54 protein-coding genes and 1 tRNA gene (2 of these 55 only partly in view) are annotated in these 56,687 nt (G+C 69.7%); 24 read left to right on the forward strand and 31 right to left on the reverse strand.

What is annotated here, in order from left to right:
* On the forward strand, positions 1–834 hold the 3' portion of the coding sequence (locus tag JDV09_RS05435; protein WP_221368079.1) for a M4 family metallopeptidase. Its footprint begins 1,977 nt before the window's first position; the window shows 834 of its 2,811 coding nt (coding positions 1,978–2,811); the start codon falls outside the window, past its left edge; the stop codon is at positions 832–834.
* Here JDV09_RS05435 and JDV09_RS05440 read toward each other — a convergent pair.
* The 3 genes from JDV09_RS05440 to JDV09_RS05450 are packed head-to-tail and all read right to left on the reverse strand — an operon-like array spanning position 814 to position 2,944.
* Positions 814–1,821, reverse strand: coding sequence for an alpha/beta fold hydrolase (locus tag JDV09_RS05440; protein ID WP_221368080.1), 1,008 nt, complete (start codon positions 1,819–1,821; stop codon positions 814–816). The genes JDV09_RS05435 and JDV09_RS05440 overlap by 21 nt on opposite strands.
* Before the next feature lie 13 nt (positions 1,822–1,834).
* Positions 1,835–2,317 carry a hypothetical protein gene (locus JDV09_RS05445; protein ID WP_308124014.1) on the reverse strand — a complete coding sequence of 161 codons (483 nt, stop codon included), beginning with the start codon at positions 2,315–2,317 and terminating at the stop codon, positions 1,835–1,837.
* Positions 2,318–2,320: 3 nt separating this feature from the next.
* Positions 2,321–2,944, reverse strand: coding sequence for a TetR/AcrR family transcriptional regulator (locus JDV09_RS05450; protein ID WP_221368081.1), 624 nt, complete (start codon positions 2,942–2,944; stop codon positions 2,321–2,323).
* 97 nt (positions 2,945–3,041) lie between these two features.
* On the opposite strand from JDV09_RS05450, the gene JDV09_RS05455 reads away from it, so the two are divergent.
* The gene (locus tag JDV09_RS05455; RefSeq protein ID WP_221368082.1) at positions 3,042–4,034 is read left to right on the forward strand and encodes an aromatic ring-hydroxylating dioxygenase subunit alpha; all 993 of its coding nucleotides are present in this window, start codon (positions 3,042–3,044) and stop codon (positions 4,032–4,034) included.
* Between the two features lie 14 nt (positions 4,035–4,048).
* Complete coding sequence (locus JDV09_RS05460; protein WP_221368083.1) at positions 4,049–5,143, forward strand: NAD(P)H-dependent amine dehydrogenase family protein; 1,095 nt, start codon at positions 4,049–4,051, stop codon at positions 5,141–5,143.
* A 182-nt stretch (positions 5,144–5,325) separates the two neighbouring features.
* On the opposite strand, the gene JDV09_RS05465 is transcribed toward JDV09_RS05460, so the two are convergent.
* The 5 genes from JDV09_RS05465 to JDV09_RS05485 all read right to left on the reverse strand — a co-directional run bounded on the left by JDV09_RS05465 (position 5,326) and on the right by JDV09_RS05485 (position 11,717).
* Entirely contained in the window at positions 5,326–6,546 is a 1,221-nt protein-coding gene (locus tag JDV09_RS05465; RefSeq protein WP_308124015.1) for a cytochrome P450, read from the reverse strand.
* A 143-nt stretch (positions 6,547–6,689) separates the two neighbouring features.
* Positions 6,690–8,309: a dipeptide ABC transporter ATP-binding protein gene (locus tag JDV09_RS05470; RefSeq protein ID WP_221368084.1), complete on the reverse strand. Its 1,620-nt coding sequence runs from the start codon at positions 8,307–8,309 to the stop codon at positions 6,690–6,692.
* Positions 8,309–9,199, reverse strand: a complete 891-nt coding sequence (locus JDV09_RS05475) for an ABC transporter permease (protein ID WP_221368085.1) — start codon at positions 9,197–9,199, stop codon at positions 8,309–8,311. The genes JDV09_RS05470 and JDV09_RS05475 overlap by 1 nt, the downstream gene beginning before the upstream one ends.
* On the reverse strand, positions 9,196–10,170 hold the full coding sequence (locus JDV09_RS05480) for an ABC transporter permease (RefSeq protein ID WP_221368086.1): 975 nt from the start codon (positions 10,168–10,170) through the stop codon (positions 9,196–9,198). Before JDV09_RS05480 ends, JDV09_RS05475 begins: the two co-directional genes overlap by 4 nt.
* A 2-nt stretch (positions 10,171–10,172) precedes the next feature.
* Complete coding sequence (locus JDV09_RS05485) at positions 10,173–11,717, reverse strand: ABC transporter substrate-binding protein (RefSeq protein WP_221368087.1); 1,545 nt, start codon at positions 11,715–11,717, stop codon at positions 10,173–10,175.
* Positions 11,718–11,970: 253 nt separating this feature from the next.
* Between JDV09_RS05485 and JDV09_RS05490 the strand changes: the two genes are divergently transcribed.
* On the forward strand, positions 11,971–13,038 hold the full coding sequence (locus tag JDV09_RS05490) for a glycoside hydrolase family 183 protein (protein ID WP_221368088.1): 1,068 nt from the start codon (positions 11,971–11,973) through the stop codon (positions 13,036–13,038).
* Positions 13,035–14,120, forward strand: a complete 1,086-nt coding sequence (locus JDV09_RS05495; protein ID WP_221368089.1) for an NAD(P)H-dependent amine dehydrogenase family protein — start codon at positions 13,035–13,037, stop codon at positions 14,118–14,120. Before JDV09_RS05490 ends, JDV09_RS05495 begins: the two co-directional genes overlap by 4 nt.
* Here the strand turns inward: JDV09_RS05495 and JDV09_RS05500 are convergent.
* Positions 14,117–15,199, reverse strand: coding sequence for a class I SAM-dependent methyltransferase (locus JDV09_RS05500; RefSeq protein WP_221368090.1), 1,083 nt, complete (start codon positions 15,197–15,199; stop codon positions 14,117–14,119). The genes JDV09_RS05495 and JDV09_RS05500 overlap by 4 nt on opposite strands.
* A gap of 99 nt (positions 15,200–15,298) precedes the next feature.
* Between JDV09_RS05500 and JDV09_RS05505 the strand changes: the two genes are divergently transcribed.
* Positions 15,299–16,033 carry an SHOCT domain-containing protein gene (locus tag JDV09_RS05505; RefSeq protein WP_221368091.1) on the forward strand — a complete coding sequence of 245 codons (735 nt, stop codon included), beginning with the start codon at positions 15,299–15,301 and terminating at the stop codon, positions 16,031–16,033.
* A gap of 140 nt (positions 16,034–16,173) precedes the next feature.
* Here the strand turns inward: JDV09_RS05505 and JDV09_RS05510 are convergent, their stop codons facing one another.
* A complete protein-coding gene (locus JDV09_RS05510; RefSeq protein ID WP_221368092.1) occupies positions 16,174–16,800 on the reverse strand; it encodes an MBL fold metallo-hydrolase in 627 nt (208 codons plus the stop codon).
* Positions 16,797–17,882, reverse strand: coding sequence for an S-(hydroxymethyl)mycothiol dehydrogenase (locus JDV09_RS05515; RefSeq protein ID WP_221368093.1), 1,086 nt, complete (start codon positions 17,880–17,882; stop codon positions 16,797–16,799). Before JDV09_RS05515 ends, JDV09_RS05510 begins: the two co-directional genes overlap by 4 nt.
* A gap of 74 nt (positions 17,883–17,956) precedes the next feature.
* On the opposite strand from JDV09_RS05515, the gene JDV09_RS05520 reads away from it, so the two are divergent.
* The 6 genes from JDV09_RS05520 (at position 17,957) to JDV09_RS05545 (ending at position 24,015) form a co-directional block, all read left to right on the forward strand.
* Entirely contained in the window at positions 17,957–18,739 is a 783-nt protein-coding gene (locus tag JDV09_RS05520) for a dioxygenase family protein (RefSeq protein WP_221368094.1), read from the forward strand.
* Between the two features lie 30 nt (positions 18,740–18,769).
* A complete protein-coding gene (locus JDV09_RS05525) occupies positions 18,770–20,377 on the forward strand; it encodes a LuxR family transcriptional regulator (protein WP_221368095.1) in 1,608 nt (535 codons plus the stop codon).
* Positions 20,378–20,476: 99 nt separating this feature from the next.
* Positions 20,477–21,556 (forward strand): class I SAM-dependent methyltransferase, encoded by a 1,080-nt coding sequence (locus JDV09_RS05530; RefSeq protein ID WP_221368096.1) that lies wholly within the window; start codon positions 20,477–20,479, stop codon positions 21,554–21,556.
* Between the two features lie 3 nt (positions 21,557–21,559).
* Entirely contained in the window at positions 21,560–22,519 is a 960-nt protein-coding gene (locus JDV09_RS05535; protein ID WP_221368097.1) for a homocysteine S-methyltransferase family protein, read from the forward strand.
* Between the two features lie 10 nt (positions 22,520–22,529).
* A complete protein-coding gene (locus tag JDV09_RS05540; RefSeq protein WP_221368098.1) occupies positions 22,530–23,354 on the forward strand; it encodes a serine hydrolase domain-containing protein in 825 nt (274 codons plus the stop codon).
* Between the two features lie 148 nt (positions 23,355–23,502).
* Positions 23,503–24,015 carry a DUF3145 domain-containing protein gene (locus tag JDV09_RS05545; RefSeq protein WP_221368099.1) on the forward strand — a complete coding sequence of 171 codons (513 nt, stop codon included), beginning with the start codon at positions 23,503–23,505 and terminating at the stop codon, positions 24,013–24,015.
* Between the two features lie 56 nt (positions 24,016–24,071).
* Here the strand turns inward: JDV09_RS05545 and JDV09_RS05550 are convergent, their stop codons facing one another.
* Complete coding sequence (locus JDV09_RS05550; protein ID WP_308124016.1) at positions 24,072–24,974, reverse strand: diacylglycerol kinase; 903 nt, start codon at positions 24,972–24,974, stop codon at positions 24,072–24,074.
* A complete protein-coding gene (locus JDV09_RS05555; protein WP_221368236.1) occupies positions 24,971–26,551 on the reverse strand; it encodes an FAD-binding oxidoreductase in 1,581 nt (526 codons plus the stop codon). Before JDV09_RS05555 ends, JDV09_RS05550 begins: the two co-directional genes overlap by 4 nt.
* Before the next feature lie 53 nt (positions 26,552–26,604).
* Between JDV09_RS05555 and JDV09_RS05560 the strand changes: the two genes are divergently transcribed.
* On the forward strand, positions 26,605–27,183 hold the full coding sequence (locus tag JDV09_RS05560; RefSeq protein WP_221368100.1) for a TetR/AcrR family transcriptional regulator: 579 nt from the start codon (positions 26,605–26,607) through the stop codon (positions 27,181–27,183).
* Positions 27,180–28,715 carry a glycerol-3-phosphate dehydrogenase/oxidase gene (locus tag JDV09_RS05565; protein ID WP_221368101.1) on the forward strand — a complete coding sequence of 512 codons (1,536 nt, stop codon included), beginning with the start codon at positions 27,180–27,182 and terminating at the stop codon, positions 28,713–28,715. The genes JDV09_RS05560 and JDV09_RS05565 overlap by 4 nt, the downstream gene beginning before the upstream one ends.
* Positions 28,716–28,756: 41 nt before the next feature.
* On the opposite strand, the gene JDV09_RS05570 is transcribed toward JDV09_RS05565, so the two are convergent.
* The 7 genes from JDV09_RS05570 to aceE all read right to left on the reverse strand — a co-directional run bounded on the left by JDV09_RS05570 (position 28,757) and on the right by aceE (position 38,332).
* Positions 28,757–30,178 carry an acyl-CoA carboxylase subunit beta gene (locus JDV09_RS05570; protein ID WP_221368102.1) on the reverse strand — a complete coding sequence of 474 codons (1,422 nt, stop codon included), beginning with the start codon at positions 30,176–30,178 and terminating at the stop codon, positions 28,757–28,759.
* 59 nt (positions 30,179–30,237) lie between these two features.
* Positions 30,238–31,491 (reverse strand): 3-oxoacyl-ACP synthase KasB, encoded by a 1,254-nt coding sequence (gene kasB / locus JDV09_RS05575; RefSeq protein ID WP_221368103.1) that lies wholly within the window; start codon positions 31,489–31,491, stop codon positions 30,238–30,240.
* A gap of 36 nt (positions 31,492–31,527) precedes the next feature.
* Positions 31,528–32,778: a 3-oxoacyl-ACP synthase KasA gene (kasA, locus tag JDV09_RS05580; RefSeq protein WP_221368104.1), complete on the reverse strand. Its 1,251-nt coding sequence runs from the start codon at positions 32,776–32,778 to the stop codon at positions 31,528–31,530.
* Positions 32,775–33,074, reverse strand: coding sequence for a meromycolate extension acyl carrier protein AcpM (gene acpM, locus JDV09_RS05585; RefSeq protein WP_221368105.1), 300 nt, complete (start codon positions 33,072–33,074; stop codon positions 32,775–32,777). The genes kasA and acpM overlap by 4 nt, the downstream gene beginning before the upstream one ends.
* A gap of 65 nt (positions 33,075–33,139) precedes the next feature.
* Positions 33,140–34,069, reverse strand: a complete 930-nt coding sequence (locus JDV09_RS05590; RefSeq protein ID WP_221368237.1) for an ACP S-malonyltransferase — start codon at positions 34,067–34,069, stop codon at positions 33,140–33,142.
* Positions 34,070–34,212: 143 nt separating this feature from the next.
* Positions 34,213–35,502: a PucR family transcriptional regulator gene (locus JDV09_RS05595; RefSeq protein ID WP_221368106.1), complete on the reverse strand. Its 1,290-nt coding sequence runs from the start codon at positions 35,500–35,502 to the stop codon at positions 34,213–34,215.
* Between the two features lie 40 nt (positions 35,503–35,542).
* Positions 35,543–38,332: a pyruvate dehydrogenase (acetyl-transferring), homodimeric type gene (gene aceE / locus JDV09_RS05600; protein WP_221368107.1), complete on the reverse strand. Its 2,790-nt coding sequence runs from the start codon at positions 38,330–38,332 to the stop codon at positions 35,543–35,545.
* A 185-nt stretch (positions 38,333–38,517) separates the two neighbouring features.
* On the opposite strand from aceE, the gene JDV09_RS05605 reads away from it, so the two are divergent.
* From JDV09_RS05605 to JDV09_RS05620, 4 genes are all read left to right on the forward strand, one after another.
* Positions 38,518–39,096 carry an Rv2240c family protein gene (locus JDV09_RS05605; protein WP_221368108.1) on the forward strand — a complete coding sequence of 193 codons (579 nt, stop codon included), beginning with the start codon at positions 38,518–38,520 and terminating at the stop codon, positions 39,094–39,096.
* 102 nt (positions 39,097–39,198) lie between these two features.
* Positions 39,199–39,624: a DUF3052 domain-containing protein gene (locus JDV09_RS05610; RefSeq protein WP_221368238.1), complete on the forward strand. Its 426-nt coding sequence runs from the start codon at positions 39,199–39,201 to the stop codon at positions 39,622–39,624.
* Entirely contained in the window at positions 39,621–40,091 is a 471-nt protein-coding gene (locus JDV09_RS05615) for a peroxiredoxin (RefSeq protein ID WP_221368109.1), read from the forward strand. The genes JDV09_RS05610 and JDV09_RS05615 overlap by 4 nt, the downstream gene beginning before the upstream one ends.
* A gap of 140 nt (positions 40,092–40,231) precedes the next feature.
* Positions 40,232–40,306: transfer RNA gene (locus JDV09_RS05620), tRNA-Val, on the forward strand.
* Between the two features lie 107 nt (positions 40,307–40,413).
* On the opposite strand, the gene JDV09_RS27405 is transcribed toward JDV09_RS05620, so the two are convergent.
* From JDV09_RS27405 to JDV09_RS05650, 6 genes are all read right to left on the reverse strand, one after another.
* A complete protein-coding gene (locus tag JDV09_RS27405; RefSeq protein ID WP_221368110.1) occupies positions 40,414–40,632 on the reverse strand; it encodes a toll/interleukin-1 receptor domain-containing protein in 219 nt (72 codons plus the stop codon).
* Positions 40,633–40,822: 190 nt separating this feature from the next.
* Positions 40,823–41,968: an LLM class flavin-dependent oxidoreductase gene (locus JDV09_RS05630; RefSeq protein ID WP_372452848.1), complete on the reverse strand. Its 1,146-nt coding sequence runs from the start codon at positions 41,966–41,968 to the stop codon at positions 40,823–40,825.
* A 400-nt stretch (positions 41,969–42,368) separates the two neighbouring features.
* Positions 42,369–43,205: a 2-oxo acid dehydrogenase subunit E2 gene (locus JDV09_RS05635; RefSeq protein WP_221368112.1), complete on the reverse strand. Its 837-nt coding sequence runs from the start codon at positions 43,203–43,205 to the stop codon at positions 42,369–42,371.
* Positions 43,206–43,520: 315 nt separating this feature from the next.
* On the reverse strand, positions 43,521–44,924 hold the full coding sequence (locus JDV09_RS05640; protein WP_308124017.1) for a DUF2252 domain-containing protein: 1,404 nt from the start codon (positions 44,922–44,924) through the stop codon (positions 43,521–43,523).
* 266 nt (positions 44,925–45,190) lie between these two features.
* Positions 45,191–46,897 carry an amidohydrolase gene (locus JDV09_RS05645; protein WP_221368114.1) on the reverse strand — a complete coding sequence of 569 codons (1,707 nt, stop codon included), beginning with the start codon at positions 46,895–46,897 and terminating at the stop codon, positions 45,191–45,193.
* Positions 46,898–46,909: 12 nt separating this feature from the next.
* Positions 46,910–47,305 (reverse strand): VOC family protein, encoded by a 396-nt coding sequence (locus tag JDV09_RS05650; RefSeq protein WP_221368115.1) that lies wholly within the window; start codon positions 47,303–47,305, stop codon positions 46,910–46,912.
* Between the two features lie 151 nt (positions 47,306–47,456).
* Between JDV09_RS05650 and JDV09_RS05655 the strand changes: the two genes are divergently transcribed.
* Positions 47,457–48,428 (forward strand): cobalamin biosynthesis protein, encoded by a 972-nt coding sequence (locus JDV09_RS05655; RefSeq protein ID WP_221368116.1) that lies wholly within the window; start codon positions 47,457–47,459, stop codon positions 48,426–48,428.
* Here the strand turns inward: JDV09_RS05655 and JDV09_RS05660 are convergent.
* The 3 genes from JDV09_RS05660 to JDV09_RS05670 are packed head-to-tail and all read right to left on the reverse strand — an operon-like array spanning position 48,382 to position 50,400.
* Positions 48,382–49,203: an SURF1 family cytochrome oxidase biogenesis protein gene (locus tag JDV09_RS05660; RefSeq protein ID WP_221368117.1), complete on the reverse strand. Its 822-nt coding sequence runs from the start codon at positions 49,201–49,203 to the stop codon at positions 48,382–48,384. The genes JDV09_RS05655 and JDV09_RS05660 overlap by 47 nt on opposite strands.
* Positions 49,203–49,721, reverse strand: a complete 519-nt coding sequence (locus JDV09_RS05665) for a low molecular weight protein-tyrosine-phosphatase (protein ID WP_308124018.1) — start codon at positions 49,719–49,721, stop codon at positions 49,203–49,205. Before JDV09_RS05665 ends, JDV09_RS05660 begins: the two co-directional genes overlap by 1 nt.
* Positions 49,714–50,400: an HAD-IA family hydrolase gene (locus JDV09_RS05670; RefSeq protein ID WP_308124019.1), complete on the reverse strand. Its 687-nt coding sequence runs from the start codon at positions 50,398–50,400 to the stop codon at positions 49,714–49,716. Before JDV09_RS05670 ends, JDV09_RS05665 begins: the two co-directional genes overlap by 8 nt.
* A 90-nt stretch (positions 50,401–50,490) precedes the next feature.
* Between JDV09_RS05670 and JDV09_RS05675 the strand changes: the two genes are divergently transcribed.
* From JDV09_RS05675 to JDV09_RS05685, 3 genes are read left to right on the forward strand one after another with little or no spacing between them, the layout of a single operon-like run.
* The gene (locus tag JDV09_RS05675; RefSeq protein ID WP_221368120.1) at positions 50,491–51,618 is read left to right on the forward strand and encodes a Nif3-like dinuclear metal center hexameric protein; all 1,128 of its coding nucleotides are present in this window, start codon (positions 50,491–50,493) and stop codon (positions 51,616–51,618) included.
* Entirely contained in the window at positions 51,615–52,352 is a 738-nt protein-coding gene (locus JDV09_RS05680) for a zinc ribbon domain-containing protein (RefSeq protein WP_221368121.1), read from the forward strand. The genes JDV09_RS05675 and JDV09_RS05680 overlap by 4 nt, the downstream gene beginning before the upstream one ends.
* On the forward strand, positions 52,349–53,461 hold the full coding sequence (locus JDV09_RS05685; protein WP_221368122.1) for a bifunctional RNase H/acid phosphatase: 1,113 nt from the start codon (positions 52,349–52,351) through the stop codon (positions 53,459–53,461). Before JDV09_RS05680 ends, JDV09_RS05685 begins: the two co-directional genes overlap by 4 nt.
* On the opposite strand, the gene JDV09_RS05690 is transcribed toward JDV09_RS05685, so the two are convergent.
* Complete coding sequence (locus JDV09_RS05690) at positions 53,452–54,033, reverse strand: helix-turn-helix domain-containing protein (RefSeq protein ID WP_221368123.1); 582 nt, start codon at positions 54,031–54,033, stop codon at positions 53,452–53,454. The two genes, JDV09_RS05685 and JDV09_RS05690, sit on opposite strands and share 10 nt — an antisense overlap.
* A gap of 47 nt (positions 54,034–54,080) precedes the next feature.
* Here JDV09_RS05690 and JDV09_RS05695 point away from each other — a divergent pair, with 47 nt between their 5' ends.
* The gene (locus JDV09_RS05695; RefSeq protein ID WP_221368124.1) at positions 54,081–54,992 is read left to right on the forward strand and encodes an NAD(P)/FAD-dependent oxidoreductase; all 912 of its coding nucleotides are present in this window, start codon (positions 54,081–54,083) and stop codon (positions 54,990–54,992) included.
* Between the two features lies 1 nt (position 54,993).
* A complete protein-coding gene (locus tag JDV09_RS05700) occupies positions 54,994–55,665 on the forward strand; it encodes a class I SAM-dependent methyltransferase (RefSeq protein WP_221368125.1) in 672 nt (223 codons plus the stop codon).
* On the opposite strand, the gene JDV09_RS05705 is transcribed toward JDV09_RS05700, so the two are convergent.
* On the reverse strand, positions 55,666–56,687 hold the 3' portion of the coding sequence (locus JDV09_RS05705; protein ID WP_221368126.1) for a glutamate-cysteine ligase family protein. It continues 454 nt past the right edge of the window; only the last 1,022 of its 1,476 coding nucleotides appear in the window; its start codon lies beyond the right edge, outside the window; the stop codon is at positions 55,666–55,668.

Here is a 56,687-nt window from a genome sequence, read left to right on the forward strand (position 1 = left end):
CCGGTGTTACCCGGCAAAGTCGTCAAGCGCGGCTGGTTCGGCGGCTGGGACACCAGCGCGGTGTCCGCGCAGGCCAATACCGCGTTGGTCTACGACTACTTCGCCGACGTGCTGGGCCGGACGTCGTTCGACGGTCAGGGCGCGCCGATCCTGGTCAGCATCCGGTACACCCCGAACGGGTTGTTCGGCGCCGGCTACGCCAATGCGTTCTGGGACCCCCCCCGACAGCAGTTCGCCTTCGGTAACAGCGCACATTTCGAGTCGGCGGTCGACATCGTCGCCCACGAATTCACGCACGCCGTGGTCAGTTACGTCGTCGGCACCGGCGGATCGGTGCTCGACTACGGCGAGTCCGGCGCCCTCAACGAGGCCTACGCCGACATTTTCGGTGTCCTCATCGAGGGGGACACCGGCCCCGGCCGGTGGCTGATCGGTGAGGATTCGGAGTACACCGGCGGCGTGGTGCGCAACCTCGCCGACCCGACGTCGATCAGCACGTCGGTGGGGGCCTACCGGGACAACTATGCCAGCCGCTACACCGGCACCGGCGACGACGGCGGCGAGCACCTCAACAGCACGATCTTCAGCCACGCCGCCTACCTGATGATGACCGACCCGGTAACCGCGGGGATCTCCGACGACACCTGGGCCGCGGTGTTCTACCACTCGCTGTTCCGGCTCAGCGACGGTGCGACGTTCACCGACGGGCGGGCCGCGGTGCTCAGCTCCGCGGCCGCGCAGGGTTTCACCGACGCTGAGCTCGATGCGATCAGAGATGCCTTCGACGAGGTCGGGATCGGAAGCGCCGCAACCCTATCCAGCCTCGCGGCCTGACACCCCGGCCTGGTCGACGAGCACCGGACCGTCGGGCCGGTCGCCGAGGGTGTGCAGCGTCAACTCGGTGCCCGCTGCGGTGAGCCGGATGATCGCGGCGACGTCGGCGGGCGCATCGCATTGCACATAGTGGTCGCCGCTCGGCACCACCCAGTAGCGGTTGCGGCCGGGTTTGGGCTTCAGGCAGGCCTGCCACACGTGGTTGGCGACCCGAAGCGGGGCGACGCCGTCGTGCAGGCCCCAGATCAGCGACGCGTCGACGTCGATGCCGGAGAGCCTTTGCAGCCAGCCGGTTTCGCCGGCCGCGCGCTCGTGCAGGTACTTGACGGTGTCGGGCAGCACGCTGACACCGTCATTGAATGCGAAACACTCTGCCAGGGCAGCGATCTCGGGGTCGTGGAGGTCGCGGCGGGGCATGAAGGTGGTTGCCCCGAGTCCGGCGGCCAGCATCTCCGGTGTGGTCGCGGCGGCGGTGGCGCGCCCCGTATCGTCGTCGAGCAGCGCCACCTGGAACGCCGTCAGGTTCGCCAGTGGCAGGAAGATGTTGGCGTTGGTGATGAACACGTCGGCGGGCAGCAGCGCGCTGTCCAGATCGTCGAGCAGCGCCAGCGCGATCATGCCGATGCTGCTGCCCCTGTCGTGGGTGATCATCCGGTACTCGCCGAGCCGCCACACCTCGTTGATCGCGTGGACCAGCAGGCGGGCATCGTCGTAGAGCGAGTAGACGTATGGTGCGGGCGGCTTGTCCGACAACCCGTAGCCCGGGAAGTCGAGGACGAAGATGTCGAACTCGTCGCCGAGTTCGCCGGCCAGCGCGTGGTAGTCGATGCTCGACGTGGGGAATCCGTGTACGCAGACCAGTGCCGGGGCGCCGGGCGTGCCGCAGCGCCGGGTGAACACGTCGATCTCGGCGCCGTCGTTGGCCGGAGTCGTCGATGCCCACCGGATGTGCGTTCCGCCCTGCAGCCAGTCAGCGAAGATGTCCACCGTTCACCTTTCGTCAGCGCCGCGCGGGCGCATCGAGTTGACCGCCGCCGCTGGCCTGCAGCAGGCAGATGATCGTGCTCGGCAGCGGATTATCCGATGTGCGGTCCTGATTGGAGTCGATCAGGTAGGCGGGTACATATTCGCCGGCGGGGTAGTCGGCCAGCGCCGACCCGCACACCCGGTTGGCGACGTCGGCGATCGCCGTGTCGACCGCCGTCGGCTCGCGCAGGTACACCTCCGCCAGATGCGGGGTGGTGCAGTCCACCACGGTGGCGCTGACCTCGCCGACTTCGACGGCCGGGATCTCGGCGACACAGTCGCCGACGTCGAGGTCAAACCAGTTCTTGGTGCGGGCCGCCGGCGCATCCGTCACGACTGAAGATGGCGCGGAGGTGGCCGCAGAGGACGGGCCGGTCGAGACGGCGACCGCGTCGTGGGTGGCGGTGCACGCGGTCAGCAGTGTCGCGGCCGTCAGCACGCACCACAACCTGGGCACCGCTCAGTCCGTCGCGGCCAGGTAGGCGACGAGGGCGTTGGTCAGGCCCCGCCGGGCGACATCGAGGTCGGCGTAGGACCCGAGCTGGCGTTCGGACACCAGCCCGCGCATCGCGCCCGGGATCAACGTCGCGACCTCACGGACGCGCTCCGCGTCGAGATCCAGGCCGGCGAAGGCGTTGCGGCAGGTCTGCAGCCACGACTGACCCCAGGAGTGCAGCTCGGCGGCGGTCTGCGGGTACAGCCGCTCCAACTCGGCGTGCTCGCGCGGCAACGCCGCGCGCAGGTTCTCGATGGCGCGTGAGTCCCGTTCTGCCAGACCGTCATACAGCGTGTCCACGATGGCCGTGACCCGGTCGCGCAGCGAGGCCCGGGTGCCGACGGCCGAGAACAGGTCGCCGCGCCGCTCGGCCGTGCGGTGCAGCACCGCGGCCCAGAAGCCGTCGGCGTCACCGAACTGGTACTGCACCGCACCCCAGGTGGCCCCGATGTCCTTGGCAATCCGGTTGGCCGACACCGAACCGGGCTCGCCGGAGGCCAGCGACCGAAGCGCTGCCTCCAACATGTTCGCGCGGGTCGCCTGGCCGCGGCGATTGCTCCGCCGCACCGAGGTCGACACATCGGTCATGCAGGAAGGATAGCCGAGCCCAGCGTTTCGTAGAACCCACTATGAATTCGTCGTCGACTGCTCTAGCATTCACCTCGACGACCGGGAAGGACGGACAATGGCAAAGCCGCCGCTGTCGATGAAGCCGACCGGCTGGTTTCAGATCGCGTGGTCCGACGAGATCGCCGCCGGCGACGTCCACACGATGAAGTATTTCGACCAGGAGATGGTCGCCTGGCGCGCCGAATCCGGTCAGCTGACGGTGATGAACGCCTACTGCGAGCATCTGGGAGCGCATCTGGGCTTCGGCGGCACGGTTCTGGGCGAGGTGCTGCAATGCCCGTTCCACGGCTGGCAGTGGAATCAGCAGGGCCGCAACGTGTGCATCCCGTACGAGGACCGCCCCAACCGCGGCCGCCGGATCAGGACCTACCCGGTCGTCGAACGCAACGAGTCGGTGTACATCTGGCACGACGTGGAGAACCGCGAACCGTTCTTCGACGCCCCGGACGTGTTCGCGTCGTTCGCCGATGGGACGACTGCCACCGACTACCACCAGCAGCAGCGCCTCTTCGAGCAGGGCCTGGAGATGCACCCGCAGTACGTGCTGGAGAACGGGGTCGACGTCGCTCACTTCAAGTACGTGCACGGCACGCCGATCAACCCGATCTTCACCCGCCACGACTTCGACGAGCCCGTCTCCTACGTCGATTTCACGATCACGTTCGAGGGCGACGACGGTCAGCGGATCGAGGACGTGAACAGCGGCGTCGAGGCCATCAACGGTGGTCTGGGCATCGCGGTGACCAAGAGCTGGGGGATGATCGACAACCGCACGATCTCATGCATCACCCCGGTCGACGAGTCCACCTCCGATGTCCGGTTCATGGTCTACATCGGCAGGCCCAAGAGCGAGGCGGCGACCAGGAACCCGGACCGGGCCAGGATCAAGGCCGAGGAGTTCGGACTTGAGGTGATCCGTCAGTTCCGCCAGGACATCCACATCTGGGCCCACCAGCGCTACTCCGATCCGCCGGCGTTGGCCGGTTCCGAGATGGCCGGTTTCACCGCGATCCGCACGTGGGCCAAGCGGTTCTATCCGGCTCAGTGAGAGAAAGGGTTCCCATGTCCGCAACCGGATCTCGTCGTCCCATCCGGGTCTTCCAGGTGGCCACCGGCAACGTCGGCTCCGAGATGGTCAAACGGATCGCCACCCAGCCCGATCTCGAGCTGATCGGCGTGCACTGCTATTCGCCGGACAAGATCGGCAGGGATGTCGGCGAGCTGGTGGGCCTGGCGCCCAACGGCGTGCGGGCCACCGGCTCGGTGGACGAGATCATCGCCGCCAGGCCGGATGTGCTGACCTTCCACGGCGTGTTCCCGGACGAGGACCTCTACGTGAAGATCCTCGAGGCCGGCATCGACATCGTCACGACCGCCGACTGGATCACCGGCTGGCATCGCGACCGCAACCATCCGCATCACTCCGGCAAGCCGGTCACCCAGCTGCTCCAGGAAGCCTGCGAGAAGGGCGGGTCGACGTTCTACGGCACCGGCATGAACCCCGGTCTGAACCAGATCCTGGGTGTGGTGTGCTCGGCCGACGTCGCCGAGATCGAGAACGTCACCACGATCGAGTCGGTCGACGTGTCCTGCCACCACTCCAAGGACACCTGGATCGAGGTCGGTTACGGTCAGCCCGTTGACGATCCGTCGATCCCGTCGAAGCTGGAGAAGTACACCCGGGTGTTCGCCGACAGCGTGCTGATGATGGCCGACTGCTTCGATCTGGAACTCGACGAGGTCACGTTCAGCTACGAGCTCGGGGCGTGCACCAAGGATGTCGACCTCGGCTGGTACACATTGCCCAAGGGATCGTTCGGCGGCAACTACATCAAGTACCAGGGGATGGTCGACGGCGTGCCGCGGGTCGAGACACACCTGGAATGGCAGATGACGCCGCACACCGATCCGAGCTGGGACATCAAGGGCTGCTACATCACCCAGATCAAGGGCGATCCGAACATCTACAACAAGCACATGATCTTCCCGAAGCCCGGAATCGACCTGTCCGACCCGGCCAGCTTCGCCTCCATCGGCATGACGGTCACCGGCATGCCGGCGCTCAACGCGATCAAGTCGGTCGTTGCCGCGCCTCCCGGGATAATCACCAGCGCCGACCTCCCGCTGCGCGGATTCGCCGGACGCTTCAAACTCTGATCACCAGCGCGGGCGGCGTGCGTTCGGCTCTCGGCCGTGCCCGTCTGATCGTTCAGACTGCGTTGGCGGCGGGGTTCACTCGCACTTTCGCGCCAAGGGTGCAGTCTGAACGCAAACGGGAACGCAAACGGGCTGCGTCCAGACACTGGAAACCACGTGAAGCCGGGCGAACTCGATGTTCGCTAGGAAAGCGCGAGCTGCAGCGTCTCCAGCCGGCGCACCAGCAGGCTCGGCAACCATCTGCCGGGCTCGGCGGCCTCGACCCGGGACGTGTTGCGCAGCAGGTGCTCGAGCACGATACGGGCCTCCAGCCGGGCCAGCGACGCACCGACGCAGAAGTGTGCGCCCTTACCGAATGCGATGTGGTCCTTGCCTTTCGGGCGGTCGAGCCGGAACTCGCCGGGCGCCTCGACGTGTGCGGGATCGCGGTTGGCCGCGCCCCACAACAGGATCAGCCGCGACCCCGCAGGCAGGTCCTGCCCGGCCAGCGTGCAGTCGTTGCGCACGTGGCGGTAATGGCCCCGGAACGGCGGCTCGAATCGCAGCACCTCTTCCAGGAACGCCGGTAACAACGCTGGGTCCTGGCGCAGCCGGTCCTGGATGTCCGGCCGGGTGGCCAGTATGTGGGTGGCCGATCCGATCAGCGACGCGGTCGACTCGCCACCGGCGCTGAACAGCGTCACCATCATCATCTGCGCGGTCATGGTGTCGAGGTCGCCCGCCGCGCAGGCGGCGGCCAGGCCGCCCATCAGGTCGTCTCTCGGATCCCCGGCCGTCAGTGCGAATTTCGCCGCGACATAGGCGGCCAACTCCATGGCGGCCATCCCCGCAGCGGCGAGTTGGTCGTCGTCGACCAGGCCCTCCAGGAGTTGGGTGCTGGCGTACGCCCACGCGGCCAACCGGTCGGCGTCCTCGTCGGGGACGCCGATGAGGCGGCAGACGACCATCATCGGCAGCCGGTTGGCGACCGCGCCCATCCACTCGACCCGGCCGTCGCGCACCACCTCGTCCCACATCGCGGCGATCGTCTCGGCGACGAACGACTCCAGCGCGGCGATGCGCCGCGCCGAGAGGTGCGGCACCAGCATCTTGCGATGCACCGCGTGGCCGGGGTCGTCGGCGATCGCGAGCACCTGGGTGGGCCCGCCGAGTTCGTCCATCGGGAACAGCCCGACCGTTCCGTCGGGCCGGTAGATCATCGTCCCGGTCAGGTTCGACGAGAAGTCCTCGGTGCGCGCCACCGCTTCGGTCACGGCGTCCCACCCGCAGACGGCGAAGAACCCCGAATCATCGATCCGGTGCACCGGACCGCCGGCCAGCATCCGCGCATACAGCGGATACGGGTCCTGGATGAATCGGTCGTCGAACAACGCGACGCCGAGATCTCCGTCTGTGACTGCCACCACCCCAGCGTGGCGCTCGTCCGGAGCGTTCGTCAACGACCGGGCGCCCTCACGGCGCCCTGCAATCGTTCAGACTGCGTTGGCGGTGCGGGCTACTCACACTTCTGCGCCAAGGATGCAGCCTCAACGCAAACGGGATGGGGTCAGGCGGCGGCGCGCGGCCGCGTCGGGGGAACGGCGGCCAGCAGCGCCCGGGTGTACTCCTGCTCGGGCTCGGCGAACAACTCGCCAGCGGGCCGGTATTCGACCACCGCCCCGTCGCGCATGACCAGCACGTCATGGCTGACCTGGCGGATCACCGCCAGGTCGTGCCCGATGAACAGATACGTCAGACCGAGGTCGCGCTGCAGCCCGGCGAGCAGGTCCAACACCCGCGCCTGCACCGACACATCCAGCGACGCGGTCGCCTCGTCGAGGATCAACAGGTCGGGTTCGGCGGCCAGCGCGCGGGCGATGCTGACCCGCTGGCGCTGGCCGCCGGACAGCTCGTGCGGGTAGCGCTGCGCGAACGATGCGGGCAGCCCCACCAGGTCGAGCAGCTCGGCCACCCGCGCCCGCCGGGCCTGCGCGCCGTGCACCAGCTTGTGCACGGTCAGCGGCTCGGCGATCGAGGTCTGCACCTGCCCGCGCGGATTCAGCGAGGAGAACGGGTCCTGGAACACCAGGCCGATCCGGCGGCGCAGCGACTTGGCCGCAGATCCCTTGGTGCCCAGCACATCCGAGCCGACCAGCGTCGCGCTGCCGGCGTCGGGGCGGACCAGGCCGGTCAGCGCCGCGGCGACGGTCGACTTGCCGGATCCGGATTCGCCCACCAGGCCCAGCGTGGTGCCCCGGCGGATCTCGAACGACACGTCGCGTACCGCGTGCACCGTCGACCGGCCCACCGGGGTGCTCACCGCGAACCGCACGTCCAGCCCGTCGACGGTCAGCAGGGGTTCGGCGTCCGGCGCCGGCGGCGGACCGGAGACATCGAGCGCGGGCCGGGCCGCCAGCAGGTCGCGGGTGTACTGGTCGCGCGGGTGGTCGAAGACCTGCAGGATCGGCGCCTGCTCGACGGTCGTTCCATCGCGCAGCACCGTCACGTCGTCGGCGACCTGGCCGATCACTCCGAGGTCGTGGCTGATCCAGACCACCGCGGTGCCGAAGTCGCGCTGCAGATCCCGGACCAGCTCGATAATCTGGGACTGGGTGGTCACGTCCAGCGCGGTGGTCGGCTCGTCGGCGATCAGCAGCTCGGGCTCACACGCCAGCGCGATCGCGATCATCACGCGCTGGCGCTGACCGCCGGAGAGCTGATGCGGGTAGGCGTGCAGGCGCATCTGCGGGTCGGGCAGCCCGACGGCCTCGAGCAGCTCCAGGGCCCGGGCGGTGGCCTCCCGGCGGGTCATCCTGCGATGCGTCTCGAGGGACTCGGTGATCTGTCGTTCCAGGGTCAGCAGCGGGTTCAGCGACGTCCCGGGATCCTGGAAGACGAAGCCGACGCGGGCGCCGTGCACCCGGCGCAGTACCCGCGGCGGCGCGCCCACCAGTTGGACCGGGTCGCCGGAACCGCCGGAGAGCATGCTCGAGCCCGACACCCGCGCGCCGGGGGCGTCCAGCAGGCCGGTCGCCGCCAGCACCGTCATCGACTTGCCGGAGCCGGACTCGCCGACGATGCCGACCGTGTGTTCCCGGTGCACGCCGAAGGACACCTCGTCGACGATGGTGCGGCCGCCTATGCGCACCCCGAGGCCCTCGACGGTCAACACCGGCCGCGGACCCATCACCGCTCCCGCCTGCGCGCCTCGACGCTGGTGCGCTGCTTGGGATCGAGCACGTCGCGCAGTCCGTCACCGAACAGGTTGAACGCCAGCACGATCAGGAAGATCGCCGCGCCCGGGAACACCGCCATCCACCACGCCATCGTCACGAAGCCCTGCGAGTCGAAGATCATCCGGCCCAGCGACGGCTCGGGCGGCTGGATGCCCAGGCCGAGGAACGACAGCGCGGCCTCCGACAGGATCGCGAACGCCAGCGACAGCGACGTCTGCACGATCAGCGGCCCGGCGATGTTGGGCAGGATGTGGCGGCGCAGGATGTAGGCGTCGCCGGTGCCCATCGCGCGCGACACCTGCACGAACGGTTCGGTGCGCACGCCCAGCGTGCTGGCCCGCGCCACCCGCGCGAAGATCGGGGTGTAGACGATCGCGATCGCCAGGATCGTGGTGGTCACGCCCGGCCCGAGGATGGCCACCACGGCCAGCGCCAGCAGCAGCACCGGGAACGCGAACATCACGTCCACCACCCGCATCAGCACGGTGTCCAGCCAGCCGCCCCGAAAGCCGGCGAGCACACCGACCGCGACGCCGACGATCGCGGCCAGCGCGACGCTGACCAGCGCGATCCGCATCGACGCCTGGATGGCGACCAGCACGCGGGACAGCACGTCGCGGCCCAACTCGTCGGTGCCGAACCAGTGCGCGCCGCTGGGGGCCCGCAACGCGCTGGGAACGGCGACGTCGTTGATTCCGAACGGCGCGATGGCGGTCGCGGTCACCGCGATCACCGCGACGACGATCAACACCAGTGCGCTGAGCAGCGTGACCGGATTGCGCGCCAGCAGCAGCCACGCCGAGTCGCGGGTGTCGGGTGCGGCGTCGTCGGTGGTGGTCATGCCAGCCGGATCCTCGGGTCGACGATCGCGTACAGCACGTCGACGAGCAGGTTGATGAGCAGAAACAGCGCCGCGATCAGCAGCACCGCGCCCTGGATCAGCGGGTAGTCGCGGGCGGCCACGGCGTTGTAGACCAGTCGTCCCAGCCCGGGCCACGCGAACACCACCTCGACGACGATCACCCCGCCCAGGATCGTTGCCAGCTGGATGCCGGTGATCGTCAGGATCGGGACCAGGGCGTTGCGCACCGTGTGCCGGAACGTCACCACCCGAGGCGGTAGCCCCTTGGAGCGGGCCGTGCGCACGTACCCCGTCGCGGCCACCTCGAGCACCGCCGAACGGACGTAGCGGGTCATGATCGCCGCGGCGACCAATCCCACCACCAGAGCGGGCAACACGATGTGGCGCAGCCAGCCGCCCGGATCGGAGAACAGCGGGCGATACCCCGACGTCGGCAGCCAGCCCAGCGTCGTGGAGAACAGCGCGATCAGCAGGATGGCCATCCAGAAGTCCGGGATGGACACGCCGAACTGGCTGGTGATCCGGACCAGCGCGTCGCTGAGCCGACCCTCGTGCAGCGCGGCGTAGATCCCCGCGGGCAGCGCGATCAGCAGCGCGATCAGCATGCCCACCAGGGCGAGCGACAGCGTTGCCGGTAGCCGCTCCATCAGCGTCACGGTGACCGGGTCGCCGTTGCGGAAGCTGACCCCGAGATCGCCGGTCAGCGCCGAGCCGAGGTAGCCGAAGAACTGCGAGACGATCGGCCGGTCCAGGCCGCTGGCCGAGCGCAGCGCGTCGTAGGTCTCCGGGGTGTAGCGGGTGCCCAGCGCGATGCGCACCGGGTCGCCGGGCACCAGGTGCACCAGTGCGAACGCCACCACGGCCACCCCGAACAACACCACCGCGGAGTACAGCAGCCGACGCGCCACGAACCGGGTGATCGGGTGGGTGAGCACGCTGGCGGGCGCCACGGTCAGTTGTCGTCGCGGCGCACCGACGTGTGCCGGAACCGGACGGCCCGGTCGCGGCGCGCTTCATACCCCGAGAGCTCCGGGTTCCACGCCTGGATCACCGACGGGTTGTACAGGTAGATGTAGCTGACCCCGTCGGCGATCAGGGTGGCCGCCCGGCGGTAGTCGTCGAACCGGGCATCGTGGTCGGTCTCGACCCGGCCCGCCTCCAGCAACCGGTCCACCTCGGGATCGGAGAACTTCTGCGCGTTGCTCGTCCCGTCGGTGTGGTGCAGGGCGTAGTAGAAGTCGTCCGGGTCGATGTTGCCCAGCCAACCCATCATCAACATGTCGAAGTTGCCGTTGTTCTGTTCGTCGAGCCAGGTGGCGAAGTCGACCGTGCGGATGTTGACCGTGATCCCCAGCGGTGCGAGGTTGTCGGCGACGATCTGCGCCGCGGTCACCGTCTCCGGGTAGTCGTTGGTGACCAGCATGTCCATCGTGGTCGGTGCGGCGCCGGCCTCCTGGAGCAGTTCCCGGGCCTTGGCCAGACCGCCCTCGGTATATCTGTCGTAGGGCACGTACCAGGGGTTGCCCTCCGGTATCGCCAGCTGGTTCTCTGCGGCCGTGTCGTAACTGGTGGCCTGCACGATCGCGTCCCGGTCGATGGCGTAGGCGATGGCCTGGCGCACCCGCACGTCGTTCCACGGCTCGCGCGCCTCGTTGAGCGCCAGATACCAGTAGTCGTTGCTCGGGGTGACCGCCAGGGTCACCGATTCATCCTCGGACAGCTGCGAAACCCGCTGTGGAGCAACCGAATCCGTCCAGTCGATCTCGCCGGCCTGCAGTGCCGAGATGGCCGTGGACGGCTCGGAGATGAATCGGAACACCACCTCGCCGACGCCGGGCGCACCGTCCCAGTAATCCGGATTGGCCGCCAACGTGATCGAGTCACCGCTGCGCTGGTCGACGAAGCTGAACGGCCCGGTGCCGATCGGATGGGTGGCGATCTCGCCACTTTCGACGTTGCGCCGCGACACGATGGCCATCCCCTTGAAGCCGCCCAGGTTGGTCAGCATGTTGGGCACCGGGCGGTCGACGCGGATCACCACGGTATCCGGATCGGGCGCCTCGACCGCGGTCACCGCGCTGAACTTGTCGACGTTGGCCAGCTGTTCGTCGATGATGCGGCGGTAGGAGAACACCACGTCGTCTGCGGTCAGCGGGGTGCCGTCGTGGAAGGTGACACCGGGACGGAGGTGAAACGTCCAGGTGAGCTGGTCGGGGCTGACTTCCCAGGACTCCGCCAGCGCGGGCTGCATCTGCAGGTCCTCGTCGGGCTCGACCAGCGTGTCGAACACGTTCTCGAGTACCTCGAACGAGAAGTAGGCGGTGGTCTTGTGCGGGTCGAGCTGATCGGGCTCGCCGGCGATTGCGGCGACGATGCCGTCTTCGCGGCCCTGGCCCACATCCACCCGTTGGCCCGTCGAGCAGCCGGCGAGAACGGCGAGCAGCGCCAGAACCGCGGAGACGACGACTGCAGCGGTCGGCACCGCCGTCCTCGTCATCTGCACCACCCCGGGTCTCGAGCCTGCTCAGGGCCTGCCACCCGAATCACCGTCGGGCCAAACCCATGTTCCGTCCCGGGCGACGAACCCGTGACTTTGTCCATCCGAGACTGAAATACTCGGTCCACCCGTCCTACCATGCGTCGGCCGAAGGGAGAAGCATCGTGAAGGTTTTGCGCGGGCTTGCGGTCGTCGCCATGCGCGCGGAGGGGCAGCCGGACGGTCTGCGGCGCTGCTTCTGAGGCCGCATCCGATGCGCGGCGGCAAGATCGCCGACATCACCGGGCCGGGCATCACCGAACGCTGGGGGGTGACGTGCACCGACCTCGGCGCCTCGGTGCTCGCGCCGAACGGCACCCTGGTCTCGGTGTTCGGTGACACCTTCTCCGGCCGCCGGGTGGGCCGGGGGGACTGGCGCTCACCGGTGGTGCTGATCGGTCGTGGCAGCGCCCACCGCCCAATCGTCTACGAACGCGCCGGCGGGCCGGACCCGGACTATGCCCGGCAGCTGTGGGACTACACCCACGACAGCGCGGCCGGCGGCTGGCGTCGCAGCGGCATCAGCACCGTGATCCCGTCGGACCTGTTGCGCGTCGGCGACTCGATCTACCTGCATGCCATCGTCAATCGCGGCCTGGGCAACGTGCTGTGTACCGAGATCTGGCGTTCCGACGACAGCGGGGTGAGCTGGGCGCACCTCGGTCGTGACGCCGTGTTCCCCGCCGATCTGCACGCCGGGTTCGCGCAGTGCTGGTCGTGGGACTTCGAGCCGGGCGCCGACGGCGGCTGGGTTTACGTGGCGGCCACCGGCTTCCAGCGGGACAAGGGCATCATCTTGATGCGGGTCCGGCCGTGGCACATCGGGATCCGATCGCGCTACCAGAGCTGGGGGCTCACCGACGGACGGTGGCGGTGGGGCGAGCGGGCCACCACGATCACACCGCCGGGGGAGCGGTGGGGCGAGTTGACCCTGCGGCGGCTGGCGCCGCGCACGTGGGTGCTGGGCGGGTTCCTGGCCTCCGGGTACGCGCTCGGCTACCGGGTGATCGACTCGCCGGTGGCCGACCTGCACGCCACTCCGCTGCAGCTGCCGGTGATCGGCACCGGGTGGGATTTCGAGGATCACGCCGAGAACCGGGTCGCCCAGCTCTACGGTGGCTACGTGCTGCCCGGATCACGTGTGGACGTCGAGGGCGGTGTCGGCCTGGTGGTGTCCCAATGGCGTACCGCCGACGGATGGCCCTACCGGGCAATGCAATTCAGGGCAGGGCTGCGGGACACGGGCAAAGCGGACGAACAGGACGAGAGGCGGCGGTTGTGAGCGGATCCGGGGTCAAGAAAGTGGTGATCTGGGGGACCGGCTTCGTCGGCCGGATGGTGATCGCCGAGGTGGTCAAGCACCCCTGCTTCGAGCTGGTCGGGGTCGGGGTGTCCAACCCGGACAAGGTCGGTCGCGACGTCGGTGAGATCTGCGGGCTGGGCCGCACGCTGGGCCTGACCGCCACCGACGACGTGGACGCGCTGATCGACCTGCGGCCCGACGCGCTGGTGCACTACGGCCCGACGGCCGCCCATGCCGAGGCCAACATCGCGTTGATCACCCGCTTCCTGCGTGCCGGGATCGACGTCTGCTCAACGGCGATGACACCGTGGATCTGGCCGACCATGCACCTCAATCCACCGGACTGGATCGAACCCGTCACGGTGGCCTGCGAACTCGGCGAATCGTCGTGCTTCACCACCGGCATCGATCCCGGGTTCGCCAATGACCTGTTCCCGATGACGCTGATGGGGTTGTGCTCGGAGGTGCGCACGGTCCGGGCGTCCGAACTGCTGGACTACACCAACTACGAAGGCGACTACGACCGGGAGATGGGCATCGGCAGGTCGCCGGACTACCGGCCGATGCTGGAGAACCCCGACATCCTGGTGTTCGCCTGGGGCGCAACGGTTCCGATGATCGCGCACGCGGCCGGGATCATGCTCGACGAGATCACCACGACGTGGGACAAGTGGGTCACCCCCACCGAACGCAAGACCGCCAAGGGGATCATCGCCCCTGGAAACGTCGCGGCGGTCCGGTTCACCGTCAACGGTGTATACCGCGGCGAGACCCGCATCCAGCTCGAGCACGTCAACCGGATCGGCAACGACGCGGCCCCGGACTGGCCGTCGGGAATCCAGAACGACGTCTACCGGGTCGACATCGAGGGGACGCCGAGCATCTCCCAGGAGACCGCGTTCCGGTTCACCGACGGCTCCGGCCGGGACGCGGCCGCGGCGGGCTGCCTGGCCACCGGCCTGCGCGCGCTCAACGCGGTGCCCGCCGTCAACGATCTGTCGCCGGGCTGGGTCACCGCCCTGGATCTGCCGCTGATCCCCGGCGTCGGGACGATCCGCTAAGTCCTTGGCCGCTTGATCAGCACGACGTGGGCCAGCGGGATCGGGGTCCGCTCCGGCGCGGCGGCCAGTCGCGCCGCGGTCCCGGCCTCGAGCCGGTCCAACAACTGCGGTGTGCGCGGGTCGGCGGCGCCGCCGGCCAGACCCGCCGCCAGGGCCGGGAACACCGAGGCACGCGCGAAGGCCGCCCACCGGGCGCCGAAGTCCTCGGCGTTGCCGTCGACCTGATAGCGCACCCAGAAGCGGTCCTCGGAATCGAACACCTCGAGGTGCTCGATCTCGAGGCGCTCGAACCGGCCGGACGGGGCGAACGGCGCCGTGAAGTCGACCGCGCGGCGCGCCACCGTCGGCACGCACATCCCGGCCACCTCCTCTGCGGTGACGAGCCCGCTGCCGGCCACTTCGGTCAGCGCATCCATGATGGCCGCCAGCAGCGGGCCGAAGCCCATGTCGCCGTCCTCGCCGATCCCCAGCGTCATCACCACGAGCCGTCCGCCCGGGCACAACTCCCGGCCGCGGTAGGCGATGAACTCGTGCCAGTCGCGGGCGGCCTGCTGGTCGAAGGCGGCGCGCACCGCGTCATCGGTGCAGCCCGAGATGTGGAAATGGCCGTCGATCGGGGCGGGCACCTTGCTCAGCCACTGGACCGCCCACGAACTCCAGCCGAGGTGCACGCTGTTGGACGGCAGGATCTGCGAGTAGAACGACCGGCCCACCGCGGAGGCGAACGTCGCGGCATCCTTGCGCAGGTAGGTGTCCGGGTCCTCCTCGACGGTCCGGAACAACACGCTGAAATCGTTGTCGACGGTGTCGGTGTGGGCGACGAGCACCGAATGTTCGGGTGTGGTGCGTTTGCGCAGCACCTCGATGGCCGCGCCGATCGGCAGCAGCGAGTTGTAGCCGGTGCCCGCGCCGTAGTCGGCGATCACCATCGGTTGAGTCGGCGCGGGCAGCGGTACGTCGGCGGCCGCGCGCTCGAACACCGCGATCGCGGGCGCCAAGCCCGTGGCCTGCAGCCTCGTGGAGGCGGTGTAGGTGTCGTCCATGGACTCAGGGCGCACCACGATGCTCGACTCAGGCATCGCGACCTCCGAACGCTCCGGTGTTGTCCCTCTCCTACGAACGGTAGTCCTCGCGCGGCAGGCGCGCCGTCGAAGCCGGGGGCGTGACAGACTTCGGCCATGACGGGACGGGTGGGTCGGCGTGTCGCGCTGACCGGCGCGATTCTTCTGCTGGTCGTGGGGGTGGCCGGGTTCGTCGTCACGCTGGTGCTCAACATCTTCGTGTTCGACGACTACGACGCCTACGGGGAGGTGCCGATCCCCGGATCGGGCCGGTTGCAGCTTCCCGCGGGTGAGGTCACCGTCAACTTCCACACCGCGGTCCCCGGCGGCGTGAACGGCGGCTTCCCGGTGCCGCCGCTGCAGCTGGGCATCACCCCGCCCGACGGCGTGCCGGACCCGGTCGTCACCGAGAGTTTCGGGTCGACGACCTCGGTCAACAGCGATGTCCGGATCCGCGTGTGGGTCGCGCAGATCCCTGCGGACGGCGTTTACGACGTGGCGGTGCGCGGTGACGTGGCCGGCTACATCCACCCGCAGCTGGCGTTCGGCCGGGACAGCTCGCGCTGGTGGCTGGTGTGGGTGTTCGTCGCGGTGTTCGTCGTCGGCATCGGTGCGGTGATCCTGACCGCCGTCGCCTCGTTGCGGACGGGCCGCGCCCCTCAGCCCCTGCCCGGTCCGGTCCGCCTCGATGCGCACGAGCGGCCCGGTGACCTGCCGCACGAGGTGAGCTATCAGCCCACCGACCAAGGGGTGCGGCTCGAGCAACTCAAGACGCTGGCGGCGCTGCGCGACTCCGGCGCGCTCACCCAGGCGGAGTTCGACGCCGAGAAGCGCCGCATCCTCGAGGGCTAGTGGCTCGCGTGCGGGCCGTGCGGCGTGAAGATACCTTCACCTTCGCCGGCGGGGGTGAAAATACCTTCACACTCGCGCGGGCCCGCCACTCAGTGGCCCAGCCCCGATCGGCCACTCAGTGGCTCGCGCCGATCGGCCACTCAGTGACCCCTGGCGACCCATTCGTCGTAGTTGACGATCTCGTCGCCGACGGTCGTCGTGTCGCCGTGGCCGGTGTAGACGACGGTGTCGCCGGGCAGCTTGCCGAGCCGGCCCGAGATCGACTCCAGGATGGTGGGGAAGTCCGAGAACGAGCGGCCGGTGGCGCCGGGCCCGCCTTGGAACAGGGTGTCCCCGCTGAACACCGCACCCAGTTCGGGGGCATGCCAGCACACCGACCCCGGCGAATGGCCGGGCGTGTGCAGCGCGATCAGCTCGGTGCCCGCCACGCTCAGCCGGTCGCCGTCGGACACCGCGCGAAAGTCGCTGTCCGGGTGGGTCATTCGCCACAGCACGTCGTCGGCCGGGTGCAGCAGCACCGGTGCGTCGAGGGCCTGGCCGAGCTGAGGGGCCACCGTGACGTGGTCGTTGTGGCCGTGGGTGCACACCACCGCCACCACGTGCCGGCCGCCGACCGCCTCGATGATCGGGTCGGCGGTGTGGGCGGCGTCGAACACCACCACCTCGTTGTCGTCGCCGACCAGCCAGATGTTGTTGTCGACCGCCCAGCTGCCGCCGTCGAGCTCGAACGTGCCGCTGGTGACCAGCCGCTGGATCGGGGCGCTCACAGGACCACCACCGAGCGCAGCACCTCACCGGCGTGCATCTTGTGGAAGGCGTCTTCGATGTCGCCCAGCCCGATGCGCTCGGAGACGAACTTGTCCAGCGGGAACCGGCCCTGCAGGTACAGGCTGATCAGCGTCGGGAAGTCCCGTTCGGGTAGACAGTCGCCGTACCACGACGACTTCAGCGACCCGCCCCGGGAGAAGAAGTCGATCATCGGCATCTCCAGCTTCATGTCCGGGGTCGGCACCCCGACCAGGACGACGGTGCCGGCCAGATCGCGCGCGTAGAACGCCTGCTTCCAGGTCTCCGGCCGGCCGACCGCGTCGATCACCACGTCGGCACCGTTGCCGTCGGTGAGGTCCTGGATCGTCTCGACCGGGTCGAGCTCGCCGGCGTTGACGGTGTGCGTCGCACCGAACTGGCGGGCCCAGTCCAGCTTCCGGTTGTCCATGTCGACGGCGATGATGCGCTTCGCACCCACCAGTCGCGCGCCGGCGATGGCCGCGTCGCCGACCCCGCCGCAACCGATCACCGCCACGGTGTCGTCCCGGTTGACCGCGCCGGTGTTGATGGCCGCGCCCAGGCCCGCCATCACGCCGCAACCGAGCAGCCCGGCCGCCGCCGGATCGGCGGCCGGATCGACCTTCGTGCACTGGCCCTCGTGCACCAGGGTCTTGTCGGCGAACGCGCCGATGCCCAGCGCCGGGGTCAGCGGGGTGCCGTCGGTCAGCGTCATCGGCTGGGCGGCGTTGAAGGTGTCGAAGCACAGATGCGGGCGCCCGCGTTTGCAGGCCCGGCACCGCCCGCACACCGCACGCCAGTTCAGCACGACGAAATCGCCCGGCTCGACGTTGGTCACGCCCGGGCCGACGGACTCGACCAGGCCGGCGGCCTCGTGGCCGAGCAGGAACGGGAAGTCGTCGTTGATGCCGCCCTCGCGGTAGGTCAGATCGGTATGGCAGACGCCGCACGCCTGGATGTCGACGACGACCTCGCCGGGTCCGGGGTCGGGGATGACGATGTCGACCACCTCGACCGGTTGGGCCTTCGTCCGGGAGATCACACCGCGCACCGTCTGAGTCATGCCCCCAACCTAATGTGTCGGCCCCGCCGCAGAACAGCAGGGAATAGCGGCACGGCCGAGTACGTTCCCGTGTCGTGCAGAACCCGCGTCCACCCGCCATCTTCCTGTCGCACGGCGCACCGCCGCTGGTGGACGACGCCCTGTGGGTCTCCCAGTTGTCGGCCTGGGCCGGGCGACTACCGACGCCGACGGCGATCCTGGGGGTCTCGGCGCACTGGGAGGCCGCACCGCTGTCCATCGGGTCCACCGACGCCCGCACGCCGCTGACCTACGACTTCTGGGGCTTTCCCCAGCGCTTCTACGACGTCACCTACGCCGCGCCCGGGGCGCCGGAGCTGGCGGCGGCGGTCGAGGCGCTGATGCCCGACGGCGAGACGGTGCACCGCGACGACGGCAGAAGACTCGATCACGGCGCCTACGTGCCGCTGACGGTGATGTATCCCCACGCCGACATCCCGGTGCTGCAGATCTCGATGCCCGCGCTGGATCCGGTGCGCCTGCTGCACCTCGGCGAACGGTTGCGCCCGCTGCGCGACCGCGGCGTGCTGATCATCGGTTCCGGCTTCACCACCCACGGCTTGCCCTACCTCGTCGACCCGACGCCTGCGGCCGCCCCGCCGGGCTGGTCGGCGGAGTTCGACGCGTGGGCCGCCGAGCGGTTGGCCGCCGGAGATCTGGACTCGCTCATCGACTTTCGCGCCAAGGCGCCCGGAATGCCCTACGCGCATCCGACCATCGAACACTTCGCCCCGCTGTTCGTCGCGCTGGGCGCCTCCGACGATGCGGCCCAGCGGCCCGCGCAGGTGATCGACGGCTACTGGATGGGATTGGCCAAACGGTCGATCGAGCTGTCCTGAACAGGCCTGTTGGCGATACGGTGGAGGTTGATGCTGACCGAGACCCACACCGACCTCCTGTTCGCCGCGCGGGCAGCGCACGAGCGACGGGATTGGCGCGCCAGCTACCAGGCCTTCGACCTGGCCAGCAGGCGCGAGGCGTTGCGCACCGACGACCTCGACGCGTTCTCGTTCGCGGCCTGGCGACTGGGTTACGTCAAGGAGTCCAGCCGCGCTGCCGAGCGGGTGTTCGCCGAACTGACCAGGACGGATCCCGGCGCTGCGGCGATGAAGGCGACCGAGCTCGGGTTGGCCTGGCTGGTGCGCGGCGACATCAACATCGGGCAGGGCTGGATGAACCGGGCGCGCAGGCTGCTCGCCGGCACCGAGGACACCCCGGCCGGCGGATACCTGGCCTACCTCGACGCCGCGGTGGCGGCGATTTCGCTGGACCTCGACTCCCTGGCCACCCATGTGCGCAGCCTGCAGGAGATGGGGCGGCGGCTGGGTGACCCGGCGGTCACCGCGCTGGGTCACATCGCGGGCGGCATCGAGGCGATCCTGCACGCGCGCACCACCGAGGGCTACGCGCTGATCGACGAGGCGATCCTGCCGCTGGTCGCCGACCAGGTGCCGATCGAATGGGCCGGCGACATCTACTGCATGGTGCTGCACCACTGCCACAAGCTGGCCGACCTGCCGCGGATGCGGTCCTGGACGCAGTCGATGGAGCGGTGGTGCGGGCTGTCCGGTTCGGTGCCCTATGGCGGGGTGTGCGACGTGCACCGGTTGCAGGTGCAGGTGGCCACCGACGACTACCGGATGCTCGAGGACCGGCTCGGGCTGGCGAGCCAGACCCTGGCCGAGATCAACTCCTGGGCCGCCGCGGAGGGTTATTACCAGCTCGGTGAGGTCCGCCGGCTGATGGGTGATCAGGAAGGCGCGGCCCGCGCCTTCGGCCAGGCCCGCGCGCTGGGACTGGACCCGCAGCCGGGCGAGGCGTTGCTGGCCTGCCGGCGCGGTGACTCCGCGGCCGCCTGGACCGCGATCCGGGTGGCGCTGGCCGGCGATGACCGGTTGAACCGGGTGCGGCTGCTGCGGGCCGCCGTCGAGATCGCACTGGGGCGCGACGCCGTCGACGAGGCCGAGACCTACTGTCGCGAACTGGAAGCCGACGCCGAGGCCTTCAAGACACCGGGCTTTCTGGCCTGGGCCGCTCACGCACGCGGGGCCGTCGCGGTGCGCCAGGGCAAGTTCGCCGAGGCGCTGGAGTCGCTTCAAACGGCCCTGCGGGAGTACCGGGTCCAGCAGTCCCGCTACGAGACGGCCGAGGTCTACGAGTGGATGGCGCTGGCCCGCCGGGGTCTGGGCGATGTCGAGGCGGCGACCGCCGACGCCGCGACCGCCGATGCCATCTACGTCCAACTCGGGGTCGAGCCCGCCGGGATCTGCGGTGCCCCGTCGCCGGGCGGGCTGACCCGCCGCGAGCTCGAGGTGCTTTCGCACATCGCGCACGGCGCCACCAACCGCCAGGTGGCCGAACAGCTCTACCTTTCCGACAAGACCGTCGGCAGGCACCTGGCCAACATCTACGCCAAACTCGGCGTCTCCTCCCGCACCGCGGCGGTGGCCTGGGCGCACGCCAACAACGTGCTGTAGCGCCGGCGCCCCCCTGCATCGTTTGCACCACGAACGGCCAGGGGATTTGCATCGTGCGGCCGATGATTTCTCCGGGTGCCGCGGCCTAGCGTCGTAGTCATGACGACATTGCATGAGCAAACCACAACCCAAGACACCACCGAGGAGTTCGCCGAGCGGATCGTCGGCGCGATCGACGCCGCGAGCGTGGCGATCCTGCTGTCCATCGGACACCAGACCGCGCTGTTCGACACCCTTGCCGGCCTTCCCGCGGCCACCAGCACACAGATCGCCGACGCCGCCGGGCTGAACGAGCGTTATGTGCGCGAATGGCTCGGCGGCGTGGCCGCCGCCCGGATCGTCGACTACGACCCGATCGCCGAGACCTACGCGCTTCCCCCGCACCGCGCCGCCGTACTCACCCGCTCCGCCGGACCGGACAACCTGTCCCGGGTCGCGCAGTTCATCCCGCTGCTCGGCGAGGTCGAACAGAAGGTGATCGGCTGCTTCCGCACCGGCGGCGGCCTGTCCTACACGGAGTACCCGCGCTTTCACTCGCTGATGGCCGAGGAGAGCGGCGAGGTGTTCGACGCCGCGCTCGTCGACGCCATCCTGCCGATGGCCGACGGGCTGCCCGAGCGGCTGCGCGCCGGGGTGGACGTGGCCGACATCGGCTGCGGCAGTGGCCACGCCATCAACGTGATGGCATCGGCGTTCCCGGCCAGCCGGTTCACCGGCATCGACTTCTCCGACGAGGGACTGGCCGCGGGCACCGCCGAGGCCCGTCGGCTCGGCCTGACCAACGCGACCTTCGTCCGCGCCGACGCGGCGGCGTTCGACGCCACCGAGGCGTTCGACGTCATCACCGCGTTCGACGCGATCCACGACCAGGCGCACCCGGCGCAGGTGCTGGCCAACATCCACCGCGCGCTGCGGCCCGGTGGGGTCTTCCTGATGGTGGACATCAAGGCGTCCAGTCACCTGCAGGACAACATCGGGGTGCCGTTCGCGGCCTACCTGTACACCGTGTCGACGATGCACTGCATGAGCGTGTCGCTGGGCCTGGACGGCGACGGGCTGGGCACCTGTTGGGGCCGCGAACTGGCCACCACGATGCTGACCGAGGCCGGGTTCGGCGACGTGTCGGTGCGCGAGATCGACACCGATCCGATCAACTTCTACTACATCGCCCGGAAGTGACCCATGTCCGTCATCGACAGCGTCGACCGGCGTTCCCTGCCGCAGCTGCGCGGCAACGCCCTGTTCGTCACCGACGGGGGACTGGAAACCGAGCTGGTATTCCATGACGGCCTCGACCTGCCCGCCTTCGCGGCCTTCCCGCTGGTGGAGACGCCGGCGGGTCGGGATCGGCTCCACAGGTACTACGGCGGCTATGTCGACATCGCGCGGAGGCACCGCGCTGGATTCGTGGTGGAAACCCCGACCTGGCGGGCCAACAAGGGCTGGGCCGAGCAGCTCGGCTACTCCGCGCAGCGCCTCGATGCCGTCAACCGGGCCGCGGTGCGGCTCGCCGAGGAGGTACGCACGGCCGCCGAAGCCGAGGGCATCACCGCCGTGGTGAGTGGATGCGTCGGCCCCCGCGGCGACGGCTATGACCCCGGGGACGCGATGAGCGCAGAGGAAGCCAGGCGGTACCACGGCGATCAGATCGACACCTTCGCATCCACGTCGGCCGATCTGGTCACCGCGATCACCATGACCAATGTGGCGGAGGCGATCGGAGTCGTACGTGCCGCTGCGGCGGCTGGCATTCCGGTGGCGATCTCGTTCACCGTGGAGACCGACGGCCGACTTCCGACCGGCCAACCGCTGAACGAGGCGATCGACCAGGTGGACTCCGAAACAGATTTCGGTGCTTCATATTTCATGGTCAATTGCGCACACCCGACCCATTTCGGGGGAGCGCTGGACCGCCCCGGGACGTGGTGCCGACGTCTTGTCGGCCTTCGTGCGAACGCCTCCACCAAGAGCCACGCCGAGCTCGACGAGGCCACCGAGTTGGACGCCGGCGATCCGGATCAGCTCGCGGCCGAGCATGCGTGGTTGCGCAGCCGACTGCCGGCGTTGGCGGTGCTGGGCGGATGTTGCGGCACCGACGCTCGCCACGTCGCCGCCATCGTGTCCGCATGGAGGGGCCACTAAGCTGCTGCCGATGGCAGCCCTGGACGTCCTCGCAGACTGGCCGGTCCCGACGGTGGCCGCCGCCGTGGTGGGTCCGGCGGGCCGACTGGCCGAGTACGGCGACACCACGCGCCGGTTCGCGCTGGCGTCGGTGACCAAACCGTTGGTGGCCCGGGCCGCGCAGGTCGCCGTCGAGGAGGGCGCCGTCGACCTCGACACCGAGGCGGGGCCGCCCGGTTCGACGGTGCGTCACCTGCTTGCCCACGCCGCGGGCTACGAGATGACCTCGGCGAGGGTGATCGCCGCACCGGGCACCCGCCGGATCTACTCCAACCACGGCTTCACGGTGCTGGCCGAGACGATGGAACGGGAATCGTCGATCCCGTTCGCCAGCTACCTCAGCGAGGCGGTGTTGGAACCGCTCGGTATGGCCGACACCTCGTTGGAGGGCGGCCTTCCCGCGGCCGGGTACGGGGCCACCTCGACCGTCGACGACCTGGTGGCGTTCGCCACTGACCTGCTCGCTCCGGCCACGGTGTCCCCGCACATGCACCGCGAGGCGATCAGCTTGCAGTTTCCCGGCCTGGACGGGGTGCTTCCCGGTTTCGGGGTGCAGCGCCCGAACGACTGGGGGCTGGGGTTCGAGATCCGCGACGGCAAGTCCCCGCATTGGACCGGGGCGGCGAACTCGGCGGCCACGTTCGGACATTTCGGCCAGTCCGGGACGTTTCTGTGGGTCGATCCGGGGGCGTCGCTGGCGCTGGTCGTGCTCACCGACCGCCCGTTCGGGGAGTGGGCGCATCCGGTGATGCCGGCGCTGTCTGATGAAGTTCTGAGAGAATTTGGGCGCGACTAGCGCAACACACGTCTCACGAGGCACAATGGTCACGTAGACCTCGCAGGTCTCGCACACCACAATTTCACAGGCAGCATTCATCGTCTCTGTTCGGTGATCCACCAGGTCGTTGGGGAAGACGTCCCTCGTGGAGCCGAAGGAGCAGCAGATGCGTGCAGCGAACCAATTCGCCGACGCGACGACGGGCGTGGTCTACATCCATGCCTCACCCGCGGCGGTGTGCCCGCACGTCGAGTGGGCGCTGTCGTCGACCCTCAATGCGAGGGCGAATCTGAAGTGGACCCCGCAGCCGGCCATGCCCGGGCAGCTGCGGGCCGTCACCAACTGGGTCGGACCGGTCGGCACCGGCGCCCAGCTGGCCAATGCGCTGCGCTCGTGGTCGGTGCTGCGCTTCGAGGTGACCGAGGATCCCAGCCAGGGCGTGGACGGGCACCGCTGGTGCCACACCCCGCAGCTGGGCCTGTGGAGCGGTGCGATGAGCGCCAATGGCGACGTGATGGTCGGCGAGATGCGGCTGCGCGCCCTGATGGCGTCGGGCGCCGACACGCTGGCCGCCGAACTGGACACCGTGCTGGGCACGGCGTGGGACGACGCCCTGGAGGCCTACCGCGACGGTGGGTCGGGCGCCGAGGTCAGCTGGCTGAGCCGCGGAGTCGGCTAGGCCGACGACATCGGGCGGCGAGTCGGCTAGGCCGACGACATCGGGCGGCGAGTCGGCTAGGCCGGCCGAATCAGCGTCAGCGCGCCGGGCACCGCGGACACCTCGACCGGCAGTGGGCACACGTACTCGCCGTCGGCGTAGGCATTGATCGGGGGTGAGCTCCCGGGGCATTCGACGCCTATCGTCTTCGCCCGTGCGGTGTGCACCTCGTCGAGACCGACGTGGGTGCCCTTGAACACCGTCGGGAACAACCGGATCAGCCGGGTGCGCGACGCCGAAGCCACCATCGTGACGTCCAGCAGTCCGTCGCGCGGATCGGCGTCGGGACAGATCAGCATGCCGCCGCCGTAGCTGCGGGTGTTGCCGATCGCGGCGAGAGTGAGTTCGGTGTCGAGTTCGGTGCCGTCCAACGTCAGCCGGAACGGCAGCAGCCGCAGCCGGGACAGTTCGGCGAGCATCGCCAGGTTGTAGCGCATCCGGCCGTGCGGCCAGCGCATCCGGTTGGTCCGGTCGGTCACCAGCGAGTCGAATCCGGCGGCCATCACCGTGCCGAACCAGATGTCGGTGCCGTCGGCGCCGACGATGCGGCCCAGGTCCACGGTCTCGGCGACCCCGTCGACGACGACGTCGGCAGCGGCCTCGGGGTCTTTGGTCGGGATCCCGAACTCGCGCGCATGGTCGTTGCCCGTGCCGGCCGGGATGATGCCCAGCGGGACGCCGCTCTGCGCCACCACCTGCAACGCCAGCGAGACGATGCCGTCACCGCCGACCACCACCAACGCGTCCATGCCGCGCTCGAGCGCGCCCTCGACCAGCCGCCGGGCATGTGCGGGATCGCTGCCGGCGACCGCGACGACGTCGACGCCGCGCTGGTTCAGCCGGGTGACGGCACGCTCGGCGGCATGCGGCGCGCTGCCGTGTCCCGAGGCGGGATTGGTCAGCACCGTCACGCGAGTCACGGAATCAGCTTGCCCGGGTTCAGGATTCCGGACGGATCCAGCGCCGCCTTGACGGCCCGCAACACCCGCACCCCGGCGTCGCCGACCTCGTCGCGCATCCACGGTCGGTGATCGGCGCCCACCCCGTGGTGGTGGGTGATCGTCGCTCCGGCCCGCATCATCGCGTCGGAGGCCGCCGCCTTGGCGGTGCGCCACTGCTCGATCGGGTTGCCGCGCTGCGCGGCGACCACGGTGAAGTACAGCGACGCGCCGGTGGGGTAGACGTGCGAGATGTGGCACATCACCAGCGCGGGGGTGCCCGAGTCGGCCAGTGCACCGGTCAGCGCGGTGGTGACCGCCGCCTTGAGCGCGGGCAAGTTCGACCAGTTGGTGGCGGTCTCCAGGGTCTCGCACAGCGCGCCCGCCGAGAGCAGCGAGTCGCGCAGATAGGGCGCGTTGAACCGGCCGTGTTCCCACGCCCGGGCCGGGCCCTCGCCCAGCGAGGTGCCGCCGGCTTCCTGTAGCAGCGCCCGGGTCTCGGCGTGCCGGCTGGCGACGTGGGCCTGCGTGCCCTCGAACACCGTGATCGCCAGGCATCCGCCGGTGACCTGCTGCTCGCCGATGCTCTCGGTGGTGGCCAGGTTCACGCCCGTCTCCGCCTCGTCGGACAGCCGGATCACCGTGGGTCCCGCACCGGTCTGCACCACGGCGCGCAGCGCGTCGGCGCCGGTGGCGAAGTCGGGGAACGACCACGCCTCGTAGCGGGTGGTCTCGGGCACCGGGTGCACGCGCACCCGAACCCGCGTGATGATGCCGAACGCGCCCTCGGAGCCGAGGAGCAGCTGGCGCAGGTCCGGGCCCGCCGCGGATTCCGGTGCACGGCCCAGGTCGAGGACGCCGGCCGGGGTCACCGCCCGCAGTCCGCGGACCATGTGGTCGAACCGGCCGTAGCCCGCCGAGTCCTGGCCGGACGAGCGGGTGGCGGCGAACCCGCCGATGGTGGCGAAGCAGAAGCTCTGGGGGAAGTGCCCGAGCGAGAAACCGCGTTCACCGAGCAGCCGCTCGGCCTCCGGGCCGGTGAGGCCGGCTCCGAGCTCGGCTTCCCAGGAGATCTCGTCGAGCGCGTGCAGCTGGTCGAGGCGGCGCAGATCCAGCGACACGACGGCCTTGAAGTCGCCGCGGGCCGGGTCCAGCCCGCCGACCACGCTGGTGCCGCCGCCGAACGGCACGACGGCGATGCTGCGGTCCGCGCAGAACCGCAGGACCGCGGCGATCTGGTCCTCGTCGCCGGGCAGCAGCACCGCGTCCGGCGCGTCCTGGATACCGAAATCGCGCCGCCGCAACAGGTCCAGGGTGGATTTGCCGCCGGAGCGCAACAGCCGGGCCCGATCGTCGACGATCACGTGATCGGCCCCGACGATCGCGCTCAGGCCGTCGCGATCGGTACGCGACACCGCCGAGGGCCGCACCCGCACCTGGTCGATGCCCGGCTCCTCGGCGCCGACGGCGTCGATGCCCAGGGCCTGGTCCAGCAGCGAGCGGATGCCCGGGGACAGCGGCCTGGCCTCGGCCGGATCGCCCCATCCGTTCCACAACATCGGCGGATCGTCGGGACGGGTCACGGCGGGCGTCATGCGTTACAGTATTACAGATGCTGTCAATCCGTAACGGTGATGGGAGCGTCGAGCAGCGAATACTCGACGCCGCCGCCGCGTGCATTCTGGCCAACGGGGTCGAGCGCACCACGATGACCGAGATCGCGCGGCGCGCGCGGGTCAGCAGGCCGACCATCTACCGCCGCTGGCCCGACATCCGATGGGTCATCGCCGAGTTGCTGACCGTCCGGATCGCCGGCGTGCTCGAGGCGATCCCGGACCGCGGAGTCGGGCGGGAGGCGACGGTGGGGCGGGTCGTCGCGGTGGCCGACCACCTGCAGCACGATGACATCGTGCAGGCGGTGATCCATAACGCGCCGGGCCTGGCCATGACCTACATCGCCGACCGGCTGGGCACCAGCCAGCAGATCCTGATCGATGCGCTGGCCGAGGCCATCAAGGCCGGCCAGGACGAGGGCAGCATCCGCACCGGCGACCCGCGCGAGATGGCGGCGATGTGTCTGCTGATCACCCAGTCGACCATCCAGTCGGCGCAGATGGTCGCCGAGCTGCTCGATGCCCGGGCGATCAACGTCGAGCTGGGTCACGCGCTGAACGGATACCTGCGGCCGTGACCGGCTCGACGGCGCTCAACGCCGCCCGGCGGTCCGAGGAGCTCGCGCGCCTCGCCGACACGGGCAGCGTCGACGTCGTCGTCATCGGCGGCGGGATCACCGGAACGGGCATCGCACTCGACGCGGTGACCCGGGGACTGTCGGTCGTGCTCGTCGAGAGGCACGACCTGGCCTTCGGCACCAGCCGGTGGAGCTCCAAGCTCGTCCACGGCGGGCTGCGCTATCTGGCCGGCGGGCATGTCGGCATCGCCCGGCGCAGCGCCGTCGAGCGCGGCATCCTGATGACCCGCAACGCACCGCACCTGGTGCACGCCATGGCCCAGCTCGTCCCGCTGTTCGCCGAGCTCGGCACGCCGTCGCGGGCGCTGGTCCGGGTGGGGTTCGCCGCGGGGGACGGCCTGCGCAGGCTCGCGGGCACGTCGGCGGCCACGCTGCCGCGCTCGCGCCGGATCGATGCCGAGCGGGCGATCGCGCTGGCGCCGACCGTGCGCCGCGACGGCCTCGACGGCGCCCTGCTGGCCTACGACGGACAGCTGGTCGACGACGCCCGGTTGGTAGTCGCGGTGGCCCGGACAGCGGCACAGCACGGCGCGACGATCCTCACCCGGGTGGCGGCCTCGGCCGCGACGGGGAAGTCGGTCGCGCTGACCGACACCCTGACCGGAGAGCCGCTGACGGTGTCGGCGCGCGCGGTGATCAACGCCGCCGGGGTGTGGGCCGGTGAGGTCGACGACTCCATTCGGGTGCGGCCCAGCCGTGGCACCCATCTGGTGTTCGACGCGGCAACATTCGGCAATCCCACCGCGGCGCTGACGATTCCGATCCCGGGGGAGATCAACCGCTTCGTCTTCGCGATGCCCGAGCAACTCGGCCGCGTCTACCTCGGGCTGACCGACGAGGACGCCCCCGGACCGATCCCCGACGTTCCGCAACCGACCCAGGGCGAGATCACCTTCCTGCTCGACACGGTCAACACCGCACTGGACGTCGCGCTCGGTCCCGACGACGTGATCGGGTCCTACGCGGGGCTGCGGCCCCTGGTCGACATCGCGGGGGCGGGGCGATCGGCCGACGTCTCGCGGGAGCACGCCGTCGTCGAGTCGCCGTCCGGGGTGATCAGCGTGATCGGCGGCAAGCTCACCGAGTACCGGTACATGGCCGAGGACACGCTGGACCGCGCCGTGCAGTGGCGGGGGCTGACCGCGGGTGGCTGCCGCACCCGCAACCTGCCGCTGGTCGGTGCGCCGGCGAATCCCGTTGCGACACTGCGCTCCCCGGAGCAGTTGCCGGGATCGCTGGTGGCGCGCTACGGCGCCGAGGCGCCCAATGTGATCGCGCGGGCGAGCGGTGAACGCCCCACCGATCCGGTCGGCGACGGAATCGACGTGACCCGTGCCGAGTTCGAGTACGCCGTCACCCACGAGGGGGCGCTGACGGTCGACGACATCCTGGACCGGCGCACCCGTATCGGGCTGGTGCCCGCCGACCGCGCGGCAGCCGAACCCGCGGCCCGCGAGGTGATTTCGGTGTAGTTCGTCACGCTGCGTGGGACGAACTACACCGAAATCACAACTTACAGCGGGATGTTCTTGTGCCGGCCGCGCCGCGTGGGCGCTTCGGCCAGCGCCTGGGTCAGCTTGGACCGGGTGTGGGCCGGGTCGATCTTCTCGTCGACCACGCCGAGCTCGATCGCCGAGTCGACACCGCCGGCGATCCTCTCGTGCTCGATGGCCAGCTCCTCGTGCAGCGCTTCGCGCTCGTGGTCGGGCGCGGCGGCCAGCTTCTTCTTGTGCAGGATGCCGACCGCGGCCTTGGCGCCCATCACGGCGACCTCGGCCTCCGGCCAGGCGAACACCTTGGTGGCGTTCAGCGACCGCGAGTTCATCGCGATGTAGGCGCCGCCGTAGATCTTGCGGGTGACCAGCGTGACCCGGGGCACGGTGGACTCGCCGAATGCGTGCAGCAGCTTGGCGCCGCGGCGCACCACGCCGCCCCACTCCTGGTCCACGCCCGGCAGATACCCCGGCACGTCGACGACGACCACCAGCGGGATGCCGAACGCGTTGCACAGCCGCACGAACCGGGCCGCCTTCTCCGCGCTCTCGGAGTTCAGGCAGCCGCCCAGTCGCAGCGGGTTGTTGGCGATCACGCCGACGCTGCGCCCGGCCAGCCGGCCCAGGCCGACCACGATCGACGGCGCCCACTTGGCCTGGAACTCCTCGAACGGGGTGTCCGCGTCCAGCAGCGCCTCGACGATCGGGTGCACGTCGTAGGCGCGTCGCGCCGACTCCGGCAGCAGGGCCTTGAGGTCGGTGTCGCCGGCCTCGGCCTTGCTGCGGTCGAAGTGGCCCTGCTGGGAGAACAGGCAGACCAGGCGACGCCCGCGGTCGTAGGCGTCGAGCTCGTCGTCGGCGACGATGTGGCACACGCCGGACTTCTTGTGGTGGGTGTCCGGGCCGCCCAGCGAGGCCATGTCGACGTCCTCGCCGGTGACGCTGCGCACCACGTCCGGGCCGGTCACGAAGATCCGGCCCTCGGGCGCCATCACGACGACGTCGGTCAGTGCGGGGCCGTAGGCGGCGCCGCCGGCGGCGAAGCCGACCACCACGGAGATCTGCGGGATGAAGCCGGAGGCGCGGATCATCGCCTCGAACACCAGGCCGACGGCGTGCAGTGCGCGCACCCCCTCGGCCAGCCGGGCGCCGCCGGAGTGCCAGATGCCGACGATCGGGCTCTGCTCGTTGATCGCGATGTCGTAGGCGTTGACGATGTGCGCGCATCCCTCGACGCCCATGGCGCCGCCCATCACCGTGCCGTCGGTGCAGAACGCGATGGTGCGCACCCCGTTGACGGTGCCGGCGGCGGCCAGGATGCCGGAGCGGTCCCGCTCGTGCAGCAACTCGACGGAGCCGTCGTCGAAGAACGTCTTCAGGCGCAGCAGCGGATCACGGGGATCCAGGGATTCGGCGGCGGCCTCGGGAGCCATGGTCGTCATCGATAAAACCTCCTGTGACGGGTCGAATGTCGGCTTGCGCCCTCGAGAAGTGTTTGTGGTCAGTACTTCCCGAAGGCGAGCGCGACATTGTGCCCACCGAATCCGAACGAATTGTTTACTGCGTACTCGTAATTTCCGGGCCGAGGTCCGCCTGCGACGACGTCGAGGTCGATCTCGGGATCCAGGTTCTTGAGGTTCAGCGTCGGCGGGATGATGCCGTCCCGCAACGCCTGCACGGTGAGGATGGACTCCACCGCGCCGACCGCGCCGACCGAGTGGCCCAGCGCGGACTTCGGGGCGTACACCGCGGGGCGGTGTCCCTTCATCGCGTTGTTGATCGCCTGGCCCTCGGCCACGTCGCCGACGCTGGTGCCGGTGGCGTGCGCGTTGACGTGGTCGATGTCGGTGGGCTGCAGGCCGGCCAACTGGATGGCACGCGTCATCGCGTAGCCGGCTCGCTGGCCGTTGGGGTCGGGCGCCACCATGTGGAAACCGTCGGAGGTGATGCTGGCGCCCATCAGGCGGGCTATCGGCTTGGCGCCGCGGGCCTTGGCATGCTCCGCGGTCTCGATGACCATCAGTGCGCCGGCCTCGCCGAACACGAAGCCGTCGCGGTCCCTGTCGAACGGACGGCAGGCCCCGGCGGGGTCGTCGTTGTTGGTCGACATCACGATGCGCATCTGCGCGAATCCGGCGATCGGCACCGCCTCGATGCGCTGCTCGACGCCACCGCAGATCGCGATGTCGGCCTCCCCGAGCACGATGTTGCGCCACGCCTGGGCGATGCCCTCCGAGCCGGAGGCGCACGCCGAAACCGGGGTGACGACCCCGGCCTTGGCGTGCCGCTCCAGGCCGACGACCGCGGACGGGCCGTTGGGCATGTACATCTGCACGGCCAGCGGGGAGACCGCCTTGATGCCGCGCTCCCGCATGCCGTCGTAGGCGAACACCAGCGCCTCGGCGCCGCCGAGGCCGGTCCCGATCGACACCAGCAACCGCTCGGTGTCGACCTCGGGGTTTCCGGCGTTCTCCCACACCCGTCGGCCGAGGATCGTGGACATCTTCTGCGGATACGACATCCGCCGGTTCTCGACCTTGGTCAGCTGGGAATCGAACTCCTCGAGCAGATGACCGCCGATGCGCACCGGAAGGTCGAACTCCTCGACGAACGGGTCGTCCAGTTTGCGGATCCCGCTCTTCCCCTCCAGCAGCGCACTCCACGTCCCCTCCGCGGAGGGGGCCACACTGGTGGTCATCGCGATGCCGGTGACGACGATGTCCGGCAAACCGTTACCTGTTGTCGGCGAAGCCATGCTGAGCCGCGCGTCCTTTCCCCGTGTCACTAACCTCTAGTAGCGGCCGAACGCCAGAGCGACATTGTGACCGCCGAAACCGAACGAATTGTTGATGGCGTACGAATAATCGCCGTATCGAGGCTCACCCGCGACGACATCGAGATCGATCTCGGGGTCGGGCGTCTCGTAGTTCAGCGTGGGCGGGATGACCCCGTCCCGCAGCGCCAGCACCGTCAGCACCGACTCCAGGGCACCGACCGCACCGATCGAGTGACCCAGCGCCGACTTCGGTGCGTAGACAGCGGCTTCCTGGCAGCCGGCCACCCGGATGGCGTTCGCCTCGGCGGTGTCGCCGATCGGCGTCGCCGTACCGTGTGCGTTGACGTGGTCGATGTCCTTGGACTCCAGCCCCGCGGTCTCCATCGCCCGCTTCATCGCCTGGCCGGCACGCATGCCGTCCGGGGCCGGGGCCACCATGTGATAGGCGTCCGACGTGATGCCCGCGCCCATCAGGCGGGCCAGCGGCTTGGCGCCGCGGGCCTTGGCATGCTCCTCGGTCTCGATGATCATCAGCGCACCGGCCTCGCCGAACACGAAGCCGTCCCGGTTCTTGTCGAACGGCCGGGATGCGCCCGCGGGATCGTCGTTGCGGGTCGACATGGCGCGCATCATCGAGAACGCCGCGATCGGCAGCGCCTCGATGCCGCCTTCCACACCGCCGCAGACGGCGAAGTCGGCGTCACCCATGACGATCTGGCGCCAGGCGTGCGCGATCGCCTCCGACCCGGACGAGCAGGCCGACACCGGGGTGATCACCCCGGCGCGGGCGCCCAGCTCCAGGCCGGCGACGGCGGCGGCGCCGTTGGGCATGATCATCTGGACGGCCAGCGGCGACACCTTGCGGGGGCCGCCCTCGTTCATCGCGTCGTAGGTCTCGACGATCTTCTCGCCGCCACCCAGGCCGGTGCCGATCACCACGGCGAACCGGTCCGGGTCGACCTCGGGCTTGCCCGCGTTCTCCCACAGCCGGCCGGACAGCAGCTTCGACATCCGCTGCACGTAGGACATCCGGCGCATGTCCAGCCGGGACATGTGGTCGTCGACGTTGTCGACCAGGTGACCGCCGATACGGACCGGCAGGTCCCACTTGTCGACGAACTCGTCGGTGAGGACGCGGATGCCGCTTTCTCCTGCCAGCAGGCCCTTCCACGTGCTCTCGATGTCCGCGGCGAGCGCCGTGGTGGCCTCGACCGCGGTCACCACGACGCTCGGGAAACCGCCGTTAGCAGTGGAAGGTCTGGTCACGCGTCGCCCTGGATCTGGGCGCGGATGGCCGCGGCGGCCTCGGGGTTCTCTTCCTCGAGCTTCTGGATGTAGGAGACGACGTCACCGACGGTGCGGAGGCCGGCGAGGTCCTCGTCGGGGATCTTCACGCCATACTTGTCCTCGGTCTGCACCGCGATCTCGACCATCGACAGCGAGTCGATGTCCAGGTCGTCGACGAACGACTTCTCGGGAGTCACCTCAGAGGGCTCGATACCGGTGACCTCTTCGATGATCTCGGCGAGGCCGGCGATGATTTCTTCCTGACTGGCGGCCACAGTGGCTCCTTCTATCTCTTTGTTGGGTGTTGCTACGGATCGTGCGTGGGTTGGATATGTACTTGTCAGCCGGCCGGGGTGCGGAGCGCGTCCGCAAGCCCGTCCAGGTCGGCGGGGGACTTGACGGCGTGCGTCGGCACCCCCTTGAGCTCGCGCTTGGCGATCCCGGTGAGCGTCCCGGCGGGCGGGAACTCGACGATTCGCGAGACCCCGAGGTCGCGCATCGTGGCGGAGCACAGGTCCCAGCGCACCGGGCGGGTCATCTGCGCCACCAGCTTGGTCATCGCGTCGGCGGCCGACGAGACCGGACGGCCGTCGGCGTTGGACAGCAGGGTGACCGTCGGCTCCGCCGGGTCGACCCGGTCGGCGACGGTGGCGTAGCCCTCCAGCGCGGAGGCCATGTAGTGGGTGTGGAACGCGCCGGCGGTGGCCAGCTGGCGCACCCGCGCCCGGGCCGGTGGGTCCTCGGCGAGCTTCTCCAGCGCCGCGAGCGCACCCGCGGCGACGATCTGCCCGGCCGCGTTGCGGTTGGCGGGTACCAGATCGAGGGCCTCGAGCCGGGCCAGCACCTCGGCCTCGTCGCCGCCGAGCAGCGCGGCCATCCCGGTCGGCTCCAATGCGCACGCCTTGGCCATCTCGGCGCCGCGGGTGGCGGCCAGCGAGACGGCCTCGTCGGCGGAGATGACGCCCGCGATCGCGTAGGCGGCGATCTCGCCGACCGAGTGTCCGGCGGCGACGATCTTCTCGTCTCCGGTCAGGATCCCGCGGGCGGTGAGCTCCTCGTGGGCCAGCAGGGTCGCGGCCACGACGAGCGGCTGGGTCACCGCGGTGTCGGTGATCTCCTCGGCGGTGGCGGTGGTGCCGAGGCGGGCCAGATCCAGGCCGCTGATCTCGGACCACGCGGCCAACCGCTCGGTCGCTCCGGGCAGCTCGACCCAGTCGGCGAGCATGCCGGAGGTCTGCGAACCCTGTCCGGGCGCAAGCAAGGCGAGCACAGTCTGCTGAGGCACGTCTCTAAGAGAACATTGTGAAGACGGTTTTGCGCGGTGTAAGAGATTATGAACCTTGTCTTATGTTTTTGTAGACATCCCACAAATCCGCATGTGATGCGATGTCATCGATACCCCGCCGCAACAAGTCACGGTCGCGCAGACGGCGCAGATGTGACCGGTATAACACCGGTGACCTGCCACGATCCGGCCGTCTGGGGGACCGGATGATGGGTCTGTCGGGACAGTCGGCAGACGGTGGAGGCCACCCGCAGCACGTAGGCGTCGCGCGGGACGGTGGGATCTCGGCCGGTGAAGTCGGCGATCCGCTTGAGCCGGTAGCGGACCGTATTTGGATGAACCACCAATTTGCGTGCGCAGGCCTCGATGGCGCCCCCGGAGTCCAGGAACGCGTCCAGGGTGTCGGTCAGCGCCGGACCGGCGTCCGACAAGGGCCGCATCACCTCGGCCTCCAGCGCCGCCGCGGCGGTCGCATCGCCCAGCAGGGCCCGCTCAGGCAGCAGTTCGCGCGCGAGTACCGGCCGGGGCGCCCCGGCCCATCCGGCGACGGCGTTCATTCCGGCGATCGCCTCGGTCGCGCTGCGGTGCGCGGCTCCGAGCGCGGGTGCGGTCGGGCCGATCACCACGGGCCCGTCGGCGAACACCGTCATCAGGTCGGCCAGGAACCGCTCGGTCGGTGACAGTCCGCCGGAGACGACGGTCACCAGCCAGGTGCCGTGCACGTCGGACAGCGCGGCCCGGCCGTTGCGGTTGGCGACGTCGTGGACGTCCTCGCTGGCGAAATCGGCGCGGCCCGGCCGTGGCGTCCCGACGATGACGGTGGCCGGCGCGGTCGCGTCCCAGTTCAGCGCGGCGGCCTGGGACTGAAGCTCGGGGCCGATGTCGCCGCGCACCACCGCGTCTACCAGGTTGGCCTCCATCCGGGTGTCCCACGCCCCGCGGGCCTCGGCCTGGTCGGCGTACGCGGTGGCCGCGGCGAACGCGAGGTCGCGGCTGTAGCGCAGGATCCCCGCCGTGAGCGCGGTGAGCTGCTCCTCCGAGCGGGCCAGCAGCGGAACGACCTCCTCGAAGAACTCCATCGTGACGCGGACCATCTCCACCGACTGGCGCAGGGCGATGCGCCGGCGCAGATCCTGGGGCACCACCTCGAACGCCTGCGCGGTGTAGCTGACGTCGCTGTCGGGTTCGCGCATCCACTCGACGAAGTTCATCACCGCGGTCTGGACGACCAGCTGCACACTGGCCCGCTGAGAGGCCTCCAGGTCGGAGAAGAACGGCAGCCGGTCCTCCAGGACGTGCACCGCCTCGGTGGCCAATCGGCCCGAGTACTGCTTGAGTCGGCGCAGCACCGATTCCGGGACGTTCTCCAGAACCTCAACGGTGGATCGCGGCGGGACGAACCGATTGTTGTCGGGCATCCCTAAAAGCTACGCCAACTTTCTGGCGAAACCCTCCAAATCAGGCGCTACCGGTGTCCTTGTAGGAAACCCCGGCGGCCATCACGTCGTCGATCTGGTACTTGTTGGCGGCCTCCACGGCGACCGACTTGTCGATGTTGCCGTCGTAGGCCAATCCCTCGAGCACGGCGACCACGACCGATTCGGCGTCGGTGTTGAAGAACCGGCGCGCCGCGGGCCGGGTGTCGGAGAAGCCGAATCCGTCGGTGCCCAGCGTGATGTAGGTGCCGGGCACCCACGGCCGGATCTGCTCGGGCACCGCCCGCATCCAGTCCGTCACCGCGACCACCGGCCCGGTGGCGTCGGCCAGCGCGGCGGTGACGTGAGGCGTTCGGGGCGTGCGGTCCGGGTGGCGCAGCCGTTCCTTCTCGACCGCCACCCCGTCCCGGTTGAGCTCTCCCCAGCTGGTCGCCGACCACACGTCGGCGGCGACGTCCCACTCCTCGGCCAGCATGTCGGCCGCCTGCAGCGCGGCCGGCATCGCCACGCCCGAGGTCAGGATCTGCGCCGAGTGCGACCGCGGCTCCGGTGCAGACCGGTACCGGTAGAGGCCCCGCAGCAGCCCCTCGACGTCCAGCCCGTCCGGCTGGGCCGGCTGCACGTAGGGCTCGTTGTAGATGGTCATGTAGAAGTAGACGTTCTCCGGGTTCTCACCGAACATCCGCTGCAGGCCGCTCTCGATGATGTAGGCCACCTCGTAGGCGAACGAAGGGTCGTAGGCCACCACCGCCGGATTGGTCGACGCGAGCAGCAGCGAGTGGCCGTCGGCGTGCTGCAGGCCCTCGCCGACCAGCGTGGTGCGGCCCGCGGTGGCGCCGAGCACGAACCCGCGCGCCATCTGGTCGGCGGCCGCCCAGAAGCCGTCGCCGGTGCGCTGGAAGCCGAACATCGAGTAGAAGATGTAGATCGGGATCATCGGCTCGTTGTGCGTGGCGTACGAGGTGCCGACCGCGGTGAACGACGACGTGGAGCCGGCCTCGTTGATGCCCTCGTGCAGGATCTGGCCGACCTCGCTCTCCTTGTAGGCGAGCATCAGGTCCGCATCGACGGCGGTGTAGAGCTGTCCGTTGCGGTTGTAGATCTTCAGGCTGGGGAACCACGAGTCCATGCCGAACGTGCGGGCCTCATCCGGGATGATCGGGACGATCCGCTTTCCGATCTCCTTGTCGCGCAACAGTTCCTTGAAGGTGCGGACGGTGGCCATCGTGGTCGCCACCTCCTGCTTGCCGGACCCCTTCTTCAGCGCCTGGTAGGTGTCGGGACCGGGCAGGGTCAGCGCCTTGGTCTTGGTCCGGCGTTCGGGCAGGAAGCCGCCCAGCGCCCGCCGCCGATCGAGCATGTAGCGGATCTCCGGGGTCTCGGGGCCCGGGTGGTAGTACGGCGGCAGGTACGGGTTGTCCTCGAGCTGCTCGTCGCTGATCGGGATGCGCTGGGCGTCGCGGAACTGCTTGAGGTCCTCGAGCGCAAGCTTTTTCATCTGGTGAGTGGCGTTGCGGCCCTCGAAGTGCGTGCCGAGCTGGTAGCCCTTGATGGTCTTGGCCAGGATCACCGTCGGCTGGCCCTTGTGCCCCATCGCGGCGTGGTAGGCGGCATAGACCTTGCGGTAGTCGTGCCCGCCGCGTTTGAGGTTCCAGATCTCGCTGTCGGTCATCGGTTCCACCAGCGCCTTGGTGCGCGGGTCGCGGCCGAAGAAGTGGTCGCGCACGTAACCGCCGTCGTTGGCCTTGTAGGTCTGGTAGTCCCCGTCGGGGGTGGTGTTCATCAGGTTGACCAGCGCGCCGTCGCGGTCGGCGTGCAGCAGCGCGTCCCACTCGCGGCCCCACACCACCTTGATGACGTTCCAGCCCGCGCCACGGAAGAACGACTCCAGCTCCTGGATGATCTTGCCGTTGCCGCGCACCGGGCCGTCCAGGCGCTGCAGGTTGCAGTTCACCACGAAGGTCAGGTTGTCCAGGCCCTCGTTGGCGCCGACCTGGATGAGCCCGCGGCTCTCCGGCTCGTCCATCTCGCCGTCCCCGAGGAACGCCCACACGTGCTGGTCGGAGGTGTCCTTGATGCCGCGGTCGTGCAGGTAGTGGTTGAACCGGGCCTGGTAGATCGCGTTCATCGGGCCCAGGCCCATCGACACCGTGGGGAACTCCCAGAAGTCGGGCATCAACCGCGGGTGCGGGTAGGACGGCAGGCCGCCGCCGGGGTGGCTGTGCTCCTGGCGGAAGCCGTCCAGCTGGTCGGCGGTCAGGCGTCCTTCCAGGAACGCCCGGGCGTACACACCCGGCGAGGCATGGCCCTGGATGAACACCTGGTCGCCGCCGCCGGGGTGGGCTTTACCGCGGAAGAAGTGGTTGAACCCGACCTCGTAGAGGGCGGCAGACGATGCGTAAGTCGAAATATGGCCACCCACACCGACTCCGGGGCGCTGGGCACGGTGCACCATGATGGCGGCGTTCCAGCGGATCCACGCGCGGTAGCGGCGCTCGACTTCCTCGTCGCCCGGGAACCACGGCTCCAACTCGGTCGGGATGGTGTTGACGTAGTCGGTGGAGGTCAGCGCCGGGATCGCGACGTTGTGTTCACCGGCCCGCTCGAGCAACCGCAGCATCAGGTAGCGGGCGCGGGCGGGCCCGGAACGTTCGAGCAGATCGTCGAAGGATTCCAGCCACTCGCCGGTCTCCTCGGGGTCGATATCGGGCAGATACGAGGCCACGCCTTCCCGGATGACCCGAACACGGTCGTGATCGGCTGTGCTACTGGAGTTTTGGGCCAGGTCCTGGCGCACGAACTCGGTGGTCAACTTCCGCTCCTCGGTAGGCCGGGTTACTGGCGCGCCGATCGGCCGAGGGGTTTCCCCGCCTTTGCGGCGCGCGCGGACACTATCCTTCTCTAATCCTGCCCCATTCGCACCGTCGGGTGTGGTGAGTGCGGTGAACCGCCGATCGGTGGGTGAGCGCCCAGCCGAACCGGTAACGTCTGCAGACCGTGCTGATCGGTTGGCTGAGCACCCCCCGTGCGCGGCTCGCCGCCTTCACGACAGGTGTCTTTGCTGTTCTGGCCATGATCGTGGTCGGTTGCACGAACATCACCGACGGTGATGCCACGGTCGCGCAGGGCGATGCCCCGCTGTATCAGGCGTCGGTGTCGGCCTCGATCGAGGAGTCCGCGGCCAGCTCCAGCGCGCGCGAGTCCGAGCGGCAGAGTTCGCTCACCCAGCAGGCCGTCCACACCGCCTGCGAGGCGCTGAGCTCGAGCAGCGCCGACGCCATCGGCGCCTTGAACGCCTATGTCGACGCCTTCAACGCCGGCGTGACCGATGTCGGTTCCACCGCGGGCCCGGCGGTGGACGCGTTGAACCACAGCGCGGACCTGGTCTCGGCCAGCATCACCGACCCGTTGCCGCCCGAACTGGGCGCCGCCCTGACCCGCTGGGTGGACGCCGCCAGGGCCGTCGCGACGGCGATCGCGGCCAATTACGGAACCGCCGAGTTCAACTCCGCAATCGCCGACCTCAACGACTCCAAGACCACGGCACTGGACCGATGCGACGCGGCATATCGGTGAACCTGGCCGCCGGGGCTTGCTGTCGGGACGGGCCGTGCGACGATAGGGCTTCGAACATGACCGAGCGCACAGTGCGACGAGTTGGCTGAAGGAGGACTGACCGTGGTGTCGGCGGGTGACCCCCCGAACTACGCCCGATTGCTGGGCATCCAAAAAGATCAGGTTGTGCAGGAGTTCGGGTGGGACGAGGACACCGACGACGACATCCGGGCGGACATCGAGGACGAGAGCGGCGGTGAGCTGCTCGACGAGGATGCCGACGAGGTGGTCGACGTGGTGCTGCTGTGGTGGCGCGACGGGGACGGCGATCTGGTCGACACCCTGATGGATGCCATCACCCCGCTCGCCGACGACGGCGTCATCTGGGTCGTCACGCCCAAGACCGGCCAACCGGGCCACGTCCAGCCCGCCGAGATCGCCGAGTCGGCACCCACCGCGGGCCTGATGCAGACCTCGTCGGCCAACCTCGGGGACTGGATCGCCAGCCGCCTGGTGCAGCCGAAGTCCAAAGCCGCCGGAAGGCGATGAGCGCGGTCGGCGACCCGGCGCCGGACTTCACCCTCAAGGACCAGAACAACCAGCCGGTGACGCTGAGTGGGTTCCGCGGCGCGCGCAACGTGCTGCTGGTGTTCTTCCCGCTCGCGTTCACCGGCATCTGTCAGCGCGAACTCGACGAGATCCAGCAGCGCATCGACGATTTCGACAACGCCGACACCGCCACGCTGGCCATCTCGGTGGGGCCGTCGCCGACCCACAAGGTCTGGGCCGCCCAGCGGGGGTTCACCTTCCCGGTGCTGTCGGACTTCTGGCCGCACGGTGAGGTCAGCAAGGCCTACGGCGTGTTCAACGAGGACTCGGGTTTCGCGAACCGGGGCACCTTCGCGGTGGACCGCGCCGGGGTGATCCGGTTCGCCGACTGCCGAGCGCCGGGTGAGGGTCGTGATCAGTCGGTGTGGTCGGCGGCCCTGGCGGCGGTGGCGTCGCCGGCTGGCTGACGGGCGCCCCTGCTTGCCGAATGTGCATCCACTGCGAGTATCCGGCCGATTTGTCGCTGTCAGTTCACGCTCGGCGGGCAGTTGTGGCCGGATGCGGGATTTCCGTCCGTACGCCTGAGCCGTGTAGCCTGCCCGGGATCGGGCGCGTAGCTCAGTGGTAGAGCTCTGGTTTTACACACCAGCGGTCGGCGGTTCGATACCGTCCGCGCCCACCATCGAATTCTCAGTTCAGCGCCATGCGTGGCGGTTATGACGATCCCAGAAGGAACGTCGATTCACGGCGAAGTTGCCAAGAGGTCGCCAATGGACGGCGGTGACGCTGCTACTGGCCGGGCGGCGCCGTCGAGGAGGCTGCATACGAGCGGCTGCTGACATCCCAACGGTCGAGGCAGACGTCAACCCCGTTCCCGCGCAACCTGGATGCCAGTTGCAGAACCCAATCCTTGTGCTCGTCATCGTCGTGCGAGTAGGACATGAAGCCCCGCGGTGCAGTGGCCACGCCCTCATTCTGCAATGCGGCGGCGACGGCCTTCCTGCCCATCACGAGCTGGTGGCGAGCACTGACCGCGATACCCGCGATGCGCGGACGCCGCGGAGTGTCCCGAGACCTGTCCGCCCCGGGCGGTAACGTCGGGAGGGATGCGTCCGCGGTGCCTGGTGTCCCGCGCCGTCATCCGATGGTGGATGATGGGCCAACCAGCCGTTTCGATTCCGACTCATTGGCGGCTCGCTCAGAGTCTGCGTAATCCGCGGACGATTTTGGCGAAGGGAAAAGTCGCCGCCAATCCCCGGCGCAGGTTGGGCTGCATCGAACTGACATTGCACACCACCGCGTAGCGCAGGCCATGGTCCCGCCATTCGGCCACCTGGTCGATCACCTCCCCGGGCGTCCCCGCCAGGAGCCCCTCCCTCACCAACGAGACCGGAACATCCGTGGTATAGGACAGAACCGTCTGCTCATCGAGGACGTACGGCAGAAGATCTTGCACCCCTGTCGCATCCACGCCAAGCGGATGCTGTAGGCCATGGCGCCTCCAGACCTCGCCCGGCAAACTCAGCTTCGACGCTTTCGCAAACGGCGAGCTCAGGGCTTCGTCGACCTCATCACGGCTGCGGCCGGTCGACACGAAAAACAACATCGCAGGCAGGATCGACATCGGGTCGCGCCCCACGTCGGAAGCGGCGGCCCGGACCACCTCCAACTTGGCCGCATAGTCCTTGGGAAGAAACACGAGCACGGGTACCCAGGCATCGGCGTAGCGACCGGTGATGCGCAGCATCCGTGGGCCATGGGAGGCGATCCAGATCTCCGGCCACCTGCCCCGGTAGGGCGGGAGGTCGAACAGCGCGTTGCGCAGCGGAAAGTACGCGGAATCACGGGTGACGAGCTGGCCCCCCGAATCCCACAGCGCCCGGATGGTCGCGATGGCTTCTTCAAACCGTGCCACCGGTCGCGACCAGTCCACCCCGTAGGGTTCGTTGCCCTCCCGTTCCCCGGTGCCAATGCCCAAGATGGCGCGGCCCCCGGTGAGCAGATGCAACGTCGCGGCAGCCTGGGCGGTGACGGCCGGGTTGCGCCGGCTGGCGTCGGTTACTCCGATCCCCAGCCGCAGCCGACGCACACGATGACGCGCAGCCACATTCCCGAGCAGTGTCCACGGCTCCAGGTACGCATCGATTTTGGGCGCCAATCTGGCGGCGCCCATGTACTTCGGCGTGGCGACCGCACGCGGAAGAAACGCGTTGAGGTGGTCGGGCAGCCAGAACGAGTCCGCCCCGCTGGCCGCGGCGGTCAGATAGGTCGCATTCACCAGCGCGGTCGGCGCATGGGGCACATTGACCGGCAGTTCGGCGACACCGACCCTAAAACCGGACACGGCATTTCCTCCTGTCCTCTTACCGGTTCCACCGTTTAAACGATCGGAGCAGCCCGTAAACCTCAGAAGTAGAGGCATAAGACCCGAACACGAGAGAACTAACGGTCCCCGGTACGAGCAGTGGCCCGCTCACGCGGAGCTATCTGACCACCCAGCCGGAGTCTGCCGTGTCCGCCGGCACTCAGCTACGTCCGATTCCCTTGTTGAGCAACCCAGGCCGCTCCGACGCAAGCATCCGCGACTCCACGACTTGGCGACAGGTCGACCTATGGAAGATCCAGCGGAAGTGGCTAGCATCGCCGCACCTCGCCTGCCAGCATCCTCGGGTAGCGACACGCCACTGATGGTGGAGCTGACAATTTTTGCCGGGCGAACTCGCAGTTCCCTACACCTTGGCCTTCTACGAGCGCGGTCTTCTTGCCGCTGCGGTCGCTGGCCTCGTGCTGTTCGACCGCGCCGAGGCACGCTGCCTCTTCCGTGGCGGGATGGATCTTGGCACCGGGTCGAAGGCGGCGGGATCAGCCAGGTAAGCGCGGAAGATGCGGGCCATCGTCGCCGCCTGGTAGCCGTCGACGAACCGGTGATCCAGACCAATGGTCAACGGCAGCACCGGACACACTACGGGTTGACCGCCTAGCGCCAACACCTTGTCGGTCACCGCACCCATCATGATCCCAAATGGCACGTGGCAGAAGGTCGGCCACGGGGCAGCGGCCGAGTCCAGGCCGTAGGTGCCCACGTTGCTCACCAGTATCGAGCCATACGGGCGGGCCTCGACCCCAAGGAAGGGAAGGGGCAATTGGAGGCTTTCGGTGACGAAACCGATGGCATCGATCACCGGGCGCAAAAGAAACGACGGCAGCGCCTGGACCATGGCCTTGGTCTGCTTGAACTGGGGATCAGCGCCATGGCGAATGCGCGCGACCCGATCGGTGAGTTCCTCGGCGATCACCCAGGGCGGCTTCTCATTGACGCGACGCACAACGGCGCCCGATAGATCGGTGCCGGTCGCTTCGGCTCCGGTTACGAGATCTGTTCGCAGCGACACCACAAAAAAGCAGTCGATGGTCGGCGACGGCAGAAAGCTGCCGAACACCACCCGGCCGTTAAGGCCCGGCAGCGCTTCGAGGACCTTGCCGGCCGCCCTCCCCACGAGGTCCATGGGAGTGACGTGTTGGCCCGTGGCGTCGCGGACCTGGCGGAGGTAATCGAGCAGCCGGGCGGCTTCGATGTCCATCGTGGCCACAATCATTGAGTCTTTCCGCGGGCGCCACGTCGCCATGGCTGTCTTCCGCCAGACCGAGAGTGGGATGGCGGATGAGGCAGTCGAGATCATCGGAACTCCTCTCCAAGGCAGACACCCGAGTGTCCAACCGCAGTCCATGCACCGCGAGAGGACAAGGTCCCTTTGCCGTGCGGCAGCTGCTACCCGCGAGCAGCTCGCCGTCCTCATGGAGGAACTTCCGAGTCATTTCATTCGGGCCGCGACCGAGGAGTCGATTCGCGGTCGACACGTCTACGTCACAGCCGGGTGATGTTTCTCCCCAAGGTTTCAGCCGAGGTCACGAGTCGCGGCGATCCGGCCCCGGTCGATGGCTGCGCAGTGCGTTGCGTAGTCGCGTTCGGTGATGTCGGCGTAGGCTTCGGCGAATTCCCCGATGACTTCGTCGAAGGTCTCGTCGTCGCCGACATAGCCCGCGATCATCGCCGGGTCGCCGGTGCGGGCGTGGGCCACCGCCAGCGTGGCGCCACACAGCGCCGCATAACGCTGCAGCATCTTGGGGCTCATGTCCTCGACCGCCAACGATCCCTTACCGTCCCAGAGCTGACGAAAGTAGTAGTCGCGGTGGTCAGTGGGACGCTCGTATCGCGACCATCCCAAGAAGATGTCCCCCGACGACTGCATCAGCCGCTGGCCTCGGACCACCCTTTCCCCGGCCTGGTGGAAGGCGCTGGGACCAAGATGGGCTTCCAGGACCGACGCGACGGCCTCCTTGAACTGAAGAAACAGCGGTTCACCATCGCCTGTGACCAGCAAGAGGATCAGGCATCGGGTGCCGACGCTGCCCACCCCGACCACCTTGTGCGCCACGTCGACGAGCCGGTATCGCCGAAGCAACAGCTGATGCTCGAGCGGTAGGGAGTCGAGGTAGCCCAGCAGGAAGTCCTGCAGGCGTCCCAGTTCGTGCTCGATGTAGTCCTCGTCGAACCGCACGATCAGTGGCGAATCGGCCTTGATCCGCGGTTGGTTGTCGACGGTCTCGGTGAGCCGGCGAAAGGCGCGCAGGCTGTTCTTGACGGCCGCCTTGTCAGCGGCGCGCTGGGCGCTGCGCCGCGACTGCGCGCCCGTGCCGAGCTTGGGGATCAGCGATGCGTAGTCCAGGCGGAAGTACTGACGGTGCAGCGGGCTGACCGGTATCGCCTGCGCCATCGCCTTGCGATACTGGGCAACTGCGGCGCGGGTCGCGGCCATCCCCTTGGAACGGGGAATGCCCAGGTTTCGTGCGGCGATCGTGACGCTGGCCGCCAGCCGCTTGACGTCCCAGTCGAAGGGGCCCGGCAGGGTCTCATCGAAGTCGTTGAGATCGAACACGAGTCGGCGGTCGGGACCTTTGAAGAGCCCGAAGTTGGACAAGTGGGCATCACCGCACAGTTGCACGTCCAGCCCTGTGGTGCGTGGTGTCGACGCCAGATCGGCGGCCATGATGGCCGCGCTGCCCCGGTAGAAGGCGAACGGACTGGCGCTCATCCGCCCGTGGCGGATCGGCACGAGTTCGGGCACCCTGTCCTGATCCTGCCCGACCAGGACCGAGACCGGGTCGGCGCGATCGGTTTGAGCGGGCACCTGGGCCAGCGTCGCCAGCGGCGCGTCGGAACGGAGGGCTCGGCCCTCGGCTTTGCGCTCCTTGCTGCCGGCGAGTGCCTGGTGGCGAACGACTCGGTCCCATTCGTGCACCGGAGGCTCCTTTCGCCGGCTCTTCACGGGCGAACCTACCCCCCGATCGCCTCGGTCCGGGCGAACCCGGACCGACCGAGAGCGGCTTCGAGGCGTGCTCGGTGCGGTGCCCCCGGGCCGGTGCCACCGGTTGACCGCCTCGAACATCGTCAGAGGTTCGCGGGGCCGGCGCGGTTTGGTGCTGATGACGGGTGGTGGCTCCCGGGTGCCGTCGAGCGCTTCGGCTTCGGGGCGGTCGGCGGTTCGATCCCGTCCGCGCCCACCGCTCAGCAGCACCCCGCCGTGCGCTCGGCCAGGTGTGCGTGCGCGCTGTTGTCGCCGCCGCCGACGGCGGCCAGGAAAGCGTCGAGGTCTATGCGTTGCCCGCCCAGCCAGGTACCGGTCACCCGGACCGTGTCGATCAGCTCGGCCGGCTCGACCGTCCACGGGTCGGCGGTCAGCTCGACGAAGTCGGCGAGCTTGCCCACCTCGATCGACCCGACCAGGTGATCGCGGCGCAGCGTCCTCGCGGCGTTGATGGTCTGCGCGCGCCACGCCGCGTCCAGCGAGATGGCCTGATCGGCGGCGTGCACGGTGCCGCCGCGGGTGCGGCGGGTGACCGCGGTGGCGATGTTGACGACCGGCGTCGGCGGGGACACCGAACCGTCGTTGTGCAGCGACACGCACGCACCGGAGTCGACGGCGTCGGCGAAGGCTGCCCAGCGGGCCCCGAATTCCGGTGCGAACATCGCACCGTCGAGCAACTCGCCCCAGTAGTAGTACTGGAACGGGGCCATCGACACGTGCACCCCCAGCCGGGCGGCCCGGTCGAAGTGCGCGCGGGTGCCCGCCCCGCAGTGTTCCAGGCGCCAGCGGTGGTCGGTGCCCAGCAGGCCGTGCCTGTCCAGCGCCCCCTCGTAGGCGTCCAGCGCGAGATCCAGCGCCAGGTCGCCGTTGGCGTGGAAGGCCATCTGCCAGCCGGCCGGGGCGGCCCGGTCCAGGATGGCGTCGAGTTGCTCGCGGGTGTAGTTCATCGAACGCGCCCCGCCGGCGACGGCCGGGTCGATCCCCGCGGTGCGGGTGACCTCGGTGTCCAGGTACGGGAACGAGATCGCGATGTTGCCCACCCACGGCGAACCGTCGGTCCACAGCTTCACCCCGGCCTTGGTCAGCCAGTCCTCCCCGGCGGCGAAAGACGTTGGTCGCCAGTAGGTGTCGGTGATGGACATCTCCCACATGCTGACCCGCAGCGGGCACGACGGCGCGGCGGCCAGGGTTTCGTAGCCGGCGGCGAACTTCGGGTCGTAGGTCATGTCCGAGGTCGAGGTGTACCCGCCGCGTGACATCAGCGCGTAGTACCGCGCCGCCGAGAGCAACGGGTCGCCCATCTGCGCCATCAACGGGCCGGTGACCTCGGTGAGCGCCGGCAGCTCGAAGCCCTGGCCGTTCAGCGCGCCGGCGGCGGTGCGTCCGTAGTGCGCGGCCACCGGGTCGGCGGGCGGGTTGGTGTCCCAGCCGTAGCGCTTCATCAGCGCGGTGTTGAAGTACACGCCGTGGCCGGAATTGTCGGTGACGACGGTGATCCGGTCGCCGAAGATCGCGTCGAGTTCGTCGGCCTTCGGGCTGGGGTGACCGTGCAGCAAGGCGTCGAAGCCGGCGAACCACAACGGCGTGTCCCCATCGGAACCGGCGATCGCCTCGGCGAACACCTTCTCGACATCGGCCCAGGTGGGCGCGTCCCAGGGTGCGATGGACCGGGCCGGCGCCTGGGTGGCGATCCCACTCATCAGCGGATGGCTGTGCGGCTCAACGAATCCCGGCCCGAGAGCGGCCGCCCCGGTGTCGACGACCTCGGCGTCCGGCAGCGCGGAACGGCACTCTTCGAGGCTGCCGACCGCGACGATCCTCCCGTCCGACACGGCCACGGCCTGAGCACGTGGGGCATCCGGGTCCATGGTGATGACGGTGCCTGCGGTGAGAACCCGATCGGTCATGGCCCCAGTCTGTCATCCGGGCGGGGCGAAGAACTCCAGAGCGATGCCATCCGGGTCGCGGAAACCCACGCCGGATCCGTAGTGCGCGTCGACGATTCCTCCGTGGGTCAACCCGAGCGCATCCAGCTTCTCGGCCCAGGTCTGCAGTTCGGCGCGCGACGCACACCCGAACGCCACGTGGTCGAGACCGGCGCGGAACTCCGAGAACTTCTCGTCGGGGGCCGGGGTGGTGTGCTGGTGGACGCCGAACAGCGTGGAGCCGCCGAGCAGCCACACCATGTGACGGAAACCGGCGTCGGTGTCCTCGTCGAGGACCGGATCGGCGCCGAAGAGCGCGCGGTACCACGGTCCGCTGACCGCGAGGTCCTTCACGGTGACCGCGACGTGGGCCAACCCGGGAAACGTCATCGCAGGGTTCCTCTCTCGAGTGGATGCGTCGGTGCCGGTGTCACTCTGCCCCCCGCCGGCCCGGCCCGGGCCCGGATCGGTGGAATTGGGCCGGATCGGTCAGGGCGGACCTGTCCGGTCCGCCAGGCCCGCCCTGTGAGACGCTGCCGGGGTGCATGAACCAGGTGGCCGGGCCCGCGCGGCCGGGATCGCCGCAGGGGTGCTGGCCGATGCGGTGTTCGGCGACCCCCGGCAAGGCCATCCGGTCGCGCTGTTCGGCGGCGGTGCAGCGGCTTTGGAGCGCTACACCTATCGCGACGACCGGTTCACCGGGGCCCTGCACGCCGGCGTTCTGCTGGCGGCGGTGACCGCCACGGGTGTGCTGGTCGAGCGGGCGGGTGGGCGCAGCGCTCTGCGGGAGGCGGGCGCGGTCGCCGCGGCGACGTTCGTCGCGGCCGGCGGGACCTCGCTGTGCCGCACCGGCGACCAGATGGCCGCCCTGCTGTCGTCCGGCGACGTCGTCGGGGCGCGGCAGCTGCTGCCCTCGCTGTGCGGGCGAGACCCGTCGGTGCTCGACGCCGCCGGGCTGACCCGCGCCGCGCTCGAGTCGATCGCCGAGAACACCTCCGACGCCCAGGTCGGGCCGCTGCTGTGGGCCGCGGTCGGCGGGACGCCCGCGGTGCTGGCCTACCGGGCCGCCAACACGCTGGACGCGATGATCGGCCACCGCTCCCCGCGCTATGCACGGTTCGGTTGGGCCGCGGCCAAGATCGACGATCTGGCCAACCTGGCGGCGGCGCGGCTGACCGGCCTGTGCGTCGCGGTGTGCGCCCCGCTGGTCGGCGGGTCGCCGGCCGCTGCGGTGCGGGCGTGGCGCCGTGATGCGTCCAAGCACCCCAGCCCGAACGCCGGTGTGGCCGAGGCGTCGTTCGCCGGCGCGCTGGGGGTCCGCCTCGGTGGGCCCACCCAGTACGCCCACGAGCTGGAGATCCGCCCGACGCTCGGTGACGGCCGTGTCCCGCAGGTGGCCGACCTCACCCGCGCGGTGCGGTTGTCCCGTGCGGTTCAGCTGCTTGCGGCGGCCCTGCTGGTCGGTGTCAGCGCCGCCTGCCGTAGCGGTCGGCGAGCTTCTCCTCGGTGCTGAGCGGGGCGGCGGGTTCCCGTGCCGCAGCGGCCTCCCGATCGCGGCGGCGGGCCTGCCACTCGGCGTAGACGAAGTAGCCGACCCCGATGGGCGCGATGATGCCGAACGCGATCCACTGGATCCCGTAGGACAGGAACGGTCCGGCGTCGAGGTGGGGCAGCGGGACGGCGCCGAGTCCGCCCGGCTGGCCCTCGGTCAGCTGCAGATAGGACCCGGCCAGCGGCACGCCGGTCAGCGCGGAGATCTGGCCGGTGTTGATCGAGTACACCTGCTGCACGCCGTCGGCCCGGAAGGGTTCCTTGCCGGTGGCCACGGACTCGGGATCGCGCAGCCGGGCGGTGATGGTGACCGTGCCGGCCGGGGGCGGATCGATCGCGGGGACCCGCGAGCCACCCTCGGGCCGCACGTATCCGCGGTCGACCAGCACGGTCGGTCCGCCGTCCACCTCGAACGGCACCAGCACCTCGAAGGCCGGATCGCCGTCGACCAGCCGCAGCCGGGCCACCACCTGCTTGTCGGCCAGATACCGGCCCGATGCGGTGACCCGCTGCCACTGCTCGTCGGGTGCGGAGGAGTCCTGCCCGGGCAGCACCGAGGTCAGCGCGACCGGCTCGGCGTCCAGTGACCGCGAGATCTGCGCGTTCTCCCGCGAGGTCGTGGTGTTCTTGCCGAGCTGCCAGGGCGCCAGCACCGTGAAGCACAGGTAGGCGAATCCGATCACCACCACGAACAACGCCAGCCACTGTGGTCGCAGCAGGAATGCCCACCGGCGCATCAGCCCGCCGCCTCCCGCTCGGCGAGCCGGGCGTCCACCCAGCCGTGCAGGCCGGGCAGCGCGGCGTCGATGACGGTGAACACGTCCTCGAAGTCGTCCCGGGTGCCGTAGTACGGGTCCTCGACGTCGAGCACGTGCGCCCCCGAGCGGGGATCGAACGAGCGCAGCATCCGCAGTCGCTCGGCGGGCACCCCCAGGTGCTGCAGCATGCGCAGGTGGTTGCGTCCCAGCGCGACCACCAGGTCGGCGGCCAGATGGTCGTCGCCGAGCTGGGTGGCCCGGTGCCCGGTCGGGTAGCCGTGGCCGCGCAGGACGTCGCCGGCCCGGCGGTCGGCGGGTTCGCCCTGGTGCCAGTCGCCGGTGCCCGCGCTGCTCACCCGCACCACACCGGCCAGCCCGCGCTCGCCGATCTGATGGGCGAACATCTTCTCCGCCATCGGGCTGCGGCAGATGTTGCCCGAGCAGATGAACGTGACGTGCAGGCGCCCGGCCTCTGCCGGCCCGCCGGCGCTAGACACCCAACACCCCGCGCAGCTCGCCGATCGTCGCCACATGGGCCAGCGCGCCGCTCGGGCCCGGCCCGAAGTCGTCGTCACCGTATCCCCAGCCGACCACGACGGTGCCGATGCCGTGCTCGGCGGCGCCCTCCACGTCGTGGCTGCGGTCACCGATCATCACCACCCGGTCGGGCAGTGGAGACAGCTGCGCCAGCGCGTGGGCCAGCACCTCGGCCTTCGACGAGCGGGTTCCGTCGACGGTGGCGCCCGCGATCACCTCGAAGCAGGCGTCCAGATCGAAGTGGCCGAGGATCCGCTGTGCGGTCGGTTCCGCCTTCGAGGTGGCCACCGCCAGCCGTACCCCGGCGGCCAGCAGGTCGGTGAGCAGCGCGGGGATGCCCTCGAACGGGCGGTTCATCGCCCAGCCCCGCGCGGTGTAGTCGGCCCGGTAGGCGGACATCGCGGCATCGGCGCGCTCGCCCAGGCCGAGTTCGCGCAGCGTCAGATGCATCGGTGGGCCGACGATCCTGCCGACCAGGTCACCGTCGGGAACGGCGGCGCCGACGGTCTGCAGGGCATGGCGGAAGCTCGCGACGATGCCCTCGGCCGAATCGGTCAGGGTGCCGTCCAGGTCGAAGATCACCAGGTCGCCGCTGCCCACCCGGGCGGCGCTGTGCGGGGTGTCCACCGTGTCTGTCACCCCGCCATTGTCCCTGAATCCCCGGCGACGCCCGCGATCGGTCGGCGGTCGATGGACGGCGCGGGTGGACCCGAGCATTAGTGTCGTGATGTGGCGACCCGACTCGGCGACATCATCGACGTGCTCGACGCTGCCTACCCGCCGGGGCTCGCCGAGAGCTGGGACTCGGTCGGGCTGGTGTGCGGCGACCCGTCGGAACAGGTCGAGTCGGTGACCGTCGCCGTCGACGCCACCGCGGCCGTGCTGGCGCAGGTGCCCGACCGCGGGCTGCTGCTGGCCCACCACCCGCTGTTGTTGCGCGGGTTCAACTCGGTGTCGGCCGACACCGCCAAGGGTGCGCTGATCCACTCGATGATCCGCACCGGACGGGCGTTGTTCACCGCGCACACCAATGCCGACCGCGCCTCTCCCGGCGTCTCCGACGCGCTGGCCGCGGCACTGGGGCTGCAGGTCTGCGACGTGCTGGTGCCGGCGCCCACCGGCCCGCTGCTCGACAAGTGGGTGGTGTTCGTCCCGGCCGCCGACGCCGGGGCGGTGCGCGCGGCGATGTTCGGTGCGGGCGCCGGGCAGATCGGCGACTATGCACAGTGGAGCTGGACGGTGCCCGGCACCGGGCAGTTCCTGCCGCTGGACGGCGCCGCACCCGCGATCGGCACCGTGGGCAGCGTCGAGAAGGTGTCCGAGGACCGGGTGGAGATGGTGGCGCCGCCGGCGCGGCGCGCGGCGGTGCTCGCGGCGCTGCGTGCCGCGCACCCGTACGAGGAGCCGGCCTTCGACATCATCGCGCTGCAGACCCCGACCGGTGACGTCGGGCTCGGCCGGATCGCCGAACTGCCCGGCCCGGAACCTCTTTCGGCGTTCGTCGACCGGGTGCGCGCTGGGCTGCCGGCGACATCGTGGGGGGTGCGCGCCAGCGGGGACCCGACGGCGCCGGTGTCGCGGGTGGCGGTGTGCGGCGGAGCGGGTGATTCGCTGCTGGCGACCGCGGCTCGGGCGGGCGTGCAGGCCTACGTCACCGCAGACCTGCGCCACCACCCCGCCGACGAGCATCGCCGGGTGTCCGACGTCGCACTGGTCGACGTGGCGCACTGGGCCAGTGAGTTTCCGTGGTGTGCGCAGGCGGCCGGGCTGCTGCGCAGCCATTTCGGTGCGGCGTTGCCGGTGACGGTGTCCGACGTGCGCACCGACCCTTGGAATGTCGAAGGAAGCGGTAGATGAAAGCTGATGTGACTCAACAGCAGTCACTGCTCGAGCTGGCCCTGCTGGATGCCGAGATCGGCCGGATCGAACACCGGACGAAGAACCTCGTCGAGCAGGCGGCGCTGGACGACGCGCAGAGCGCGCTGCGCGAGGCCAACGACCGGCTGGCCGCCCTGCAGATCGCGCTGGAGGACATCGACGCCCAGGTGGCCAAGTTCGAGACCGAGATCGACGGCGTGCGTCAGCGTGAGGACCGCGATCGTGCGCTGCTGGACGGCGGCACCGTCGACGCCAAGCAGCTCACCGAACTGCAACACGAGCTGGACACGTTGCAGCGCCGCCAGGCCAGCCTGGAGGATTTGCAGCTGGAGGTGATGGAGCGCCGCGAGGAGCTGGCCGCCGAACAGGTCCGCGAGCTGGCCGCGGTCGACGATCTGCAGAGCGTCCTGACCGATGCGCAACGGGCCTGTGACGAGGCCCGCACGGATCTGGCGCAGCAGCGGCACCAGTCGGTGACCCGCCGCGATGCGCTGGTCGCCGCGATCGACGAGGCACTGGCGTCGCTCTACGAGCGCCAGCGCGCCCGCGGCGGTGTCGGCGCCGGCCAGCTGCAGGGCCGTCGCTGCGGCGCGTGCCGGATCGAGATCGACAAGGGGGAGCTGGCGCGCATCGCCGCAGCCGCCGACGACGACGTGCTGCGCTGCCCGGAGTGTTCGGCGATCCTGTTGCGGGTCAAGGGGCCCGGCGCGTGAAGGTGCGGTTGGAGGCCGACGGCGGCTCGCGCGGCAACCCCGGGCCCGCGGGCTACGGCGCGGTGGTGCTGACGGCCGACCGGGGTTCGGTGCTGGCCGAGGCGAAGTCGGCGATCGGATGGGCCACCAACAACGTCGCCGAGTACCGCGGTCTGATCGCTGGCCTGGCGGCCGCCGCCGGCGTCGGCGCCACCGAGGTGGACGTGTACATGGATTCCAAGCTGGTCGTCGAGCAGATGTCCGGGCGGTGGCGGGTCAAGCACCCCGATCTCGCGGCGCTGTACCAGCAGGCCCGCGAGGCGGCCCGGGGTTTCGACCGGGTCGACTACACCTGGATCCCGCGCGAGAAGAACAAGCATGCCGACGGACTGGCCAACGAGGCCATGGACGCCGCGGTCGAGTCCGCCGACTCCGGGGGCGCCCACGACCCCGTCGTCGACGATCCGCCCGCGAAGACTGAGGTGGTGACCAATCCGGCCGGCTGGACGGGCGCCAGGGGAGCACCGACCCGGCTGTTGCTGCTGCGGCACGGACAGACCGAGCTTTCGGTGGCGCGTCGCTACTCCGGGCGCGGCAACCCGGCGCTGACCGACCTGGGCGTCCGGCAGGCGGCCGCGGCGGCGCGATATCTCGGCGAGAAGGGCGGGATCGACGCGGTGCTGTCCTCGCCGCTGCAACGTGCTTATGACACCGCGGCGGCGGCGGCCAAGTCGCTGGGCCGCGACGTCGAGATCGACGACGATCTGATCGAGACCGACTTCGGCGACTGGGAGGGGCTCACGTTCGGCGAGGCGGCCGAACGTGATCCGGCCCTGCACCGCAGCTGGCTGCGTGACACCGCGGTCGCGCCGCCGGGCGGTGAGAGCTTCGACGCCGTCGCCGCCCGCGTGCGTGCGGCGCAGCACCGGATCGTCGACGAACACGCCGGCCAGACGGTCCTGGTGGTGTCGCATGTGACACCGATCAAGTCGCTGTTGCGAATGGCGCTCGACGCCGGCCCGGGGATCCTCTACCGGCTGCATCTGGATCTCGCGTCGCTGTCGATCGCCGAGTTCTATCCGGACGGCGCGGCCTCGGTGCGCCTGGTCAACCAGACCGGCTATCTGTGATCGGTGTGCAGGTGCACGCGTTCACCGTGTAGCCCGAACAACGCGATGGCCTCGACGGGCCCGTCGACGACCCCGAACCAGTGCGGTGTCCAGGTGGAGAACTCCACGGCCTCACCGGGATCGATGGTGAAGTCGCGCTCGCCGAGAAGCAGTCGCAACCGCCCGGACAGCACGTACATCCAGTCGTGGCCCTCGTGCACCGGCAGCTCGTCGGGAGGGGTGCGCCGTCGCGCGCTGATCCGGATCTTGTACGCGTGCAGGCCGCCGGCGGGGCCCTGTCCGGTCAACGGCCAGAAGGTGATCAGGTTGTGTGTGTGCGCGCCGCCGCGCACCCGCGGGTCGTCGACCTCCGGTGCGCGCAACAGTTCGTCGGCCGACACCGAGAGGGCCCCGGCCAGCCGGGGGAGGTGGTCGAGGGCCAGCCTGCGCTTGCCGGATTCCAGCCGGCTCAACGTGGAGACGTCGATCGCCGACCGCCCGGCGACGTCCTCCAGGGTCATCCCCCGCTGGAGGCGCAACTCGCGCAGTCGGCGGCGGACCCGGGCGTCGACGTCGTCATTGTTTGCCTGCATGGCAATTGATATTGGCATCTTCGAACCTGCTCGGGCAAGGTCGAGGCATGGACAAGCGCTGGGAGTGCGTGATCGTCGGCGGCGGAGCGGCCGGGCTGAGCGCGGCGTTGGTGCTGGGCCGGGCCCGTCGTCGCACGCTGCTCGTGGACGCCGGCTCGCCGAGCAACCTCGCCGCGCACGGCGTCGGCGGGTTGCTCGGCTTCGACGGGGTACCGCCGGGCGAGTTGTACGCCAGGGGCCGCCGCGAGCTGGCCGGATATCCGTCGGTCGAGGTGCGCGCCGGGCAGGTGGCCGGCGCCTCGAGCGCCGACGGCGGCTTCACGGTGCGGCTTGAGGACGGCGCCGCCGAGGACACCGAGCGGATCCTGCTGGCCACCGGCATGCGCTACGACGCCCCGCAGTTGCCCGGACTCGACGAGCTGTGGGGCCGATCGGTGTTTCACTGCCCGTTCTGCCACGGGTGGGAGGTGCGCGATCAGCCGCTGGCGGTGTTCGCGCAGGGGGAGCGGGCCGTGCACATGGCGCTGCTGTTGCGTGGATGGAGCGACGACGTGGTGGTGCTGACCGGCGGACCACCGGATCTGACGGTGGCCGACCGCGAACGGTTGGCCGTCGCGGGGATCCCGGTCGACGAGCGCGTGATCGCCGGGTTGGCCTCTGCCGGTGGCGAACTCGATGCGGTGGTGTTCGCCGACGGCTCGCGCTATCGGCGGTCGGGCCTGTTGGTGGCCACCACGCTGCGCCAGCGCAGCACGCTGGCCGCCGACCTGGGGGTCAGGCTCGTCGCGGCCGGACCGGTATCGCCGGAGGCGGTGGAGATCAACGCGATGTACCGGACATCGGTGCCCGGCGTGTTCGCCGCGGGCGATGTGTGTACCGCGATGCCGCAGGTGGCCTCGGCCATCGCGGCCGGATCGGCCGCGGCGGCGTCGGTGATGACGAGCGTGACGGAGGGATGAAATGACACGCGCAGGTCGCGAAGGAGAGGAGCAGCAGGTGTCGTCGGAAGCGAAGCAGCACTGGGAGAGCCGTTACGGCGAGCGGGACCGGATCTGGAGCGGGCGGGTCAACGCCCGGCTCGCCGAGGTGGCCGCGGAACTGCCACCGGGACGCGCGCTGGACCTGGGGTGCGGCGAGGGCGCCGATGCGCTCTGGCTGGCCGAGCGCGGCTGGCAGGTGGTCGGGGTCGACATCTCCGAGACCGCGCTGTCGCGCGCCGCGGCCGAGGCGAAGGCCCGTGGGCTGGCCGATCGGGTGCGGTTCGTGCCGATGAACCTGTCCGACGACTTCCCCGACGGGGCGTTCGACCTGGTGTCGGCGCAGTTCCTGCATTCGATGGTGCACCTGGACCGCGACCGCATCTTCACCCGCGCCGCGCGCGCTGTCGCACCGGGTGGCACGCTGCTCATCGTCGATCACGGTGCGGCACCGCCGTGGGCCGCCGCGGCCGTGCACGACCACGTGTTCAACAGCGCCGACGAGGTCGCCGGGGCCCTCGATCTCGGCGCCGGGCGGTGGGAACGGGTCTACGTCGGATCGGTCGAGCGGGATGCGGTCGGACCCGACGGGCAGACCGCCGTGCTGACCGACAACGTGATCGTGCTGCGCCGCGCGGCGGCTACCCTCGCCTGATCACGGCAGCGGCCACTCGTGCACCGGGGCGCCGGTGCCGGCGTTCTCGACGTAGCGGCGCGTCATCTCGTGCAGCGCGGTGATGCGTCCCTGGCCGCGTCCGTGCAGGTGGTGCACCGTGGCGGTCTGCCAGGCCGCACCGTTGCGGCCGCGACGGACCCGTTCGTCGATCACGCGCAGGTAGCGGTCGCGCTCGTCGCCGGCGATGCCCCACGCGTCGAGGCCGGACGCCGCGGCCGGCAGCAGCACGTCGCAGACCAGACGTTCGACGGTGTGATCGGCGCCCAGCCAGGTCAACTCGGCCGACAGGCCGTCGCGCGCACCCCGGTGCAGATTTCGTTCGGCCAGCTCGAACGGGGTCTGCCGGTACGGGGCGACGCCGCCGTCCACGATCGCGCGCACGAGCCCGTAGTAGAAGGCGGCGTTGGCGACCATGTCGACGGCCGTCGGTCCACTGGGTAGCACCCGGTTCTCGATGCGCAGGTGCGGCCGGCCGTCCTGGACGTCGTAGACCGCCCGGTTCCACCACCACACGGTGCCGTTGTGCAGTCGCAGCTCGTGCAGCGCCGGGGTGCGGCCCGACGCCAGGGCGGCGTCGGGATCCTCGCCCTCCAGGGTCGGGAAGAGTGGCTGGTAGAGCCGGACCAGGTCGTCGAACGGTGCGACCGGATCGTCGATCCAACCTTCGCCGAGTTGCACCCGCGCGGCGGCGTGGGTTTTGATCTGACGGCGCCCGCGGGTGTCGAACAGCTTCTCCAGCAGCGGGATTCGTGACTCCTGCCAGGCGTGCCTGGCCAGCAGGAACGGCGAGTTCGCCGCGACGGCCACCTGGACCCCGGCGATCAGCTCCGCGGCGTTGAAGTAGTCGGCGAACTGCTCCGGGGTCACCCGCAGGTGAAGTTGCAGGCTGGTCGCGCAGGCCTCCGGTGCGACGGAGTCCGGAGCGAAGTCCACCGGTTCGGCCCCGTCGGGGATGTGCACCCGGAACGGTCGGTGGCGTGCGGCGCGCATGCGCTTGCTCA

This window comes from Mycolicibacterium xanthum, from assembly GCF_019710635.1.
Taxonomy (GTDB): domain Bacteria; phylum Actinomycetota; class Actinomycetes; order Mycobacteriales; family Mycobacteriaceae; genus Mycobacterium; species Mycobacterium xanthum.

Excerpts from the sequence above, each read along its gene's own strand:
- JDV09_RS05450 (WP_221368081.1), bottom strand. The coding sequence starts at position 2,944 with ATGACCGATGTGTCGACCTCGGTGCGGCGGAGCAATCGCCGCGGCCAG.
- JDV09_RS05455 (WP_221368082.1), top strand. The coding sequence starts at position 3,042 with ATGGCAAAGCCGCCGCTGTCGATGAAGCCGACCGGCTGGTTTCAGATC.
- JDV09_RS05460 (WP_221368083.1), top strand. The coding sequence starts at position 4,049 with ATGTCCGCAACCGGATCTCGTCGTCCCATCCGGGTCTTCCAGGTGGCC.
- JDV09_RS05470 (WP_221368084.1), bottom strand. The coding sequence starts at position 8,309 with ATGGGTCCGCGGCCGGTGTTGACCGTCGAGGGCCTCGGGGTGCGCATA.
- JDV09_RS05475 (WP_221368085.1), bottom strand. The coding sequence starts at position 9,199 with ATGACCACCACCGACGACGCCGCACCCGACACCCGCGACTCGGCGTGG.
- JDV09_RS05485 (WP_221368087.1), bottom strand. The coding sequence starts at position 11,717 with ATGACGAGGACGGCGGTGCCGACCGCTGCAGTCGTCGTCTCCGCGGTT.
- JDV09_RS05490 (WP_221368088.1), top strand. The coding sequence starts at position 11,971 with ATGCGCGGCGGCAAGATCGCCGACATCACCGGGCCGGGCATCACCGAA.
- JDV09_RS05500 (WP_221368090.1), bottom strand. The coding sequence starts at position 15,199 with ATGCCTGAGTCGAGCATCGTGGTGCGCCCTGAGTCCATGGACGACACC.
- JDV09_RS05505 (WP_221368091.1), top strand. The coding sequence starts at position 15,299 with ATGACGGGACGGGTGGGTCGGCGTGTCGCGCTGACCGGCGCGATTCTT.
- JDV09_RS05515 (WP_221368093.1), bottom strand. The coding sequence starts at position 17,882 with ATGACTCAGACGGTGCGCGGTGTGATCTCCCGGACGAAGGCCCAACCG.
- JDV09_RS05525 (WP_221368095.1), top strand. The coding sequence starts at position 18,770 with ATGCTGACCGAGACCCACACCGACCTCCTGTTCGCCGCGCGGGCAGCG.
- JDV09_RS05530 (WP_221368096.1), top strand. The coding sequence starts at position 20,477 with ATGACGACATTGCATGAGCAAACCACAACCCAAGACACCACCGAGGAG.
- JDV09_RS05535 (WP_221368097.1), top strand. The coding sequence starts at position 21,560 with ATGTCCGTCATCGACAGCGTCGACCGGCGTTCCCTGCCGCAGCTGCGC.
- JDV09_RS05540 (WP_221368098.1), top strand. The coding sequence starts at position 22,530 with ATGGCAGCCCTGGACGTCCTCGCAGACTGGCCGGTCCCGACGGTGGCC.
- JDV09_RS05545 (WP_221368099.1), top strand. The coding sequence starts at position 23,503 with ATGCGTGCAGCGAACCAATTCGCCGACGCGACGACGGGCGTGGTCTAC.
- JDV09_RS05555 (WP_221368236.1), bottom strand. The coding sequence starts at position 26,551 with ATGTTGTGGAACGGATGGGGCGATCCGGCCGAGGCCAGGCCGCTGTCC.
- JDV09_RS05560 (WP_221368100.1), top strand. The coding sequence starts at position 26,605 with ATGCTGTCAATCCGTAACGGTGATGGGAGCGTCGAGCAGCGAATACTC.
- JDV09_RS05570 (WP_221368102.1), bottom strand. The coding sequence starts at position 30,178 with ATGACGACCATGGCTCCCGAGGCCGCCGCCGAATCCCTGGATCCCCGT.
- kasB (WP_221368103.1), bottom strand. The coding sequence starts at position 31,491 with ATGGCTTCGCCGACAACAGGTAACGGTTTGCCGGACATCGTCGTCACC.
- JDV09_RS05595 (WP_221368106.1), bottom strand. The coding sequence starts at position 35,502 with ATGCCCGACAACAATCGGTTCGTCCCGCCGCGATCCACCGTTGAGGTT.
- JDV09_RS05615 (WP_221368109.1), top strand. The coding sequence starts at position 39,621 with ATGAGCGCGGTCGGCGACCCGGCGCCGGACTTCACCCTCAAGGACCAG.
- JDV09_RS27405 (WP_221368110.1), bottom strand. The coding sequence starts at position 40,632 with ATGGGCAGGAAGGCCGTCGCCGCCGCATTGCAGAATGAGGGCGTGGCC.
- JDV09_RS05635 (WP_221368112.1), bottom strand. The coding sequence starts at position 43,205 with ATGGACATCGAAGCCGCCCGGCTGCTCGATTACCTCCGCCAGGTCCGC.
- JDV09_RS05645 (WP_221368114.1), bottom strand. The coding sequence starts at position 46,897 with ATGACCGATCGGGTTCTCACCGCAGGCACCGTCATCACCATGGACCCG.
- JDV09_RS05650 (WP_221368115.1), bottom strand. The coding sequence starts at position 47,305 with ATGACGTTTCCCGGGTTGGCCCACGTCGCGGTCACCGTGAAGGACCTC.
- JDV09_RS05660 (WP_221368117.1), bottom strand. The coding sequence starts at position 49,203 with ATGCGCCGGTGGGCATTCCTGCTGCGACCACAGTGGCTGGCGTTGTTC.
- JDV09_RS05680 (WP_221368121.1), top strand. The coding sequence starts at position 51,615 with ATGAAAGCTGATGTGACTCAACAGCAGTCACTGCTCGAGCTGGCCCTG.
- JDV09_RS05690 (WP_221368123.1), bottom strand. The coding sequence starts at position 54,033 with ATGCAGGCAAACAATGACGACGTCGACGCCCGGGTCCGCCGCCGACTG.
- JDV09_RS05695 (WP_221368124.1), top strand. The coding sequence starts at position 54,081 with ATGGACAAGCGCTGGGAGTGCGTGATCGTCGGCGGCGGAGCGGCCGGG.
- JDV09_RS05700 (WP_221368125.1), top strand. The coding sequence starts at position 54,994 with ATGACACGCGCAGGTCGCGAAGGAGAGGAGCAGCAGGTGTCGTCGGAA.